The organism is Siphonobacter sp. (assembly GCF_048595215.1).
Taxonomy (GTDB): Bacteria; Bacteroidota; Bacteroidia; order Cytophagales; family Spirosomataceae; genus Siphonobacter.
The window spans coordinates 1-45051 of sequence record NZ_JBMDWJ010000121.1 but is presented as its reverse complement, the minus strand read 5'-3'; the positions used below and the strand labels follow the sequence as shown (position 1 = coordinate 45051).

33 protein-coding genes are annotated in these 45051 nt (G+C 50.5%); 19 read left to right on the top strand and 14 right to left on the bottom strand.

Annotated features, from left to right (window positions below):
- The 4 genes from ACOJTG_RS07240 to ACOJTG_RS07225 form a co-directional block, all read left to right on the top strand.
- The coding region (locus ACOJTG_RS07240; RefSeq protein WP_420153190.1) for a sensor histidine kinase at window positions 1-2661 on the top strand (2661 nt) is incomplete at its 5' end.
- 6 nt (window positions 2662-2667) lie between these two features.
- A complete protein-coding gene (locus ACOJTG_RS07235; protein WP_420153189.1) occupies window positions 2668-3306 on the top strand; it encodes a response regulator in 639 nt (212 codons plus the stop codon).
- 193 nt (window positions 3307-3499) lie between these two features.
- Window positions 3500-3739, top strand: coding sequence for a hypothetical protein (locus ACOJTG_RS07230; RefSeq protein ID WP_094812595.1), 240 nt, complete (start codon window positions 3500-3502; stop codon window positions 3737-3739).
- A 154-nt stretch (window positions 3740-3893) separates the two neighbouring features.
- The gene (locus ACOJTG_RS07225; protein ID WP_420153188.1) at window positions 3894-5024 is read left to right on the top strand and encodes an NAD(P)H-dependent flavin oxidoreductase; all 1131 of its coding nucleotides are present in this window, start codon (window positions 3894-3896) and stop codon (window positions 5022-5024) included.
- Here the strand turns inward: ACOJTG_RS07225 and ACOJTG_RS07220 are convergent.
- The 4 genes from ACOJTG_RS07220 to eat all read right to left on the bottom strand — a co-directional run bounded on the left by ACOJTG_RS07220 (window position 5021) and on the right by eat (window position 9470).
- Complete coding sequence (locus tag ACOJTG_RS07220) at window positions 5021-5299, bottom strand: hypothetical protein (RefSeq protein ID WP_104715678.1); 279 nt, start codon at window positions 5297-5299, stop codon at window positions 5021-5023. The genes ACOJTG_RS07225 and ACOJTG_RS07220 overlap by 4 nt on opposite strands.
- A 56-nt stretch (window positions 5300-5355) precedes the next feature.
- Complete coding sequence (gene eutC / locus ACOJTG_RS07215) at window positions 5356-6120, bottom strand: ethanolamine ammonia-lyase subunit EutC (RefSeq protein WP_420153187.1); 765 nt, start codon at window positions 6118-6120, stop codon at window positions 5356-5358.
- Between the two features lie 642 nt (window positions 6121-6762).
- Window positions 6763-8151, bottom strand: coding sequence for an ethanolamine ammonia-lyase subunit EutB (locus tag ACOJTG_RS07210; protein WP_420153186.1), 1389 nt, complete (start codon window positions 8149-8151; stop codon window positions 6763-6765).
- Between the two features lie 23 nt (window positions 8152-8174).
- Complete coding sequence (eat, locus tag ACOJTG_RS07205) at window positions 8175-9470, bottom strand: ethanolamine permease (RefSeq protein WP_420153185.1); 1296 nt, start codon at window positions 9468-9470, stop codon at window positions 8175-8177.
- A gap of 269 nt (window positions 9471-9739) precedes the next feature.
- Here eat and ACOJTG_RS07200 point away from each other — a divergent pair, with 269 nt between their 5' ends.
- The 3 genes from ACOJTG_RS07200 to ACOJTG_RS07190 are packed head-to-tail and all read left to right on the top strand — an operon-like array spanning window position 9740 to window position 12850.
- Window positions 9740-10414: an HAD-IA family hydrolase gene (locus tag ACOJTG_RS07200; RefSeq protein ID WP_420153184.1), complete on the top strand. Its 675-nt coding sequence runs from the start codon at window positions 9740-9742 to the stop codon at window positions 10412-10414.
- Between the two features lie 5 nt (window positions 10415-10419).
- Window positions 10420-11715, top strand: coding sequence for a DUF5690 family protein (locus ACOJTG_RS07195; protein WP_420153183.1), 1296 nt, complete (start codon window positions 10420-10422; stop codon window positions 11713-11715).
- Entirely contained in the window at window positions 11708-12850 is a 1143-nt protein-coding gene (locus ACOJTG_RS07190) for a TIGR03364 family FAD-dependent oxidoreductase (RefSeq protein ID WP_420153182.1), read from the top strand. The genes ACOJTG_RS07195 and ACOJTG_RS07190 overlap by 8 nt, the downstream gene beginning before the upstream one ends.
- A gap of 128 nt (window positions 12851-12978) precedes the next feature.
- Here ACOJTG_RS07190 and ACOJTG_RS07185 read toward each other — a convergent pair whose 3' ends face one another.
- The 4 genes from ACOJTG_RS07185 to ACOJTG_RS07170 form a co-directional block, all read right to left on the bottom strand.
- Entirely contained in the window at window positions 12979-13554 is a 576-nt protein-coding gene (locus tag ACOJTG_RS07185; protein ID WP_420153181.1) for a helix-turn-helix domain-containing protein, read from the bottom strand.
- Between the two features lie 152 nt (window positions 13555-13706).
- Window positions 13707-15269 (bottom strand): SusD/RagB family nutrient-binding outer membrane lipoprotein, encoded by a 1563-nt coding sequence (locus tag ACOJTG_RS07180; RefSeq protein ID WP_420153180.1) that lies wholly within the window; start codon window positions 15267-15269, stop codon window positions 13707-13709.
- A gap of 22 nt (window positions 15270-15291) precedes the next feature.
- Window positions 15292-18540 carry a SusC/RagA family TonB-linked outer membrane protein gene (locus ACOJTG_RS07175; RefSeq protein ID WP_420153179.1) on the bottom strand — a complete coding sequence of 1083 codons (3249 nt, stop codon included), beginning with the start codon at window positions 18538-18540 and terminating at the stop codon, window positions 15292-15294.
- A gap of 167 nt (window positions 18541-18707) precedes the next feature.
- Entirely contained in the window at window positions 18708-19802 is a 1095-nt protein-coding gene (locus ACOJTG_RS07170; RefSeq protein WP_420153178.1) for a serine hydrolase domain-containing protein, read from the bottom strand.
- A gap of 270 nt (window positions 19803-20072) precedes the next feature.
- On the opposite strand from ACOJTG_RS07170, the gene ACOJTG_RS07165 reads away from it, so the two are divergent.
- From ACOJTG_RS07165 to ACOJTG_RS07130, 8 genes are all read left to right on the top strand, one after another.
- Window positions 20073-20963 (top strand): helix-turn-helix domain-containing protein, encoded by an 891-nt coding sequence (locus ACOJTG_RS07165; RefSeq protein WP_420153177.1) that lies wholly within the window; start codon window positions 20073-20075, stop codon window positions 20961-20963.
- 99 nt (window positions 20964-21062) lie between these two features.
- On the top strand, window positions 21063-21281 hold the full coding sequence (locus tag ACOJTG_RS07160) for a DUF4287 domain-containing protein (protein ID WP_420153176.1): 219 nt from the start codon (window positions 21063-21065) through the stop codon (window positions 21279-21281).
- Between the two features lie 283 nt (window positions 21282-21564).
- Entirely contained in the window at window positions 21565-23880 is a 2316-nt protein-coding gene (locus tag ACOJTG_RS07155; RefSeq protein ID WP_420153175.1) for a DPP IV N-terminal domain-containing protein, read from the top strand.
- Window positions 23881-24123: 243 nt separating this feature from the next.
- Window positions 24124-24711, top strand: coding sequence for an RNA polymerase sigma factor (locus tag ACOJTG_RS07150; protein ID WP_420153174.1), 588 nt, complete (start codon window positions 24124-24126; stop codon window positions 24709-24711).
- A gap of 93 nt (window positions 24712-24804) precedes the next feature.
- Window positions 24805-25866, top strand: a complete 1062-nt coding sequence (locus tag ACOJTG_RS07145; protein ID WP_420153173.1) for a FecR family protein — start codon at window positions 24805-24807, stop codon at window positions 25864-25866.
- A 208-nt stretch (window positions 25867-26074) separates the two neighbouring features.
- The gene (locus tag ACOJTG_RS07140; RefSeq protein ID WP_420153172.1) at window positions 26075-29554 is read left to right on the top strand and encodes a SusC/RagA family TonB-linked outer membrane protein; all 3480 of its coding nucleotides are present in this window, start codon (window positions 26075-26077) and stop codon (window positions 29552-29554) included.
- 21 nt (window positions 29555-29575) lie between these two features.
- Window positions 29576-31021, top strand: coding sequence for a RagB/SusD family nutrient uptake outer membrane protein (locus ACOJTG_RS07135; RefSeq protein ID WP_420153171.1), 1446 nt, complete (start codon window positions 29576-29578; stop codon window positions 31019-31021).
- A gap of 4 nt (window positions 31022-31025) precedes the next feature.
- Window positions 31026-33146: an alpha-galactosidase gene (locus tag ACOJTG_RS07130; RefSeq protein ID WP_420153170.1), complete on the top strand. Its 2121-nt coding sequence runs from the start codon at window positions 31026-31028 to the stop codon at window positions 33144-33146.
- Between the two features lie 5 nt (window positions 33147-33151).
- Here ACOJTG_RS07130 and ACOJTG_RS07125 read toward each other — a convergent pair whose 3' ends face one another.
- Window positions 33152-34333 (bottom strand): sensor histidine kinase, encoded by a 1182-nt coding sequence (locus ACOJTG_RS07125; protein WP_420153169.1) that lies wholly within the window; start codon window positions 34331-34333, stop codon window positions 33152-33154.
- 294 nt (window positions 34334-34627) lie between these two features.
- Here ACOJTG_RS07125 and ACOJTG_RS07120 point away from each other — a divergent pair, with 294 nt between their 5' ends.
- On the top strand, window positions 34628-35047 hold the full coding sequence (locus ACOJTG_RS07120; RefSeq protein WP_420153168.1) for a response regulator: 420 nt from the start codon (window positions 34628-34630) through the stop codon (window positions 35045-35047).
- A 51-nt stretch (window positions 35048-35098) separates the two neighbouring features.
- Here ACOJTG_RS07120 and ACOJTG_RS07115 read toward each other — a convergent pair whose 3' ends face one another.
- The 3 genes from ACOJTG_RS07115 to ACOJTG_RS07105 form a co-directional block, all read right to left on the bottom strand.
- On the bottom strand, window positions 35099-35413 hold the full coding sequence (locus ACOJTG_RS07115; protein ID WP_420153167.1) for a DUF3817 domain-containing protein: 315 nt from the start codon (window positions 35411-35413) through the stop codon (window positions 35099-35101).
- Window positions 35414-35415: 2 nt separating this feature from the next.
- Entirely contained in the window at window positions 35416-35856 is a 441-nt protein-coding gene (locus ACOJTG_RS07110) for a hypothetical protein (RefSeq protein WP_420153166.1), read from the bottom strand.
- Window positions 35857-35921: 65 nt separating this feature from the next.
- Window positions 35922-36539, bottom strand: coding sequence for a TetR family transcriptional regulator (locus ACOJTG_RS07105; RefSeq protein ID WP_420153165.1), 618 nt, complete (start codon window positions 36537-36539; stop codon window positions 35922-35924).
- Between the two features lie 475 nt (window positions 36540-37014).
- On the opposite strand from ACOJTG_RS07105, the gene ACOJTG_RS07100 reads away from it, so the two are divergent.
- On the top strand, window positions 37015-38067 hold the full coding sequence (locus tag ACOJTG_RS07100) for a zinc-dependent alcohol dehydrogenase (protein ID WP_420153164.1): 1053 nt from the start codon (window positions 37015-37017) through the stop codon (window positions 38065-38067).
- A gap of 105 nt (window positions 38068-38172) precedes the next feature.
- Here the strand turns inward: ACOJTG_RS07100 and ACOJTG_RS07095 are convergent, their stop codons facing one another.
- Window positions 38173-41889, bottom strand: a complete 3717-nt coding sequence (locus tag ACOJTG_RS07095; protein WP_420153163.1) for a PAS domain S-box protein — start codon at window positions 41887-41889, stop codon at window positions 38173-38175.
- 180 nt (window positions 41890-42069) lie between these two features.
- Window positions 42070-42636: a hypothetical protein gene (locus ACOJTG_RS07090; protein WP_420153162.1), complete on the bottom strand. Its 567-nt coding sequence runs from the start codon at window positions 42634-42636 to the stop codon at window positions 42070-42072.
- A gap of 171 nt (window positions 42637-42807) precedes the next feature.
- On the opposite strand from ACOJTG_RS07090, the gene ACOJTG_RS07085 reads away from it, so the two are divergent.
- Window positions 42808-44265: a peroxiredoxin family protein gene (locus tag ACOJTG_RS07085; protein ID WP_420153161.1), complete on the top strand. Its 1458-nt coding sequence runs from the start codon at window positions 42808-42810 to the stop codon at window positions 44263-44265.
- A 288-nt stretch (window positions 44266-44553) separates the two neighbouring features.
- Window positions 44554-45051 (top strand): GAF domain-containing protein (locus ACOJTG_RS07080; RefSeq protein WP_420153160.1); only part of this gene is annotated, 498 nt, incomplete at its 3' end.

The following is a 45051-nucleotide window of genomic DNA, read 5'->3' as shown; positions in this document are numbered from 1 at the left end:
CCCGTTTTTTTCGACCGGGAAGGCTGGGGCTGGTTCACGACCTACGATAAACTGTACCGCATTCATCCGCGTACACTGGAGAAGCAAGCGTTTGACTTACCCTTCTCCATTCCAAGTTACTATCCCGAACCTTTTCTGGATTCGAAGGGCCGCCTGTGGTTAAGCCTGTTTCGGGTACTGTACCGGTTTGATCGGGAAAAGAGTCAGTTTCAGTACGTGCAGGGCCACGACCCGTTTCATCCGAATGAAGTCCCGTTCCATTCCCAGCGAATGCTGGAAACACAATCGGGAGACCTGTACACGTTTTCGCACCCACTGTCCTTCCGACTGGGCCTTTGTCGCTATGATGCAGTCCAACAACGATTCATTCTGTATCCTACACCGGCCGTGAACGTATCGACCATGACCGAGGAGTTCGAAAAAAACGGCTCCTCTATCCTTTGGCTGGGAAGTTTCGACCGGATTTTCAGCTATCAGCCCAAGACGCAAGAGCTAACCCCTTTCAAGAACGTTCCCGAAGACCCGGCCAGTTATCCCGGCGGTCGAACCAATATTTTCCTTAAAGATACTACTACCCATATTATCTGGCTGGGAACAACCCAGGGCCTGGCGGCAAAAGACCCCCACGCCCAGAAATTATACCGACGGATTATTGAAAATCGGGAGGATAGCCGCCTGCCCATGATCCAGACCGTCCGGCAGGATGTTGCTCATGATGAGGTCTACTGGGCTCTGACGCAGCAATCCGGACTGATTCGCTGGGATCGTCGGCAGAATACGCTGGAAAGGCTCACCGCCCCTCAGCCTACGGTTGGAGCGTATGGCTTCATTCAGGACCGTTCGGGTAAGCTTTGGGTGGGTTCAAAGGATGGAGTGAGCACCTACGAGCCCCGTAGCCGACAGTGGGAAACGATTAAAATAACCCCGTTTCAGGGTTCTAATTATCCCAAGGTCAACGTTCACATGCCCGTATTGTGTCAGGACGCCAGCGGAAAAATCTGGATTGGCTCGCTGATTAACGGCTTATTCTGGTACGATCCTGCTACCCATCAACTAAAACGTTGGCCGCATCCCATGAACGATCAGCCTAATTTTACGATCAACCGTATTCAGGAAGATGCTCAACGACGGCTCTGGCTACTGACGAATCGGGGAATTGTCCGGCTGGATGCGGAACGGAAAAATTTTGAATGGCTTACGTTTCGGGGACTGCCGCCGGGTATCTCACCCACGGACGAATTACACAGTACCTTTTATCTGGATCGAAATAGAAACTGGTGGCATTCGGGCATTGGCTTCCTAATTAAGGCCGATTACGATGGAAAAGTACTGCAAACGTATACACTGAAAAACGGACTTACGTCTGATCACATTTTTGGCATTTGTGAAGACCAGCGGGGCCATCTGTGGCTGCATACGGACGAACGCCTGCACGAACTTGACCCGACCAAGAAGCCCGGACAGGCGGGCTTGTTTCAGTACTACAGCCAGTCCAGCGACGGCCTTATGGGCAGTGATGGCATTCTGTCCGGCAATTTGTTTGATCCCATTACCCGCAATCGCTCGGGTGAACTATTCATCAGTGCCTCAGAAGGATTCAATTATTTCAAACCCGGTGATCTGCGAAAGAATACCCTGATTCCACCCGTCTGGCTTACGGAAATTCGAATTAACAATCAGGTTCAGCCGCTGGATACCACCCAGCAGATTACGCTCCATCCCGGTGACAATACGCTGACGGTTTCCTTTACCGCTTTGAATTTTAGCCAGTCGCTGAAAAATCAGTATGCATATCGGTTAGTGGGCTTTGATAAGGAATGGGTAGTTACGTCGGCTCGTACCGCTACCTATACCAACCTAGCTCCCGGCGATTACCAACTCTGGGTACGAGCAGCCAATAACGATGGCGTCTGGAACAAGCGGGGCACCCGCCTACAAATTCACGTCGTTCCGGCCTATTACCAGACCTTTTGGTTCAAAGCCCTGCTTGGCTTGCTCATTCTCGGGATTCTGTACGGCATTTATCGCTACCGAATGGCCCAGCAACAGCATCTCGCTCTCATTCGCGACCGCATTGCTACGGATTTACACGATGATATTGGTTCAACGCTGAGTAGCATTCGCATTTTCAGTGAAGTGGTACAGGGGCAAATCGCCGACGTTCGGCCCGAATCCGTTCCCCTGCTCAAACGCATCAGCGACAATGCCAGTACGCTAGCCGAATCCATGCAGGACATTATCTGGACTATCAAATCCAATCAGGACGGCCTCGACGACCTGGTGAGCCGGATGCGGGAGTTTGCCCTTCGCCTGACCGAAGCCCGGGGGATTGTTCTGAACATGACCGTTGGCGAACCCTTTCCCATCCTTCGGCTCAGCGTCGAACAACGTCGTAATCTGTATTTGATTTTCAAGGAAAGTATTAATAATGCCGTCAAGTACTCCGCCTGTAGCCGCATCGACGTGCGACTGAGCGTAGAGGGCCGCGTATTACACCTTCAGATTCAGGACAATGGGGTCGGGTTTGATCGGGACCGTACCCGCTCGGGGAATGGGCTGCCCAACCTGCACGCCCGGGCCCGCGACATTCGGGGTACGATTGTGCTACGTACCGCACCGGGTCAGGGTACTTCGATTACGTTAACCGCAACGATACGTTGAGATCATATGAGCGAAATTGGAATTGTTTATTACGAAGATAACCGCGAACTCCGCGAAGGTTTGTCCTTTCTGATTCAGGCTACGCCGGGCTTACAACTGCTGGGGGCTTTCGCCAACTGCCAGAGCCTTACCCCGGAAATTCAAAGCCTGCAACCACAAGTGGTACTGATGGACATTGACCTGCCGGGTCTGAGCGGCATCGATGCCGTACCACTGGTGAAAGCTGTTTCCCCGAAAAGTCAGGTACTCATGCTAACCGTTTTTGATGATGAGGACAAAATTTTCCGGGCGATCCGTAATGGAGCCAGCGGCTACCTGCTCAAACATACCTCCCCTTCGGGGCTGATCGCGGCCATTTTTGATTTGCACCGGGGCGGATCACCCATGACGGCCAGCGTGGCCCGCAAAGTGCTGGTCCACTTCCAGCAACCGCAGAGTGCTCCTTCGGAAGGAACGCTGCTATCGCCCCGCGAACTCGACATCATCAAAGGCTTAGTCGCCGGATACAGCTACAAACTGCTCGCCGATCACCTGCACATCAGCATTGATACCGTTCGCTCGCACATTCGTAGTATTTACGATAAACTTCAGGTGAATTCCAAGACCGAAGCCGTACTCAAAGCCATGCGGGAAGGTCTCGTATAGGGGCTGTACCAGCTTGTAGATGGGCACGGGCTACCTCAAAAAGAGGCACATACGGAACGCAACAAGGCGTATCTGTCAATCACTGAACACTATATATTGAATGCATAGTACTACGTATACTGGGTGGAACGGTTGTTTTTATAAGCTTTGACGTATAACCAATTTCACGTTAAACTTTTAACTTTCTACCAGTATGGCAAATGAATTCAATCCCGAACACAAAGAAGGGAAAGTAGCTACCGCTATCGAAGAACAAACGGCAAAATTGCCCTCTGACGTATTTTTGTGGGCTGCCCTGGCCTCAATGGGCGTTTCAGCAACGCTTAAAATCCTGGGTGAGCGTAACACAGCATTATTCGTAGGCCAGTGGGCCGCACCCTTCCTACTTTTGGGAATTTACAATAAACTGGTGAAACTGGAAGGTCACGATTAATTCCTTCCTTGTAAACCACAAAAGTCGTTTTTAGCCACGCTAAGAACGACTTTTCTTTTTTTAGCTGCATACTTACTTGGATAAATACCGAGCCTTGTACCATCGCACCAGATAGATCGTAGCCAGCGAATAGGCTTGAAGCATTTGCTGGCCCGTGCTTAAAAAATTAGTTCTCATTGCCGATCTACGATTCTTTTGCGTAGTTGCCGCCATGCAATGGACGAATCAGATTACTCGACTCTATGGTATCGCTTACCCCATTATTCAGGCTCCCATGCTGGGCGTAACAACGCCAACGATGGTGGCAGGCGTTTCGAATGCGGGCGGATTGGGTTCACTCCCGGTAGGAGGCTTATCGGCTGAACTAACGCAAACCCTGATTCGGCAGACGAAGGCTTTGACCAATCTGCCCTTTGCCGTCAACTTGTTTACCCACGCGATTCCGGAGCCGGAACCCTCACAGATAGAGGCGATGCAAGCTTACCTTAGTCGCCTCGCTCAACGCCACGCACTTCCCTACGACTCTCCGGATTTTTCGAAATTAAAAGGCCATTCGTATACGGAGCAGTTGGACGTTTTAGTCCAGGAAAAAACACCTATCGTTAGTTTCACCTTTGGCCGACTCAATCTGGAAGCAATCCGGCTGCTGAAAGATGGCGGTTGCCTGCTCAATGGTACGGCCACTTCCGTTGCTGAAGCCCAAGTACTAGCCGAAGATGGGATGGATGTTATTACCGTACAGGGCATTGAAGCAGGCGGACACCGGGGGACGTTTCTAACCGAAGAACCGCTGCCGCAGGTAGGGCTTATGGCTCTGCTCCCACAAGTAGCTGAGCGGGTTTCCGTACCGCTACTGGCCGCCGGAGGAATTTATAACGGTCGGGGTATTCGGGCCGCTTTTACGCTGGGAGCCTCGGGCGTTCAGATCGGTACGGCCTTCATCGCGAGTGCAGAAAGTGCGGCTATTCCGGCATATAAGGAGAAATTACTCGATTCTTCCGAAACGGATACGGCTCTTACCCGGTCTTTTTCGGGTCGTTGGGCTCGGGGGATTCGGAATGCGTTTCTGCAGGAAGTGGAACAGTCGGGGCTTGTCATTCCGGCGTACCCCATTCAAAACAGCCTGACGACGCCCCTCCGAAAAGCCGCTCAGCAACAAAACAATGCTGCCTGTACTACCCTCTGGGCCGGGCAGGCGGCTTCCAAAGCCGAAACAAAACCCGCTGCGGATATTGTCAAACGATTGGTGGCCGAAACAGAGGCCGTACCAGCTTTACCCCTTTAATGAGCCTTGGTTCGCAGTAAGAATAGCACAGCCAGTAAGATTAGCTGTACACCATTGACTAGCAAGAGAATACGAATGAAAGGGATGTGTTCGGTATTGGTATAATAGTACAAACCAATCGTTACCAGAAAGCAGGCAAAGACGGTTACCAGGGCCATGGTACTGGGTTTATCTCGGGAAGTAAAGGCATTAATCGACCGTACAAACAGCAATGATTGGACGAGAATAAAGGTAAACAGACTGATGACCGAACCTAACTGATGTAAGAAATTCATACTGACTTACGAGCTACTTAAAACGAAGCGTACTGGTTTATAAGTCCCAAAGTACCTCAATTGATTCCCTTTGGCTCGTTTTCTTTTAAAAGAACGCCGGTCAGTTGCAGCCGAAACGCCTCCTGCAACAGGTATAGTAGCTTATCTACGGCCAGTTCGATGGATAGGCCCTGCGGGCGAATGTTGGAAATACAATTTCTTCGTTCATCGGTTAGTCCGGGCTCAGGGTCGAAGGTCAGATAGAGTCCCATGCTATTGAAGGAACTTAAGCCGGGTCGTTCGCCAATGAGTACGACCACCAGCCGGGCTCGTAGCAACTTTCCAATTTCATCCCCAATCGCTACCCGCCCCTGTTCCACCAGACAGAGCGGGGCTAGTGAATAACCCCGTTCCCCCGCTTTCGTCCAGAAACGATCCAGAAAAGGCTCCGCATTTTCCGTAAGGGCCGTTGCGGAAAGACCATCCGCTATGACTACAGCAACATCGACCGGATTCGCCTGCAGGCCTTCCAGCAACTGTACCGAATCTTCGTGCAGCTTACGGCCTAAATCGGGCCGTTGCAGGTACTGGTCCCGGTGGAGTGCCTGCGTTTTCAGGGTGTATACGGGCATTCCGTACTTCTGCCAGCGAGTCGCCAAAGCCTGCGTATCGAGACTGGAGTATACGGCATCTTTGGCGTGAGCGTGAGCCAGTTTAAACGCCAGCGACTCCCGCAGAGGAATGGAAACGCCCGTTTTTCCGAGAGCAATGCGAGCATCCGTAAACGTTTTCAGCGACGCCCATTCGTCGGGAGGTACAGGGTATTTTTGAATTTCATTCATTGGATAAAAGGTTTAGTGTATATCGTAACAGTTCTGTTCTATTCTCGTCGACACGGCTGGTCTTTTAGGTCGTATGTATTCCAAGCGGGGCATTCCATACTGAAATCTGTTAATAATCAACCAGTAGTATAAGATCAGTATACCCTCCTGCTAAGACAGCTGATCATTTAGTCCATATGCATTCCATGCCGGGCATCGCATGCGGGGCATCCCATGCCGGCACGCCCACCACTGACTTCCTCTTGCTCAAAACCACCGCATTGCCGAGGCAGCCCCCATGGGATGGCCCCCATGGAATGGTAGGCGGCTTGAGCCCCAGAATGGAATTCCGGCATGGAATGCGATAGGACGGGGGCTGGTTTTATGCTGTCCACTATACTAACTCGCCAATAACTCACAACCATCAACTATTGCTGGAAGATGAAAACCTCTCCCGCCCCTGAGCAACGGAACGACCTACGACAGCCGCAATACGGTGGCCTAAAGCAGGCGATCGCCGCCATAGGATGGCCCCCATGGAATGGTCAGGCGTGGAGAGGTCCAGCCTGGAAGGCTCAGGGGCTACCGAACAGCCGTGCTTAAAGGACCAAACGCAGTTTAGGTGAATAACGAGGTCTCTATACTCTGAAACCTAAATCACACTCACTCTCTTTTAGAAGACTTCATCAAAAGCTCATACATCCGTTCAGAAATTCCTTTTTTCAGCTGTCCTGTATCCAGAATTCCCTGCCGTAGCAGCCACGCTTCGAATTCGGGAGCGGGCCGGAGTCCCAGCGTCCGGCGGAGGTACAGGGCATCGTGAAAGGAGGTAGACTGGTAATTCAGCATAATATCGTCAGCACCCGGCACCCCCATAATGAAATTCACCCCCGCCACGCCAAGTAGCGTCAGCAACGTATCCATATCGTCCTGATCCGCCTGAGCGTGATTGGTATAGCAGATGTCCATGCCCATGGGTAAACCTAACAGTTTCCCGCAAAAATGGTCTTCGAGTCCGGCTCGTATAATCTGTTTGCCGTCGAAGAGGTACTCCGGACCGATGAATCCGACCACTGAGTTCACCATAAAAGGTTTGAAATGACGGGCCACTGCATAGGCACGGGCTTCGCAGGTTTGCTGATCCACGCCGTGGTGACTTTGGGAAGACAATGCACTGCCCTGACCCGTTTCGAAATACATAACATTCGTACCGACCGTACCCCGATTCAGCGACAGTCCCGCCTCGTAAGCTTCCTGCAAAAGACCCAGCGAAATCCCAAAACTGGCATTCGCCTGCTCGGTACCAGCAATGGATTGAAAGATCAGATCCACCGGAACGCCCTGCTGGATGAGTTCCAGCGTCGTTGTCACGTGACTCAGTACGCAGCTTTGGGCGGGCATTTCGAACCGCTCGCGTAGGCCATCGAGCATGTACAGCAAGCGGGAAACTGTAGCCGGACTATCCGTAACCGGATTAATGCCGATGACCGCATCGCCACTGCCGTAGAGTAATCCATCAATGATGCTGGCAGCAATGCCCTTGGCGTCGTCGGTGGGATGATTGGGCTGTAAGCGTACGGATAAATGGCCTTTTAAACCTAGCGTATTCCGAAATCGCGTAATGACTTCACACTTCTGAGCCACCAGAATCAAATCCTGGTTTCGCATGAGTTTGGATACTGCCGCCACCATCTCAGGCGTCAGGGCCGGGGCAATCTCTTGGAGTTGTAGCGTGTCAGCGTCGTCGCTTAGTAGCCAGTCGCGTAAATCACCCACGGTAAAATGATGAATACGAGCAAAAACCTCCGCCGGATGCGTATCCATTATCAGCCGCGTCACTTCATCCCGTTCATACGGAACTACCGCTTCGTTCAGAAAAGTCGGTAAAGGTACCTCGGCCAGGGCCATCTGAGCGGCAATGCGTTCTTCGTAGCTTTCTGCCGCCAGTCCCGCCAGCTGGTCGCCCGACCGGAGCGGACTTGCCTTGGCCAGCAGTTCCCGCAGGGAAGGGAACCGGTACGTAAATCCCCGGATGGTACAATGGTAGCTCATAGGAAAATCGTGGTTTCGTTCGATTAAAGGGCTTTAGCCCGGTTTTGACGCAGACGGAAGCCGTAGCCCAGTAATAAAACCAGCAGTCCGCCAAAAAAGAGTAGAGCCAGTGGCCAGTAAAAATACGCCATCGCAATCAAAGCCAGGGTAGCCAGTCCCAGAGCAATCGCCGGGAAATAGGGGTACAAGGGAGCCCGAAACGGACGGTTCAGTCCGGGTTCGGCACGGCGAAGCTGAAACAGAGCCAGCATACTGATGATGTACACCACCACGGCTCCAATGGTTGAAAGAATGACAAGCTTACTGGTATCCAGCACCAGTAGAGCACTCATCCCCAACGCAGCCCCCACGAGCAACGCGATGTACGGTACCCGACGCCGAGAACTGACCAAGGCCAGAGAAGCGGGCAGGTATTCCTGACGGGCCAGGGCGAAGAGTTGCCGCGAATAACTAATGATGATGCCGTGAAAGGAAGCAATCAACCCAAACAGGCCGACGCTGGCGAAGAGTTTGGTCAGGGGATTTTCCCGTCCCAGAATTAAGGCAATGGACTCGGGTAGCGGATAATCGATGCTGCTTAGGTTTTCCCAATGCGTTACGCCGCCAATACTGATCATGACACCCAAGGCCAGCAACGCTAGTGTCAGCAAGGCTGAAATGTATCCTCGGGCTAAGGCCCGATTAGTATCTTTCACTTCTTCGGCTACCATGGCAATACCTTCCAGACAAACAAACAGCCAGATCGCGAAGGGTAAAGCCGCAAATACGCCCGCCCAGCCATACGGAAAGGGACGATGCAGGAACGTTTGCAGGTCGAAATGCGGCAGTACGACTCCCAGAAACACGAGCAGTTCGGCAATGGCGAGGAGCGTCATAATCAGCGAAAACCAGGCCGCCTCCTCAACCCCCAGCAAATTGATCCCCGTGAACAAAGCGTACGAAACCAGCGAGGCCGGAATAACGGCAATACCAGGGTACAGAAAATGGACGTAACTACCTAAAGCCAGAGCAATGGCGGGCGTCGCAAATAGAAACTCGATCAGGGTAGCGTATCCGGCAATGATGGCTCCCCAGGGTCCAAAGGCTTTGAGAGCGTACGCAAAAGGTCCACCGGCCTGCGGAATGGCCGTCGTGAGTTCGGTGAAGCTAAAAATGAAAGTGACGTACAGCAACGTGATGAGTAGCGTAGCCAGGAGTGGGCCCAGCGTTCCGGCCACGCCCCAGCCGTAATTCCAGCCAAAGTATTCGCCCGAGATGACCAGTCCCACGCCAATGGCCCAGACGTGTACAGCCGTCAGAGCTTTCTTTAATTCTGCCATGTTCAATAGGATTAAGGGAAGAAAAGGGAAGATAGGTTTTTCTGGACAAAAGCGGAAGGGATTTGGCAAGGAATCCCTGAGTCTTTGCTCGATACATAACCATTCAAAGGATTGTCGGCACGTACGCAGGGCATCAGAGGCGGAAGTACAAAGCTGAATCTGTAATCAGACGGGTACGAAAACCAATCTTAATGATTCGGTAACAATTCCTTTGTTTACAAATAATAAACACTGTTTACTATTGTATTCGTAACCGAATCACTCTAAACATGGCAATCAAGTTAGTAGTATTTGATATGGCGGGAACGACCGTCTACGATGAAAACCACGTAAGTCAGGCCTTGCAACAGGCTTTGCAGAAACACGGCTTTTCGTTTTCGCTGGAAACCATTAATCCCCTGATGGGCTATAAAAAGCCCCTGGCGATCCGGATGTTATTGAACGAAGCCGGAGCCGAGATTACGGATACGCTGATTGATCAGATTCACGAAGATTTTGTGCGGGATATGCTAACCTTCTACCAGACGTCGACCGACCTGCGAGCCCTGCCTGACGTCGAAGAAACCTTCGTCCGACTTCGGCAGGCCGGGATCAAAGTGGGTTTAGATACGGGTTTTTCGCGGGATATTGCCGAAGTGATTGTGCAGCGTCTCGACTGGCAGGATGCCATTGATCACCTCGTAGCCAGCGACGAAGTTGCCAACGGCCGTCCGTACCCAGACATGATCTACCAGACTATGCAAACCTTGGGCATCACGCAAACCGAAGAAGTAGCCAAAGTTGGCGACACAGAAGTCGACATGAACGAGGGCCGAAATGCGGGTTGCCGGTACGTCATTGGCGTGACGACGGGGACGTTTACGCGGGAGGAACTTCTTCAGTACGAGCCCACCCATACGGTCGATTCGGTGGCTGAAGTGGTAGCCATTGTTCTGGCCAGATAGCCTCTATGACTGCCCTATCGCGTAAGCTGGCAACCGCTCCCTGGCTGGTTTCACTGGTGGCCGGACTGGCCGCTTTTGGAACGTACAGCTGCATGTACGCCTTCCGGAAAGCCTTCACGGCGGGTACTTACAGCACGTTACAGCTGGGTCCGCTGGATTATAAAGTCTGGTTGATTCTGGCTCAGATGCTGGGGTACACGTTGAGTAAATTTTACGGAATCCGGTTTCTGGCCCAGCGTCGGCCGCAGCAACGTATCCCTACTCTGATTGCGTTGCTGAGTATGGCCGGACTGGCGTTGCTGGGTTTTGCCCTGTGTCCCGTGCCGTACAACATCGTATTTCTGTTTTTGAACGGACTGCCCCTGGGCATGATCTGGGGTCTGGTTTTTTCATTTCTGGAAGGCCGACGGCACACGGAACTGATGGGGGCTGTTATGGCAATCAGTTTGATTTTTGCTTCGGGACTGATGAAAACGGTGGGCCTTCTACTCATTCGCTGGGGAGGCGTATCCGAATTCTGGATGCCCTTTCTGACCGGACTGGTCTTTAGTGTACCGCTGGCGGGGTGTCTTTACGTATTGTCGCAGATTCCGGCCCCGACTGCCGAAGACAAGCGTCTGCGGACCGAGCGGCGACCCATGAACCGGGCTCAACGCCGATTATTTATCCGGCAATTTCTACCCGGTATTGTGCTGACGGTTCTGGTCTACACGCTGCTTACGGTGGCACGGGACATCCGCGACAATTTTGAAGTAGAAATCTGGCAACGATTAGGTTACGGCAATCAGCCCGGCATTTATACCCAGGTAGACGGCCCCGTGGCGTTGAGCGTACTGCTGCTGCTGAGCTTACTGATTCTGGTTCGGAATAACCTGAAAGCCTTTTCCCTGATCCATCTGCTGATCATCGGGGCTTGCCTCTTGATGGGTTTTGCTACCCTGGCTTACAACGCCGGACAGCTCAGCGGACTCCACTGGATGGCCCTGAGCGGATTGGGTCTGTACCTAGCGTATGTACCCTACAACGCTATTTTCTTCGAACGCATGCTGGCCACGTTTCGGGAAAAGGGCAATGTCGCCTTCGTGATGTCCCTGGCCGATTCGTTTGGGTATCTGGGCAGCGTGGGCGTGCTTTGCCTGAAAGAATTCAGTCAGGAGGGCCTTTCCTGGGGCCAGTTTTACAACCAGATTCTACTTTTCGTAGCCTTAAGCGGAGCCGTATTGGCTCTGGCTTCGCTCTACTATTTCCGTAAAAAACATTCGATACCTTCCGTTTCTTATCCAGCACTGATTCATGACTAAATCCGCACTTGTAATTGGAGCCGGCATCGTTGGTCTGGCGACCGCCCGGGCTCTGGCTCTTCGGGGTTATCAGGTAAGCGTTTTCGATCGCAGCGAACGGGCCGTTGGGGCTTCCATCCGCAATTTTGGTATGATCTGGCCCATCGGCCAACCCGAAGGAGTCTTGTACGAACGGGCACTCCGTTCACGAAGCATCTGGACGGACGTACTCCAGCGATCCGGTTGCTGGTACAGTCAGCAGGGAAGCCTGCACATGGCCTATCACGCGGACGAATGGACGGTATTGCAGGAATTCAAAGAAGCCAGTCAGCCGACCCGCCCCCTAGCCTTACTATCCCCCGAACAAACCCGCGAACGTTCGTCCGTCGTACAGCCTACGGGACTATTAGGTTCCTTGTATTCCGCCGATGAGATGATTGTCGATCCCCGGCAGGCCATCGGTAGCATTCCTTCCTATCTGGCCGAGCAATATGGCGTAACCTTTCACTGGAATACGGCGATCAGTCGGATTAATTACCCCAAGGTCTGGTCCGGCAAACGGCAATGGTCCGCCGACGAAATTTACGTGTGCAGTGGCGTTGATTTCGAAACCCTGTACCCGGAAGCCTTTGCCGAAGCCCCCATTACCAAGTGTAAGGTACAAATGCTGCGGCTCGAAGCTCAAAACGGGAACATCGGTCCTTCCCTTTGCGGGGGTTTATCCCTGATTCACTACAAGGGATTTCTCAGTGCTCCTTCGCTGCCGCAGCTACTGGAACGTTACCAGCAGGAAAAAAGCGAGTACATGGAATGGGGCATTCACGTGATGGCTTCACAAAATGGTTTAGGCGAAATTACGGTAGGCGATTCGCACGAATACGGCCTGACGTTTGATCCTTTCGATCGGACGGCGGTCAATGCCCTGGTGCTCGACTATCTGCGTACCTTCACTACCTTTCCCTCCTATCAGATTCAGCAAACCTGGCACGGCATCTATCCTAAACATACGCAGGGTAAAACCGAGTGGGTCATCTCGCCCGAATCCGGGGTTACAGTAATCAACGGTCTGGGTGGAGCGGGCATGACGCTTTCGTTTGGCTTGTGCGAAGCAGTAGTGGCCGGAACCTATCAACCCCTCGCAGGACTACACGCTTAGTAGATCAACCATAAAAAGACTCCCAGGCCAATAGCCTGGGAGTCTTTTTCATACAGTACTGATCCCTGGAAAAGCTACAAGGGCTCGGCTAATGGGTACTGACCAGCTAATCTCTTTTCGTACCTGAGTTACCGCTGATCAAAGAAGTATACAATCAGCATCTGGCAGGATTGCCGGCCAGTATTACGGGGCAGATGGGGCAGGCGGCCATCAAAAAACAGAGCATCCCCCGCTTCCAGGGAATACGACTGCCCGTTGATGAGATAATCTACCTGGCCTTTCAAAATGTATTTCAGCTCAAAAGCTTCGGTTCTGACTTCTTCGCGTTGCGAATGCGGAGCCAGTTCCAGCAACACGACATCGACGGTCGAGGCGGCCATACTCCGGGTTAAAATGCGTTGGTACTGAAAGCCTTGGGCATCTTCCTTTTCGAAGGCCTCGAAGGAGTCTTTCTTCTGAACCAGCACGACCGGTTCGCTAATTTTTAAATCTTCAAAAAAGTCTCCTACTTCACTATTCAGGGATTGAATGATCTGAAATAATACCGGCAGTGAAGGAATGCTACGGCCATTTTCGATCTGTGAAATCAGTCCTTTGCTAACGCCCGCCCGATCGGCAAGCTCCTGTACCGTAAGGCGTTGATTGGTTCTTCGTTCTTTAATACGGCGGCTTACTTCTACTAAAAACGCTCCTTCCATAATCATCGTACAACTGGTAGACAGGTTCGAAGATAGGACTCATTTGTTAAGCTCTACTTCATTTTCTGGCTTTTCTGGAAAACCCCGGTCAGGCATTCTGTACTAACGTTTAAAAATAAACGGGGCCTGCCCCGTGTGAAGCAGGCCCCGAAATGGGCTTATTTCAACACCCAGAGTTCATCTTTTACATTATCCTGCGTGGCTGAACCAAACTGTCGTTGCAGAGCTTCGCGGTAATTGGTTTCGTTGTACAAACGATCCGAAACCGGATACTGCCAGCGACGGGGAATACCCCGTAAACCAATGCCAGCTCCCTGAATAGCGAAGTTATCGGGATAACCCGTCCGCCGCCAGTTGAAGAAGGGCTCGATACCCGAAGTCATGAACATGGCCAGGTATTTCTGATTCAGAATCTGCTTACGGCCTTCGGTACTGTTACCGGCATACTTCACCAGCGACTGGCCCAAGTACGCCGTCGGGTCGAAGCTGATGGTAAAAGACTGCGACGTGGCTACACCCGCATTCCGAATTTCAAAAACCACCGTGTTCGTTCCATTCTTGATACCGAAGAAATCCATATTGGCCAGGATGCCTTTCTGGTAGTAATCCGCCGCATCACCCGTTGCCCAACCCAGGTTAATGGCTTCGGCAATGTTGAACGATTGCTCGGAATAGCCCAGAATAACCGTTGGTTCGGGCGTGTAACCCTTGTAATAGCGATTCCGGTTGATGAAGGAGTACTCGCCATTGTTGGCTCCCGTCGACATCACATCCAGACTCAACGCCGGACTCGGAGCTATGAACGCCGCAAAATCCGTTGCCTTCATGCCTTTTTTGAGTTGAGCTTCGGCGGGTTCGGCCGTTACGAACAGACGCGGATCCTGGTAGCGTTTTAGTAGTTCCACGTGCGTCGCCGACATTTCCTGACGAGTCGCGTCGTTCCCAAAGTTATCCGGGTTGATGGGGTATTTGTTGTAAACAGCGTTGTACACAAACTGTAGATTGTCCGCATTTCCCGTGAACAAGGGAAATTTCGTAGGATTAGCTACTACTTCAGCAAAGCGGGTTTTTACCTTCAGATCGGCATCGTCGGTACGCTTGCTCAGGTTGATCAGCACGCGAAGTTTAAACGCATTGGCCACTTTCTGCCACGAATTCAGGCTGTTGTTGAGGTAAATATCACCTTTCAGGGGCAGCGTAGCCTGACCAGCGGCCTGCAAACTCGCCAGATCCGTGTTGGCTTCGTCCAGCCAGGTCAGCACCTGCAGGTAAATGTCCTTCTGCGTATCGTAGCGGGGCGTAATGTTAGCTTCTCCTTGCAGAGCATCTTTTAGAGGTACATCGCCTACCCGTTGGGTCATCCAGAACCAGAAGTACGCCCGGAAAAATTTACCCAGAGCGGCGTACGCATTTTTATCGGTCGAGAGGTTTTTCTTGGCCTCTTCTTCCATTTTCAGGACATTTTTCAGCGTCGTGTACCGCAGATCCGACGTCGTCCAGTCGTACTCGTTGTTGCCGTAATAGTTGTAATTGACGGTATAATATTGATTGTACCGGGCATCCTTGTTCCAGGTCCCTTCATACATATCCATCAGGATGTCCTTCAGTACCAGATCAGCCGGTACCTGAATGGGCAGGTTGGGATTTTTTTCGAGTTCTTCGAATTTCTGGCAGCTTCCCAGGCTCAGCAGCAGTACCAGACTATAGAGTATCTTTTTCATTGCGTGATTGCTAGGAAATCCGTTAAAAAATCAGGTTGATGTTTACCCCGTACCGACGCGTAGTGGGCGTTTGCAGGCTCGATCCCCGATCTGAGTAGCTAACAAACTGCTCGACATCAAGGTCCTTTTTCTCAGCCCAGTACAGCAGGTTACGACCCACGAACGAGATGCTGGCCGATTTCACAAAACCTAAACGGCCCTGTAGTACCTGACTCGGGATCTGATAGCCGAACGTCACTTCGCGAAGCTTCACAAAGCTCCGGCTGATCATGTTGGCTTCGTTGGTATTGTAGTAGCGGCTGATCCAGTCCTGGAGATAGGTTTTGTTGGCATCCGACATCGGTGAGAAGCTCAGCGATTCGAAGTTGGTGATGTTTCCATCTACGTCGTACTGAATGTTTCCGTTGGTCAGTACCACGCCGGGGCCTACCCAGGAAGCTACCCCTTTGTAATCCTGGTAACGGGCTTCACCCATTTTTCCCTGTACCGTTTCGATATGACGACCGCCCCGGAAGGTTTGTTTCTGGATGTAATCTTCGATTACGCCCCCTACGCGACCATCGACCTGTACGTTCAGGAAGAAATTGCGGTAGTTGAATTTGTTGATGAACCCGAAAGCAAAATCGGCATTAGTATAACCGAGGAACTGATTGACGGGATTGACTACGGGCCGTCCGTTCGCGTCATTGATGATTTGTCCTTCGCGGGTACGGGCAAAGGCCGATCCGTAGTAGGCATCCAGACGATCGCCCACTTTGTAGAACTGGTTGAGTCGCGTTTGCGAACCGTAAATCTCTTTCAGGTACTCCTGAAACGTACTCCAGTTCAGCGTTACGTCCCAGTTCAGACCACGGGCACTTTTAAGGGCCGTACCCGTCAAGGCGATTTCCAGACCGCGTTTCTGCGATTTAATTCCGTTGGTGGTCAGGGAAGAATAGCCCGTAGCTTCGGGCAGGGTCAGGCCAAAAATACGCGGACCGTCGAGGTAGCTGAAGTACGCAACGTCCAGACCAATTCGGTTTTTGAGGAATCGTACATCCAGACCCGCTTCAAAACTCGTCCGTGAAGAAGGTTTCAGGTTAGGATCCACCAGAGCGTTGGCATAACTGGCTGCGGCTTCGTTGTTGTATGGACGACTGATCGTATAAGCAACTGTCGTTCCGTACGAAGGCCCCTCGTAGGGTGAAGCAAAGGTCTGGCCGTAACCCAGGGGGTTGCTACCATCCAGGGGAGAAAACGCCGTGTACACGTTCTGCTGCGTAAAGGCCTCTTTTACGTTGGCGTACGAAGCCCGCAATTTCACGAAAGAAATGGCCGCGGGAGTCCGAACATAATCCGATACTACCGTACTCACCCCGGCTGACGGATAGAAATATACGTTTTTGTCCGAGGGCAAGGTAGAGTTTTTATCCCATCGACCCGTCGTCGAAAGCGTCGCGTAACGACCCAGGTTCACGTCGACGCTGTACAGGGCACTCAATACCTGCATGCGGGAGTTGAAGCTGTTCGCCCGCGTGGGGTTCAGGGAGTTGTCGAAGGTATAAACGCCCGGCACGCTCAGGTAATCCGTTGAAGCGTAGTTGCTGTTATACCGGAAAAAACGACCCGAGAAACCACCCACGGCCCGCAGGCTGATGTCATGGGCAAAGGTTTTGTTGTAGTTCAGCAATACGTCGGTATTGTTTTCCAATAAAGAACGGCGGTCTTCGCGGTAATCTCCCTTCGCCTGCTCCCGTCCGTACGTGGTGGCCGAATACGGCATTTTTTCATTCCGGAACAATTCGTAACCCGTCACCTGCGTACGAGCCTGTAGTTCCAGGTTTTTCAGCAGATCGAATTTCATCAGGGCGTAGCCATTGTACGTATTGTTGTAGTGACCCCGCAACCATTCTTTTGCCACAAACCAGGGGTTGTTGTAGCGTTGGTATTCGGCGTAAATTTGCTGGATGCCTTCCTTACCGGGCTGCCAGAGTTGCTTCATGTCATCCACGTTCCAGTCGGCTCCCGCCCAAATCACCGTATTATAAATCAAGGAGTTCGGACCGTAATTTACGTCCGGGTAATTGGCCGAAGCCTGACGACTGAAGTTGAAGTTCGACTCAAAACGAACGCGGTCGGAGATATTCTGACCCAGCGTTGCACTGAAGGTAGTACTGTTCAGATCGGTATTCGGAACCATACCTTTCTGGTACTGATTGGTGATGCCGAAACGTAAATCCGTTTTGCCGGAAGTGGCCGAAATGGCTACGCTATTGGTAGACAGGACGCCCGGACGCAGAAAACGCTTCAGGTTGTCTTTACCGCGAGCCACCCAGGGCGTAGGAATTCGCTTGCCCGTTTGCGGATCGATGGGACTGTCGTACTGAGCAATCAGCTGACCTTCGAATTTAGGCCCCCAGACGTCGTAATCGCCGTCGTTGAGTCCACCGCCCCGACCATCGACGAAGGAATAGGTTCCTTTGTTTCCCGGACCGTACTCATCCTGTACTTTGGGAATGGCCAGAAAACCGTTTTCTGTCATCGTACTCGAATTGACTTCGACGGAAAAACCGCGTTTGTCTTTCGAGCCTTTTTTGGTAGTAATGATGATAACGCCGTTCGTCGCCCGTGATCCGTACAGGGCTGAACCCGAGGGGCCTTTAATCACGTCATAGGACTCAATATCATCGGGATTGATGTTGTAGGTGTCCGATACAATGGGTACACCGTCCACCACGAATAAGGGGCGGCCACCCCGCAGCAGTACCTGCGGAGCCCGCAGTAATTCCGCACTGGCACCGATGTTCAGACCGGCCACTTTCCCCACCAGAGCGTTTACGGGGTTTGGTTCGCGAGCCTTCACTAAATCCTGGGCCTTAATTGTTTGCGTAGCGTAGGAAAGATCCCGCTTGGCCTTAGTAATCCCCAGCGAGGTAACCACTACTTCTTCCAGTAATCGCTGATCAGCAGCCAGTAATACGTCGATTTGGGTCCGATTGCCGATGGCTTCCTCCTGCGTCGTATAACCGACAAAGGTAAAAATCAAGGTTTCGCTGCTCGCTGGGACTGCTAGACGATAGGTACCGTCGGCGTTGGTGGTTGTCCCCTGATTTGAATTTTTAACCCGCACGGCCACACCAGCCAAAGGCTGCTGGTCATCCTGGCCGCGTACGGTTCCGGTAAGCGTTCGGTCCTGAGCCTGGGAAGTCAGGGAAAAAAGTACCATCCATAAAGCGGTCAGCAAGGAAAGATAACCCAGTGATCGCTGCGGCTTCGGTAAAAGCTGTTTCATGAGGAGTTTGTTTGGAACGAATGTTCGGTAATCTCCCCACAAAGGTCAGTGGCAGCTTTTAGCTAATGTTGAAGGCAGTATGAACGAATCATTACTATAAGTATTCAATTGTTAAGAATATGTAAACAAAGGCTTTAAGCCAATAAATCTGATGATCTTTACGACTCCTAACGTCCCAATTCTTCCTCAATAAGTTGTAATAACTGCGGCAGCTTTGCGTGGTCATTGTTGCAGAGTACAATCACGGTCTTGTCGGCTTCGATGTACCGAATGATTTCATTCTTGTACCCGGGATTGTCTCCGCTGTGGCGAACCACTTTACCCAGCCGTGGATGCTGTTGAATCTTCCAGCCAAATCCATAATTAGAGAGTGAATCGTTGCTTAGGCGAGCGGGCGTAAATGCCTCCTGCAAGGTGGCGGGACTGACCAGTTGTGTGGTATACAAAGCCCGATCCCAGCGGAGCAAGTCGCTAGTCGTTGCACTCATTCGGCCCGGCCCTTTGCGATTGCCCAGCCAGATGGCGTAGTTGAACTGAGGAAACGAATCCGCCCGAACGTATTGCTTCTTTTCCGGGACGTACAAATGACCCCAGGCCATCCGTTCCATAGCCTTTTTTTCGGACAATGATCGGATATCGGTATCCTTCATGCCCAGCGGTCGGTAGATACGGGAGCGGGAAAACGCAATGAAATCCTCTCCGGAAACCTTCTCCACAATACTCGCCAGGAGCATGTAGCCAGTGTTGCTGTATTCGTAGCGGCTACCGGGCTCAAACTGGCGTTCGGGATGGTATTGAATCAAATACGCGATATTATCCGCATTGCCTGCTACCTTACTCTTGTCCCAGTGCTGGTCCATCACTTCCTGGTAATCGGGCAATCCCGAAGTATGATTCAGCAAATGCCGGATGGTTACGCCGGGGTACGGAAAACCCGGCAAATAGTTTTCGATGGGGTCGTCATACTGAAGTTTGCCTTCTTCCTTGAGTAAAAGAATCGTCATGGCGGTGAATTGCTTGGAAAGAGAGGCGAGTTCAAAGACCGACGCCGTCGTCATGGGTTGACGCGTATCAAAGTTCTGGTACCCGAAAGCTCGGTGATATACGGGTTTTCCTTTTTCGGCGATCAGTACTACACCACTAAAATCCGGAGCCGTTTGGAAAAAGGCGTCCAGCGGTTGAGCGACGCCAGCGGGGTACATTCGTTTCTGACAGGAAATAAACAGGATACTCAGTAATACAAAGGTTAGCAGCTTTTTCATAGGCAAGAACGGATTCAGTTTTCCAAAGTACGCATTTTATGGATTCCTTCCGCTAGCGTGGATACACACGACTGTATGTATTGTACCCGTAACCTTGCCAATGAGTCTTTTTGCCCGTACGTAATTCTGTGCTAATTCTTCCGGGAAATGGGTTAGTCCTACTAGACGGCGGGCCGATACCTTTGTCAAAAAATGGTTGTTTGTCTGGGATATAGGGCTTCCCTGAAACTCACACTACCTAAATAAACTTTAAACGCGTATCTTGAAGCGATGAAACATTTTAAAACCCTGAGTGACCTGCACCGGGCGAATGGCTGGCCTCCGCCGGAACATCCGCTACTGAGTCTGGCGAATTGCAACGGGGACTGCCTGCTGGGCGACCGGGAGTTTACCAGCGACGCGTACCTGATTGGCTTTAAAAAGTTAAAAGCGGGAGTGATTCGGTACGGACGCACGCAGTACGATCACAGCAATGGGTCGATGATGTTCGTCAAGCCCCGGCAGATTATTGAGATGCGGGATCTGGAGCTTGAAGAAAAGGGCTTTATGATCTTTATTCACGAAGATTTTCTGAATGGACATGACTTGCACCATACCATCCAGAAATACGGTTTCTTTGATTACGAGGTCAACGAAGCCCTGCACCTGTCGCCGAAAGAAGAAGAACTCATCTGGAGTCTGCACGAGAAAATTAGTACCGAATACACAAATAATCCGGACGAGTACAGCCGGGAAATCATGCTGAGCCACCTGGCTTCCATTCTGATGTACGCTCAGCGGTTTTATAAACGGCAGTTCATCAACCGGACGGAGCTTTCGGGAAAAATGATTTCTAAATTCAACCGGGTTTTGACTCAGTACCTGGAAGCGGGGGCTTTGCAGGAAAAGGGGCTGCCCTCGGTCAACGCCCTGGCGGATACCCTGAACGTTTCTCCGCGTTACCTGAGTGACCTACTCAAGCAGGAAACGGGCAAAACTGCCATGGACTTGATTCATCTCTTTCTGATTTCCGAAGCGAAAAACCGCTTGCTGGCCGAGGATCAGAACATTGCTTCCGTGGCCTATCAGTTAGGTTTCGAAAACGTCTCGTACTTTACCCGGCTTTTCAAAAAGCAGGTGGGTTTAAAGCCTTTTGAGTTTAAGAAAATGAACTTGAATTAAGGACAGTGGGCGGCGGTAAGGAATGTTCCCCTGAGCGTACGGTCACTGTCTTAGTTGACCAATTACTTTTCTACGTGACCTTTAACAAACACAGATCCTATGTCTTTCCAAGCCTACCTTGACAATATCAAAGCCAAAACCGGCAAGTCCCCGGAAGACTTTAAGAAGCTCGCCGAAGCGAAAAACTTTATCCTAGACGGTGTTCTTAATCCCGCCGTCAAAGCCACCGCTATCACGAATTGGCTGAAGGAAGAATTTGAGCTGGGGCACGGCCACGCCATGGCGATTTATGCGACGTTTAAGGGGAAGACCGAGTGATCACTTCGAAGATTTTAGCCGGGCAATCGTACGGATCAGAGGCCTGATTCTGTACCTGCGATGCCCGTATAAAAGCGGGTTCGCAAAGGGTTTCGTTCATAAGGCAATACGGATTTCAGAGGCTAGTAGCATTTTATCGGGTGGTCAACACATCTAAGCGTCCGTTGAAAGGGTCGACTTTAATTCACACCCAGTCTATTAATCAGGCCTGGATGTGCTGAAAATACCGTATTTTACACGATCATTTTCCCCTATAAAGCATCCTTAACCAGACCCCTTTCCCATGAACGCCTGGAGTACATTTGTGCTTTCAACTTTACTGACGGGTACGGTGTGGGCTCAGCAAACCCCTTCCCTATCGGCTCAGGATTACGCCCGGGCTGAGCGTATGCTGGCCTCCACCACACAGCAGTACATTGATCATACCGCCAGTCGACCCGTATGGTTGGCGAAAGACCGCTTCGTTTACCGCACGCTTACACCCCAGGGCAGTGAATTCATTCTGGTCGATCCAGCCAAGGCGACGCGTTTACCAGCGTTCAATCATCAGAAAGTCGCAGAGGCGTTGTCTTCCGCCACGGGCAAAACGTATACGGCTCAACGACTGCCGTTTCAGGAAGTAACGTTCACGCCCGACGAAAAAGCGATTCTGTTTGCGTCCGGTGGTAAATCCTGGCAATACGACTTGCCCAGCGGTCAGCTAGTTGCGGCCAAAGAAACGGCGAAAGCCCGCCGTAATGAGTCCCTTTCTCCCGATGGCAAAAAAGCGGCTTTCATTAAGGATTACAACCTTTGGGTACGGGATCTGGCGACGAATCAGCTTACCCAACTCACCACCGACGGGGTCAAAGATTTTGGCTACGCCACCGATAACGCGGGTTGGAAACACAGCGACCGGGCCATCCTACTCTGGTCCCCCGATTCCAAAAAAATCGCCACCTTTCAGCAGGACGAACGCAAGGTGGGTGAAATGTATCTGGCAACCACCAACGTAGGGCACCCCACGCTCGAACGCTGGAAATACCCACTCCCCGGTGACAGTGCCGTAGCCATGCTACACCGCGTTGTTATTGAGGTCGAAAACCCGAAAGTCATTCGCTTACAGGTAGCTCCGGATCCGCACCGCTCTACCCTGGGCGACGACATTTCATCCATGGGTAAACTCAGTGATGTCGCCTGGAATGACGATGCGACGCAACTGCTTTTCGTGTCCACCTCCCGCGATCACAAGCAGGAAAAAATTCGCATGGCCAATGCGGCAACGGGGCAGGTTCGGGAAATTTTCCAGGAAACGTCTCCAACGCAGTTTGAGTCCGGCCACGAAGGCATCAGCTGGCGGTACCTACCCAAAACCAACGAAATCATCTGGTACTCCGAGCGGGACGACTGGGGCCATCTATACCTGTATGATGCCACCAGCGGACAGCTCAAACAGCAGATTACCAAAGGCGAATGGCTGGTGACCGACGTACTGAGTGTTGACGAAAAAAACCGAGTCATCTACTTCATGGCCAATGGCAAAGAACCCGGCAATCCGTACTACTCGCACCTGTATAAAATCGGTCTGGATGGCAAGAAGCTGACGTTGCTCACGCCCGAACGGGGAAAACACTCGGCGACTCTCTCGCCTTCGGGAGCGTATTTCGTCGATACGTATTCCGAACCAGACGTACCTCCAGTGATGGTACTCCGTTCGAATATAGGTAAACTCGTAGCTACACTGGAAAAAATGGACCTGAGCCGCCTGCAAGCAACGGGCTGGAAACCGCCCATTCCTTTCTCAGTCAAAGCACACGATGGCCAAACGGATGTGTACGGACTTCTGTACACCCCAACCCAGCTCGATTCCACGAAAAAATACCCCGTTATCGATTACATCTATCCCGGCCCTCAGGGCGGTAGTGTACGAAACTTCTCGTTTACGGCTTCGCGACGGGATAATCAGGCTCTGGCCGAGTTAGGTTTTATTGTGGTAGAACTCGAAGGTACCAGCAACCCGCTGCGGTCAAAGCGTTTCCACGATATGAGCTACGGCAACATGGCCGACAATACCCTGCCTGATCAAATTACGGCCATCAAACAGCTTGCGGCGGTGCGTACCTACATGGATACTAGCCGCGTAGGCATTTGGGGGCATTCGGGGGGCGGCTTTGCTACGGCTTGTGCAATGTTTGTATACCCCGACTTCTTTAAAGTGGGTATTTCCGAATCGGGGAATCATGAGAACCGTAACTACGAAGATGACTGGGGCGAGCGATACATTGGCTTGGAGACCAAGAATGCCAAAGGCGTTTCGAATTACGAAGCTCAGGCGAATCAGGTTCACGCCAAAAACCTCAAAGGTAAACTGATGCTGGCCCACGGCATGATGGACGACAACGTTCCACCCTACAATACTCTGCTGGTGGTGGAAGCCCTGGAAAAAGCCAACAAAGATTACGATCTGGTGATTTTTCCCAACAGCCGTCACGGCTTTGGGGCCTATACGAACTACATGATGCGGCGGCGTTGGGACTATTTCGTACAGCATTTGCTGGGCCTCACCCCTCCCAAAGAGTACCTCATAAAGAACGGTACGGACCCTAGAAACGTAGAGTAACCGTCCGAAATTAAACAAAATACCCGCCGGATAATCTGGCGGGTATTTTGTTTATACGTACTCCAAAGTCAGGTTAGCTTTTTGTCTAATTTATTATTTTTCAGAAGAATACCAGGGTAAACTTCTTCCTTAAGCCTCTTCTCTTTATTCAAATTCAAAAATATCTAACGAAAGAAAAATATAATTATACAGACAAGCGATAGGATAATTTAGCGTACTTTATAGCTTCAATCAACCGCACCTATGGAACCTATCACCGACGATACACTCTGGCATTTGCTCCGGCAGGGCGATCGTTCGGCCTTTGCTCAACTTTACGAGCGATACTATTCCATCTTGTACAGCTACGGTTATAAACTCTTTCCCCAGGCAACCCTGGTGGAAGATGCCGTTCAGGATTTGTTCATTGATCTCTGGCGAATGCGGGAAAACCTTTCAGCGGCCAATTCGGTGAAATTCTATTTGTTCAGATCGCTTCGCCGCAGTATTCATTGTTTGTCCGAAAAGGAAAAGAATCAGGTGCCTTTTGCTTTTGATGCGGTAGAACCACCAATGGAGGCCTCTTGGATCGATCACGAACAGGAAGCCCTACTGATCCAGCGACTGACGGCTTTACTTCAAAATTTGCCCACCCGGCAGCGGGAAGTTATTACGCTTCGGTACTACGAAAACTTCAAAACCGAAGAAATTGCTCTCATCATGGGTATTACGGAAAAAGCAGTCCGCAATACGCTATACAAAGCCCTTACCCAACTCCGGGGCCACCTGCCCATGATGACGGCACTGATGAGCCTAATGGCTGGTTTGTTACTAGTTTTCTGGGCTTACTAAAAAAATTTCTGTTTTCGAGGGGACATTTGGCTAAAAGGCTGCTCTTGGTTATTGAACGAAGGAAAATCGATCCTGCGTTGTTCGATCCGGCCTATGCCTAGCTACGCTACTTTTACTGCTGAAGCATTTATTGAAGACGATTTTTTTCGCCGAAGTATTCAGTCGCCCACGGCTGAAACGGATGCTTACTGGCAGGAATTTCTCCGGAATCATCCCGAACAAACGCAGGCCATTCATTCGGCCCGTGCTTTTTTGACAGCACTCGACCAAACGCAGACGCGACCTAGTACCGAACAGGGTGAGCGGATGTGGCAGGTCATCCACCAGCAAACGCAACCAGAAGCGTATCCGGTGCAAATTTCTGTATCGAACCGCCGTAATTACGTGTGGTGGGCCGCTGCCGTAATTTTAGTATGTGTAAGCTTGGGCGGTCTTTGGTACAGTCAGGTACCCACTTCGGAACAACTCAGCAGCAGTAGGAGTACCGAACGTTCTGCCTGGATTCATCGAATCAATACGACTCAACAGTTGATGACAGTACAACTCGACGATGGCAGTACGGTCATGCTTTCGCCACAAAGCCAGATTCGGTATCCGCGTCGCTTTGCTTCGGAGAAGCGGGAAGTGTATCTGACCGGCGAAGGCTTTTTTAAAGTCGCTAAAAATCCGAATCAGCCGTTTTATGTATTTGCTAAAAATTTGATTACCAAAGTCGTCGGCACCAGTTTTCGGATTACAGCCCCGCCGCAAAATCAGAACGTGCAGGTAACGGTTCGTAGTGGGAAAGTAGCCGTGTACGCACTTCACAGTTCAGACCATCCGCTTTTCTTAACGGCCAATCAGCAGGTGTACTTTGATACGAGTAGTCAGCAACTGACCAAGAGCGTCGTTCGGGCACCGATGTTACTCAAATCGCCGGAGGGTTCGCAATCCTTCGTGTTTGAAGAAACGCCCATCGCTCAGGTCTTTCATACACTGGAGACCTCTTACGGAGTAACCATTACCTATAATACCGATCTGTTGAACCATTGCAAACTGACGGCTCCGCTGGGTAACGAACCCTTTTTCAAAAAGCTGGATCTAATCTGTCAGACGCTCGGGGCTACCTACGAAGTCTGGGGGAATCAGATCATTATTACGGCCAAAGGCTGTTAAGTACCTTCTTTTAGTACTCCTTGTTGAACGCTCTAAACAAAACCTAATGATGCTATTTCACTCCTGGCTTACAATCCCTTAATCGGAATCCGTTCGCCTAAATCTCCGATTCGCCCACGTTCTCATTCATTCGATTCCTGGTCCTTCCTTCCGGCAGGTGCCTGTGATCGGTATGCCTTTCTCGCTAACCATTAAACCTCTATTCCGCATGAATAATCGTTGGACTCTCTTTTTGTATCATTGCCTCAAGCGTACCGGGCTGCCCTTGCTACTGCTGGTGACTTTCGCCGGTATTTCGCTGGCTCGCAGCGGTCTGGCTCAGGAAGTACTGCATCAGCCCGTATCCTTAAATGTCGAAAACCAGGACCTGAAAGCGGTTTTGAATGAAATATCCCGGGCGGCTCGAATCAAGTTTACCTACGTACCCCAGGTGATTGCGGTTGAAAACAAAGTAACGCTGAAGGCCCAGCACGAACGCCTCGACGTAGTACTCGATCGCCTGCTTACGCCGCTGCACATTAGCTACCAGGTTTCCGGTCAGTATATTGTGCTACGGAAGCAGACGTCCCAGCCCTCTACATCCAATCCCAACCAGCCTTTTGAAGCTCCGGCCGACCGGACGATCACGGGAACCGTAACCGATGAAAAAGGGGAAGCCATTCCGGGCGTGAGTGTACTGCTGAAAGGTACCCAGCGGGGAACTGTAACCGATCCGCAGGGCACCTTCCGACTGGCCGTACCGGATGAATCGGCGGTACTGCTGTTTAGCTTCGTGGGTTACAAATCGCAGGAAATTCCCGTGGGGTCTCAAACCCAGTTGAGCGTACAGTTGCTCAACGACGAAACGTCTCTTTCGGAGGTGGTCGTGGTTGGGTACGGAACCGTTCGGCGGGCGGATGTGACGGCGGCGATTGCCTCAGTACCCATGAACGAGCTGAAAGACATGCCCGTTTCCAACGCAGCGACGGCCTTACAGGGCAAAATTGCGGGGGTGATCGTCCAGCAGAACAATGGAACCCCCGGCAGTACGCCCGCCATCAAAGTTCGCGGCTTCGGCTCCATTTCGGCGGGGAATACGCCCCTGATCGTAGTCGATGGAAACATCGTAGACCCCAACGTGTTTAGTTTGCTCAACAGCAATGACATTGAAAGCATTGACGTACTGAAAGATGCATCCTCGGCCGCTATTTACGGTTCAAAAGGATCCAACGGCGTCATTCTGGTGACCACCAAAGGGGGAAAAATTGGTAAAACCCGTTTGAATCTGGACGTATTCACGGGGATTCAGGAAGTAACCAAAAAGCTGGACGTGTTAACCTCCCAGCAATTTGCCGAGTTTGGCAAGGAAGCCTCCAACAATGCCTACCTCGACAATGTGCCCGGAGCCTCAATCAATGATCCCAATCCAGCCCGACCTTCTTCGTACTTACGCTACCGTTATCCCCGCGGTGAAATATTCCCCTGGCTCAATTTCGATGACCCGGCTGCCGTGGCGGCCCTACCGGACTACCGCTACCAGGATTTAGTGTTTCGGAAAGCCCGCATTAGCAACTACCAGCTCAGTGTTTCGGGTGGTACGGACAAAGTGCGGTATCTGGTGAGTGGCGGGTACTTGAGTCAGGACGGTATCATCAAGAAATCAAGCCTGGATCGCTACACCATTCGGGCGAATGTGGACGTCAGCGTAACGCCCAAACTAAAGGTAGGCTTAACCCTTAACCCTTCGTACAAGAGCCAGCAGGAAGTACAGTCCAATGGTCACTGGGCTGATAACGGGATCATTAACTCGGCTTTGTCGGCCATGCCTTTTGCACCCATTTACGCGGCGGATGGCATCACCTACTCTTCGCAAACGGCCCTGGCCGCTCCGTACAACTATCCCGGCATTACCAATCCGGTGGCCAATATTACCGAGTACAATAGTCGCTATACTCAAACCAATCTGCTGGGCAATTCCTACCTGGAATACGCCTTTTTGAAGGACCTGAAGTACCGGGCCTCGGCAAACCTTACGTATTCAGGATACCGTCGCAACGCGTATCGTACCTCGCGTATCCCCCTGAATCAGCTGCTGCCGCCCAATCTGGCCGTGGGTACCATTGCTTCGGATCAGAGCATGAGCTGGCTGTTCAACCAGATTGTCAACTACAATAAAACGTTCCGGGAAGTACATAGCCTGGACCTACTGGTGGGGATGGAGTCGACGCGGCTGAACTACGAAAACAGCGACGGTTCAGCGAGTGCCTACGCGAATGATTTGGTTGAAACGCTGAACGCCAGTGCGGGCGGAGCCACCTCCCGGGTGAGTTCCAGTGCCCGGCAGAACGCTTCGATTTCCTACTTCGCCCGCGTCAATTACAGCTATATGGGCAAGTACCTGGCTAACGTGTCGGTGCGTCGCGATGGTTCTTCCATTTTTGGTTCGCAAAATCGCTGGGGAACGTTTCCGGCAGCTTCGCTGGCCTGGCGAATCAACCAGGAAAATTTCCTCAAGAACGTCTCGCAACTTTCGGAGGCCAAGCTTCGCCTGAGTTACGGTCTGTCCGGAAACAATGCCTTCAACAATTTCTATCCGTACGTGGCTACGCTGAACTCGGACAATTATTCCTTCAACAATAATCTGGTGAATGGGCTGGTTCCGGCTTCGCTGGCCAATACGCAGCTGGGCTGGGAGAAAAACCAGCAGTTGGACGCCGGACTGGATCTGGGTATCTTCTCGAACCGGATTTATCTGGTGGTGGATTACTACCAGCGTATCACCCGCGATCTGCTGCTTTCCGTAAACGTACCCTCCGTATCCGGTTTTACGACGGCTACCAAGAACATCGGCAAGATGGAAAACAAAGGCTGGGAATTTGGGCTGAATACCCGGAATTTAACGGGAAGCCTGACCTGGAATACCAGTGCCAACGTTTCCTTTAACCGGAATAAAGTACTGGCTCTCGGGCCTACGGGTGACCCCATTAAAAGCTCCAGCGGCATCGGCGAAACCAACATTACGCAGATCGGGTCTCCCATTGGCAGCTTCTATGGCTACCGACAAATCGGCATTTTCAACAATCAGGCCGATCTGGACGCCTATCCCCATGATGCAACGTCCCGCCCCGGCGATGTGAAGTACGAAGACGTTAACAAGGACGGAAAAATCACGGCGGATGACCGTACCCTAATCGGTAACAATCAGCCCGATTTCATCTATAGTCTTACCAACACCTTTAGTTACAAAGGCTTTGACCTGAGTATTGCCTTACAGGGAACGCAGGGCGGTCAGGTACTGAATTTGAGTCGGCGGTTTTTTGAAAACCTGGAAGGCAATGCCAATCAGATTACGACGGTACTCTCCCGCTGGCGTTCGCCGAATGATCCCGGTAATGGCGTGACGCCCCGAGCCAACGCCCGTACCACGGGGAATAACAACGCCGTGTCTTCCCGCTGGGTGGAGGATGGTTCGTACCTCCGCATCCAAAACGTGAGTATCGGCTATCAGTTACCCAAACCCTGGCTCGACCGGGTTGGGCTGGAACAGGCTCGTCTGTACGTTTCGGGTCAGAACCTGCATACCTGGACCAAGTACCTCAACTACAATCCGGAAGTCAGTAATTACGAAGGGCCGCTCACGGGTGGGGTCGATTATGGCTACTATCCGCTGGCTCGTACGGTTACGATCGGCCTTAACCTTGGTTTTTAACGAACCTCTCAAACCGACCTTATGAAAGCATCGCTTGTTTATACTACCCTGGCTCTTGGTTTATTAGCTACTTCCTGCCAGAATTCTTTTATCGATTTACAACCCATTTCCTCGGCTAGCACCGATAATTTTTACCGGACCGCCGAAGATTTTCGCATCGCGGTTAACGGTGCGTATGCTTCCCTGCAAATGGGTGGCATTACGGGTAACAGTTACGTGTTCGGGGAAGTGGCTTCGGACAATACGGTACCGCCCGCTTCGGGTTCCGTCACGGATCAGGATGAGTTCGATCGGTTTTACATCCGTACGACCAATCCTTTCATTAATGGTCGCTGGAATGACAGTTACAACGCCATTGCCCGGTACAATACCATTCTCGACCGCATTAACGCCGTCAGTATGGACGAGACGCTGAAGGGCCGCTACATCGCCGAAGTAAAAGCCTTACGGGCTCACGTGTACTTCAATCTGGTTCGGACGTTCGGCGATGTACCGCTGGTACTCAAATCGATGACTACGCCGGATGAGGGCTATGCTTACGGTCGTTCGCCCCGAACCGAAGTCTACGCCCAGATTGAAAAAGACCTGAGCGAAGCCGAAGGCGTATTACCCGTTTCGTACGCGGCTGCCGACCTGGGTCGGGTTACCCGCGGAGCTGCCAAAGCACTTCTGGGAAAGGTCTATCTGACGCAGCGGAAGTACGCACCCGCCGTGGCTAAACTGAAAGAAGTGATTGATTTGAATGTCTATGACCTCCTGCCTTCGTATGCCGATGTGTTTAAGGTGAGTAATAAGAACAACAAAGAGTCCGTCTTCGATGTGCAGTATAAATCGGGCGGAGCCGGGGAAGGTAATCCCTGGCCCAATGACTTCGCCCCGGAGAACTCCGGTAATGCGGTCATTGCCTTCGGTGGTTCGGGAAATAATCAGCCCTCAGCCGATCTGATTGCCGCTTACGAAGCGGGTGATGTACGGAAAGACGTATCGCTGGCCACTTCTTACGTGAACGCCAGCGGTCAGACTATTCCGACAAATTATGTGAAGAAGTATTACGATGTACCCGTTACCCGCGGTGATAATGGCAACAACATTCCCCTGATTCGGTACGCCGATGTTTTGCTGATGTACGCGGAGGCTCTGAACGAGGTTTCCTACCAGCCCGAAGCCCTCACGTATCTTAACCGCATTCGTACGCGGGCCGGATTAAAAGCCAAAACTACCGCTGATGTTCCCGATCAGGCGGCATTCCGGCTGGCCATTGAACAGGAGCGACGCGTCGAGCTGGCTTTTGAAGGACACCGCTGGTTTGATCTGGTACGGACGGGACGGGCCATTTCGGTCATCAACAGTAAGAAAGATCAGATTCGACTGGTGAATACCTTAACGGAAAACAATCTCGTTTTCCCCGTTCCGCAGGCTCAGATTGACATCAATCGGGACAAAATCAAGCAAAATCCGGGGTATTAATTAAATGGGCCGGGCAGTGAACCTGCCCGGCCTTCGTATTTTTATGAGCTTACGCATTGGACTTAGTTTAGGTTTAGTACTGGTTTCCTTAGTAACCTCCGCTCAATCGTCGCTGACTTCCTGCCGGGCCGAGTTGGTAGACGATACGTTGCGGTTGGGAAATGCCTTCATCGAACGGCTGTATCTGTTCAATCAGGGGCAGTTGCGTACGGTGGCCGTTATCGACAAAGCCCGGAACAAACGCTGGAATCTGAACAGTCAGCAACCGGATTTTTCTTTCCCGAATACTACAGTTTCTTCTTCGGGTCAGGGAAGTTTCAGCCGTAAAACCATCGCGGCTACGGCTACTACTCCAGCGTACGTACAGGCGGAGGTACTGACATCCCTGGGTGATTTGTGGCTGAAACGCGTCTTCCGGATTTATCCGGATTGCCCAGCCATTGCCTGCGACTATTACCTGAAGGGTCATCTACCAGTCACTGAACAACGAGGCGAAGCAAATGCCTATGACTTGAGAAACATCGAATCGCAGGCGGCCCAACAAGCCGGACAGGCCCAGGCTGCTTTCATGGATCGATTGACGCTCCCGAGTTTGCACGTACAGGCTAAGGCGGTCGAGTTCTTCGATGCTACGGATCAGAATAATACCCTCGTGCAGGAGTATCCTCGCCTGGCCTATCGACAGGAGGTACGGCTACGGGGCAATCTGCTGTTTTTCCACGAAGTTGGCCAACCGGCGGGCTGGTTTTTTCTGAAAGAAGCTCCCGTATCAGGCGTACAGTTGGCATATCCGGGTTTTGATTTTACGCTGAAAACCAACGAAGTGAAGGTGGCCGGACTGGGTATTGCACCGCAGGATCTACGTCCCGATACCTGGGTACGCGGTTACAGCGTAGTACTCGGCATCAGTGATGGCACGGAAACCGGAGCCCTGTTGGCTCTTCGCTCGTATCAGCGTCAGCTTCGGCAGTCGCCCGCGGATGAAATGATTCTGCTCAATACCTGGGGCGACCGCGGACAGGACAAAAACATCAACGAATCCTTTGTACGGCAGGAATTGAAACGAGCCGCCCGGCTGGGCATTACGCATTTTCAGTTAGATGATGGCTGGCAGCAGGGAAAGAGTGCCAACTCGGCCTTCCAAGGGGGCAGTTTTACGAACATCTGGCAAAAGCCGGATTACTGGCGACCCGACCCCGCCAAATTTCCCAACGGTTTTACGTCTTTACGACAGGACGCTGAGAAAGCCGGGATTTCCCTTTCGACCTGGTTTAATCCGAGTATAGACAGCAGCTTTAAGTACTGGGATAAGGATGCGTCGGTACTCATCGATCAATACCGCACTTACAGCATTCACATGTGGAAGATTGATGGCGTCCGGATTGCCGACAAGCAGGCGGAACTTAACTTTCGAAAAATGCTCGATACCGTCATGCAGGTTACGCAGGGAAAGGCCTTGTTTAATCTAGACGTTACCGCAGGACGGCGGTTTGGCTATCACTATTTTTACGAATACGGAAATCTGTTTCTGGAAAATCGATACACCGACTGGGCTAATTACTATCCTCACTATACGCTGCGAAATTTATGGATGCTTTCGCGGTATGTACCCCCGCAACGTCTGCAAATTGAATTTCTGAACAAGTGGCGAAACCCGGATAAATATCCCAAAGACGATCCGTATAGTCCGAGTCGATATTCCTTCGACTATCTCTTTGCACTAACCATGCCCGGCCAGCCGCTGGCCTGGATGGAAGCCCGCAATTTACCCGAGGAAGCTTTTAAACTGTCAGAATTGATCGGTATTTACCGAAAACACAGTCGTGACTGGCACCGGGGGGCCATCTTGCCCGTGGGCGATACCCCGACGGGTACGAGCTGGACGGGTTTTCAATCCCTGCTCGATTCGCCAAATGTGGGCTACGTGCTGGTTTTCCGGGAAAATCATCCGCAAAGCCAAGGTGTTTTTTCACTGATGAAGCTCCGTCCGGGGCGTTACTCGTTCACCCTACTGGCTGGCGAAGGCAAGAGTTTTCGTACGCAAGTGGGTACAGAGGCTAAAGTCGCCTTTCAGTTACCTACACCCCGTAGTTTTGGCTGGTACCGCTACGAAAAAATTCCTTAACCGTTTCAGACAGTCATCTCGGCTATACTCGAAATGATTCCCGTAAAATGGATTTCGTACCGAATGCTACCGTCAGTAACCGGCTCTACGTATAGGCTGGCTCCAATAGATTGGCTGAGGTGTTTGATTAAAAATAAAGACAGGTTTTCACTAAGGTTCTCTTCAGTACAGTTGCTTTCTTTCTCCGTTAATTCCTGGGAAAGTCGCTGTAATTGAGCAACTTTCAGGGGTTGACCTGGGTTCGTATCCTGAATCGTAACCACCCAAACCGAGTCATCGCGGGTGTCCCAGGATAAAATAATCTTGCCCGCTCGCTGCGATCCTTCCGGGGTTTGACGAATCAGGTATACCAATAGCGTCTGAATCAATCGCTCCGTTTGATGGGCGTCATTCATTACCGACAAATACTCCGCTCCCTTAGCCTGGAGCGTCAAACCCCGGGCCAGAGCCTGGGGTTTGGCTTTTTCGATAATGTGTTGAAGAAGGGAAGCTACATCAAAGGTTTCCGGTACTTCTTTCAGCGTTTTAAGGCGGGCCAAGGCCGTAATATCCTCGACCAACGCGTGTACGTTTTCTAAATTCCGGTTCAGGATTTGTAAAATTTGCTGCCTTTGTTCAGGAGTACGGTCCGACTGGCTGATCAGTGAAGCCGCTCCTTCTACCATGCCTAAGCTACCGCGTAAGTCATGAGTGGTTATCCGCATCAGTTCCTGACGTTCCTGTTCTAGTTGGTGCAGGCGGTTGAGCGTTTGCTGGACTGCTTGCGTCTGTTGCTGTTGTGTTTCGGTCTGTTCTGCCGTAAATTGCTCAATTCCCGCTCCGGTTACTTCCTCCCAAAACGTACTCGTTTGTTCGTATACCTCGTCTACGGGTATTGCATAACACTGCCCATACGCCCGGATGGTACACCAAGTAGCTTTTCGTACGTACGCCAGTTCCCGGAGTAAGTCTCCCAGGGAATATCCCTGCTGGTAGCGTTGCGAACCGTGCTGAGCCGCTATCCTGTAAGTATCTTGGGATACAGGTTGTTCAAGTAGCCGGTCTAGTAGTTCGGGAATTCGATCTTGAAATACGGCGTGGGAAACGTTCCGGGAACACAATAAATTCGCATCGCACCAGGCATGCCACTGCTCAAGTAAAATCTTTCGTTGAGCCATCAGATAAGCCCCCAGAGATTCCATAGTCATACCGGTTCAAAGATCATTGAATCACTGCAATATACCGGGTAATGAATGGCCGACACTACTTCGAATGCGTACCTGTGCATTTCTTACCGTAAGTCAAATCACTCGGCTGAGCTGGTGAAGCACTTTTATTACAATCTTAAAAATAAAGATACGCATTAGTATTCTAATCCTCAGGAGGTTGTTCAGAAAGATTACAGTAATACCCCGTTTCCGGAGCAGAATCGAAAACATTTCCAGCCTTTGGGGGTTCAAACAGCATGTTTGAAATACTATACGCCGACGAAAAGCCCTGAGATGAAACGGAAGGACAAACAAGTAGTATTGATTGTGGAAGACAATAAAGAGTATCAGTCCTTATTAGCGTTGGGCCACGAAAAAAGTCGCATCTCCTGCGATTGTATCTTTGCAGATTCAGCGGAAAACGCTCTCTTGTACCTACATGATGAATCGCCCAATCTGATTCTGTTGGATTACGAGCTTCCCGGTATCAATGGTTTACAATTGCTGGATCAGCTCAAAAAGAGTGAATCCTGGAAGGGAATTCCCGTACTCATGTTTTCGATGCATGGTACGGACAAACTCGTGGATCGGGCCTACGCTCGCGGAGCCCAGGGTTTTATGGATAAACCCGACGATTATGCGAGTGCCATCGAACTCTGGCAGGATCTGCGTACGTTCTGGCGGTCGGGTGACGTGGTCAGTGAATGGGACTAATTTAACCCCGTTCGTCAGAGCGAATACTCCGCCGAACGGGATACGACATTATTAGGATTTCATGGGTATCCGACTCAGGATGTACCGATCAATATAAAAGGTTCCAAAAGGCACGACGCAGGCTAAGAGTACTTTCCAGGTAGTGGTTTTAAATCGCCAATTCTGCTCTACGCCCACACTGAGGGTATTGATCACAAAGAGTAAAAACAAGCCACCGTGAATAGGCCCGATGAGTTTAGACAAGGCCGGGTTTTGTCCGTAATACTTGAGAGGTACGGCGACAAACACCAAGACTAAAAGAGATACACCTTCCAGAAAGCCTAGAATGCGAAGGCGGCCAACGCTGGTACTGAGCAGATTTTGCATGATTAATAGGGTCTAAAGTAAGGACGAGTAGCCAGGGGAGAAAAGGGCCAGGGGATGGCTACGAAAATCAGTAGTAAGGCCAGCGAGAACCACACGATCTGAGTAAGGAACTTACCGTTAGCGGTCGGCTTACGTTTAGCCATGGAAGACCCCAGCGTAATACCCACAACCGCCAACAACATCAGAGCGATGTGAATAATGCTGAAAAAGAAAGGCTCGGCTAGTGCTTCCTTGCGGGAAGTACCAAAGTAATAAGACACCAAAGGGCTTTGCGTATACAGGATGATTCCGATCAGAAGTTGTACGTGGGCGATGGTCGCCGTCCAGTGGCGTACGGAATCATCGGTTTTCGTAAAAACGCGTTCGGAACGATACCCTTGAATAGCTCGAGCCAACGCGTAAATCAGACTTAGCAGAACCAGCCATCGAAAAATGGAATGCAAAAAAAGTAAGGTAGGATACATAAGGGAGAGAATAAATACTAATTGGTATGTTTTTAACGAAAAAATTAGCGTAACGTCTGTAAGTAATTTTTCAATTCTTTCAGATACACCAGATAGGATGATCTTCCCAGAATTTTACCCAAGTTCCGTACGCCATTATAACCGGTAATGATAAAGGAGGCTACCTGAGCGGGGTTGACTTCATCGCGAATGATCTGTCGGTTTTGGCCCTGTCGCAGGGCTTCCTGAATCGCCTGATCCCACTGCTGAACGAGTCCTGCCAGTGCCTTTTGGAAAGCCGGGTTTAGTACGGCCATTTCATCAATAAAGTTTACTGCTGGACAACCGTACTGCACTTCGAAGAAAGGATCCTGTAACAGCAGACGATGCACGACCGCATACAAATCCTCCACTGGATCCGTCGAATTTCGTAAGGCTTCAACCATAGCCTGCTGCATGGCCGGTACCATTACTTCCGCAATGACGGCTAGTCCCATTTCATCTTTATTCTTGAAATGGTAGTAAAAAGCCCCCTTCGTTACTTGGGTAGTAGCAATGATATCATCGATACTAGTAGCCTGGTATCCCCTTCGATACATCAGTTCAAAAGCTTTCTGCAAGATCATCAAACGAGTAGTAGCCGCTTTTGACATAAAATACCAGTTAGTATGTTTTACAAACATACAGGTCGGTTTGCATTCTACCAAACGCTTGAGGAAAAATGGTTCAGCCTAACTTTTTCTAACCGTGAAAATGGCCCGGCCTTATCGCTGACTTTTAAAACGTATAGACTGGCACGTGTATTTTCTGTTTTTACGGACGAATTCCCTGGAGTATGTAGAGGTATTCATTCCACCAAAACCGATCTTATGTATGGCTACCAACCATTTTCCTATACGCTTTCAATTCTTAGGCCATTTGTTCATCCGTTGTGGCTGGAAGCCTAATTGTTAATGACTTAAACAGCATTTAAAAGCTCTGGATAGCTCGTGTCAACGTCTGGTTGAGATTCCATCAATCGTTTACACTGACCAACGTGACTGCAGAGCAACTAGAAAATGACCATTCACAAAATACGAGAAGCCTTACCGTTTCATTGTTAATCTTTTCTCCGATCCACCTATTCATTCTTATTACGAAACTCCTATGGATGCTACGATGAAAGCAGCCCTGAAAACGGCTCAGGGCGAATTTGAAGTAACGGAAGTTGACACGCCTCAGCTACCCAAAACGGATTGGGTACGGGTCCGGATTCGGGTAGCGGGCATTTGCGGTACGGATCTTCGACATTGGAAAAAAGAAGAACCGCACCTGGAATGTAGAATTATGGGTCACGAAATGGCGGGCGAAGTCGTGGAGGTTGGGCCGGAAGTGACGCACGTAAAACCGGGAGACCGGGTGGTGATTGAGACCGTACTCGGCGACGATACTTGTGAATGGTGCCGGGTGCAACAGTATAATTTATGTCCGCACCTCTATGAAGTTCGCATGGATACGGTTTCACAGGCTTTTGCTACGTACGTAGTTGGACCGGCTAAAAAATTCTATCCGCTGCCCGATCACGTCAGTTTTGAGGAAGCTACGTTACTGGATACCTTTTCCGTTTGTATGCACGCCATTCAGCTGAGTGGAATCAAAATCAACAATAAAGTTGCCATCATTGGAGCGGGTCCCATCGGCCTTGGTCAGTTACAGCTGGCTAAAGCCTGCGGAGCGGATGTGCTGGTACTGGATATTGTCGACTCATCGCTGGAGCTGGCTTTGGAACTGGGTGCGGATCTGGTCGTAAATACGAAAAAAGAGGATGGATACGCCAAAGTGATGGAATTTACGAAAAACCGGGGGGTGGATATTGCCTTCGAATGTGCCGGTGGCCCTTCGATGCCCGAAACGCTACCGCAGGCCGTATCCTTTGCCCGAATCGGGGGTAAAGTAGTCATTGTGGGGGGATTCGATGCCGGGAAAACGTCTATTCCGCTGGAATGGCAACGTATTCAGATGTCGGAAATTAAGCTGATTTGCAGTGCCAGTTACGCGTTTTGGGACATTTACTCGGAAATGCAGATGTGTCTGGATTTACTGGCCAAGGGGAAGCTCAATGCCCAGAAACTCATCACCCACCGTTTCTCCCTGGACGAGATCAATGAGGCCTTTGAAACGGCTCAGCATAAGGAAAAAACCGGAGCCGTATTCGTTGCTCTACAAATTTAAAGTCATTCCCCTGGCTGTTGTTTTAGGGACAGCAGCCAGGGTTTTACCGATGTAGGTTTCCTATCGAACGAAATCGCTCGGTTGCCTTCCTAACTCCGTAGGAATTCAGTACCCTTTCAATCGATCAGTAATGATTTGCGTCAGCAGATCCAGATTAACGGGTTTCACCAGATGTTCGTCAAAACCGGCTTCCTGCGTACGGCGTTTGTCTTTCCATTGACCGTAGCCAGTGAGGGCAATGAGTAAGATGTCCTGCCCCCAGGCTTCTTTTCTGAGTAATCGGCAGGTTTCGTACCCGTCTAATTCCGGCATACCGATGTCGAGTAAAATGACATCCGGGCGTAGCTGTTCTGCCGCCCGAATTCCTTCCATACCACTATTTTGCGTAAACACTTCGTAGCCCTTCAGTTCCAGTAACATGCCTAGCGTTAAGGTCGCATCGGGGTTGTCGTCGACTACCAGAATCCGGTGACGAACGCTGGATTGAGGCTGCGGAGCCGCTACGGGCTGTGGCAAAGGAACGGGCAGATTGGGTAGATAAATAGTGAAGGTACTACCCAGACCCAAACCCGCACTATACGCTTCGACGCGTCCTCCGTGCAGCTCGACTAACCGCCGGACCAGCGTAAGCCCAAGGCCCAAGCCACCCTCAGAACGGGCTACTGAATTGTCGACCTGTACAAATAACTCGAAGATGGATACCAGCTGATCCGCCGCTAAACCGATTCCATCGTCTCGTACCTGTAGTAACACGGCCTGCCCATACTGCTCATCTTCCTGAACGTTCAGTACTAACTCAATTTGCCCTCCGGTTTTGGTATACCGGACGCCGTTGGTTAACAAGTTGGTGAGTACCTGACTCAATCGCAGGGCATCAGCCTCCATCCGAATCGGACGGTCGGGCAGGTTCAGGTTCAACTGGCGACGACCTTCCTCGAATTGAGGTCGGACGACTTGAGCGACTTCCGTAACCAGTTCAACTAAATCCAGCGATTCTTTCTTTAATTCAATTTTCCCCTGACTAATCCGACTTACATCCAGCAAATCATCGACCAGCCGTACCAGATGCTCCGATTGCCGATTCATCATGGTCAGCGTATGTTCGCGTTGCCGCTCATCGGTAGTAGGCAACGATAGAATTTGCAGACCATTGCGAATCGTGGCCATTGGATTACGAAGTTCGTGGGCCAACATGGCCAAAAACTCATCCTTGCGTCGATCCGCTTGCTGGAGGGCTTCTTCGGCTTCTTTACGCTGGGTAATGTTTAAAGCGGCTCCGGTTACAAATTGGGCACGACCGTTTTCGTCCCTCATTACTTTCCCCTTGTCCTTCAGCCAGATCACGGTAGTATCGGGACGTTGTACCCGGAAATCCAGGTTAAACTCCCGCCCCTCCGAGAGGCACAACCGTACCTCTTCCTGTACCAGAGCCCGATCCTCGGGATGAATCGCGTCGATAAATGCCTGTTGCGGAATAATCTGCGTCTCGGGGGATAAGCCTAGTAAGTGACTCATACTGGAATCAAGAATGTTGTCATTGGTCTCCAGCCGATATTGCCAGGTGCCAATCTCTCCCGCGGATAAGGCTAATTGCAAACGTTCCTCACTATCCCGCAGTGCCTTTTCGACCCGTACCCGTTCGACGACCTCACAGGTACGCTCGCCTACTTCCCGAATCAACTCCAGTTCTTCGCTGGTCCAGATGCGAGGTTTGATACTGCCTACCGAAAGGCCCGCAATCAGTTGTCCCCCCTTGATCAGCGGTACGCAGAGGAAAGATTGAACCGCAAGGGCCGCGTATGACAAATGAGCATCCGGTAATTGATCGTACGAGCAGAACGCATGGCCCTCTTGTAATACTTCGATCAGGGGCTGTACCAGGCTAAAGGTATACGTTCCAACCAGACTAGTACCATTTCCGCGAGTGTAATCTCGTTCGACTACTAGCTGATTCTGAGGTACATCAATTCGGGCGTAGCAGGCCCGATCAATTTGTAATTGTTCTCCCAGTAAGCGACAAGCCTCTCCTTGGATTTGAACAGGATCGATCAGCGGACGCAGCGTATCATTGAGTTTTAACAAAAAGCTTTGTCGTTCTTCACTTTTACGTAAGGTCTCTTCCGCTTTTTTACGCGGTGTAATGTCAGAGAAAAAAATCGCGAAACGTTCCGCTTCGTACCCTACGGCCCGCAACTCAAACCAGCGGCCTACGGAGGAAGCAAACTGTTCGATGTGCAGGGGCTCCTGCGTCCGTACCACCCGATCGTATAGAGGTATTGTAGAATCCATGACGGGTAACACTTCACTTCGCAAACGACCGATTACCTTTTCATTGGCGATGCCCGAGTGCCGTTCATAAGCCGGATTTACTTCCAGAAAACGAAAGTCAACGGCTTCGCCCTTGGCCGTACGTACCAGCTCACACAGGGCAAGCCCTTCTTCCATAGAGTCAAACAGCGTCCGTAATTTCTTTTCTGACTGCCGGGAAACGACTTCGGCCTTGGCTCGTTCGGTAGCCGCCCAAATCCGCTCGGCGGTTACTTCGAGCAAGGATAACTCGGGCAGGGTCCAGAGGTGCGGATCCGGAAAGTGAATAGTAATCATGGCTACTAGTTCACCCTTTTTTACCAGTGGAATATTAGCCCAGGATTTAAGATTAAAGCGTTCATAGATCGCCTTTTGCTCGTCGGAAACATGTTCTTGCTGCGTCACATCATTTCGAAAGCTCATTTGACCCGCACACCATTCTTCAATTACTTCCGGTGCAAAATCAGTAAGGGGGAAGCACTGGCCCTGCAGGTCTATTTCGCCCGGAGCCGAGTCGACCGCAATGACTTCCAGAACTTTATTAGGTAGAGCTTCCGTATACGAAACCCGGCTAGCCTGCAGGTGCTGTCTAAGTACGCGTATGGCTTCCTGCTGAATCGTTAGGGGTTCGGTCAGATCCCGAATGGCATCGCTTAATTCTAGTAAAAAGGCCTTTCGAATTTCACTGTCTCGCAGCGTTTCTTCGGCTTTTTTTTGCTCGGTAATATCCGTATAGACCAAAGCGAACTGTTCACCATCCGTGGCGTAGACGGAAACTTTGTACCAGGAGTTGGTTTCTTTAAAATAGTGTTCAAATTGGGCGGCCTGACCCGTATCTACCACCCGACTATACGCTTCGATCCACCAATCATCGACGGTGGGGAACAGCTCGCGACAGGTACGGCCCAAGGCGTGTTCCGTGGGTAGTCCAACCAGTCGCTCAAAAGAAGGATTGATTTCTAAAAATCGAAAATCAATACCTTTGCCCGTATCGTCTCGGATAAGTTCCAGAATCTCAAACCCCTCATCCATCGAATTAAAAAGCTTCTGGTACTTATTTGTAGCCTGCTGGGCAGTCGCTTCCATCAATCGGAGATGATTCAGTTCTATCTCTTTTTTATCACTGATGTCAATATTAATCCCCAGCCACTTTTTTATGGTCCCGTCAGCGTTATAAATCCGGGTGGCCCGTACGTTGGTCCAACGCCAGCCGCCATCGGGGCGTTTTAGTCGAAACTCGGCATTAACGGGTCTATTTTCAGTAAGGGCCTCTTTCCATTGTTGAAGAGCGTAGATCTGGTCATTCGGATGAACTGCGGTAATCCAGCCCTCGCCCAGCCAATCTTCCAGACTTTGGCCCGTATAGGTTCGCCAACTTGGGGAATCACTCACGATTCGTCCCCGAGCATCGGTCTCCCAGAAAGCCTGGGCGAAGGATTCAATCAGGGTCTGATAATCTTCCGCTGTGGTGGGATGTAACGAATCGGCAAAGTCAGACAGATAGGCGGTAGTCATACGCTTGGGGGATTGATGGGTAAGCGGCTCGTTCGAATGAGTAGGTATCTGCTCTCTCTACCCTACTAGTTAGCGAAGATTTTCGAGTAGACCCGTTACTGGTACTAACATCATTAGCGGCAGGGTGTTTCTACAACGGCCCTTTCTGTAGCTTTCACAAAATAATCGATTGATCCAGCATCACGGCGTATAGTGATCAATTTCAAAGGCTTGTATCCATAACGCTGCAAAAGGATCGGACTGAGCATTGGCTAGTAATGCAAAATTAAACTTAGCAACGTTGGAAAGATCGAGTGGCGTCTTTCCACCCGTAAATGCTGAAAAGTAAAGGGTACACGTTCGGAATCGCGAAGTTGCCGGAAGTGTAATGTGAGGATGCACGCCCCCATGAACGCCCGTCTGACGCAATTGCAGTACGACCGGTACATTCGCTTTGTACCGCAGTCGCAGCCAGCGACTCTGGCTTAAATCGACTCGCCGGGCCTCTTCGCCCCAGGCCGTACGCGGGTCAATGGGAAACGAAAGTTCACCGTAACCTTTCACATTAAACTTGACGTAAGCACGTACTCGGCCTCGTTTCTCAATCAACGCCTGCCGCCCTCGCACAGGCTGTAACTGTTGGGTTTGCTCGTCGTGTCCGGTTAGCCACTGCGAAAAACCGTCGAGCGTTAAAGGAGAGACCGGCTGAGCCTGTAGCGGACCCGTCTTTATCATCAAAGCCAGTAAAGCAAGCAGGAAAAATCGCATGGATCGTTTCAACTAGGAAAAAGTAAAAACAAGTGTTTGACTTCTAAAAGCCAATCTTCTAACAAATTTGTCAAAAATAAATTAGCGTGTATACCCTTCCGTTCGTAGTTTACCGCCAGTCCTGTTGCTTACCACAGGCGTATCATTTTTTCTACTCTAAACCTTGATCGTATGCGTTTACATGCTGGGCTGTTTATTCTACTTTCCTGGCTTTGTTTCGGCTGTCATTCACCAGAAAAAACCAATGAATCTGAAACAAAAAAAGGACGGGTTACCCTCCGGGGTAAAATCGTAGCGACCAAAAGTCCCCTTTTATATTTCCCCATTGCAGAACACTTATACGATATTAAAGAGGATCGTTTACTAACCGAAGGGCGAGTTGATCAGGGAGGTAATTTCCAGATTCAATTTGATTTGGATGCACCAAAAGTTTTAAAAATTTTAGGTCGAACTGCGTACGTAACGCCGGGTGAAACCGTGGAATTAGCGATTACCATTCAAAAACCTTACGAGGGACTCGAACGGGTACAATGGCAAGTAAAAGCTGACTATCCCGGCAATTACCTGTATTTTACGGATACAACCCTTGCTCCCCTACTTCCGCCATCTAGTCTTTCTGAGATGGCGGAGACCCCTACGGCTAATGACCTCAAAGCTCAAAAACAATCGCTGATTAATCAGCGAGCTAGGGCCGATTCTACCGTGGATCACTACGCGGGACAAGCTTTATCGGTCGGTTTTCAGCAATGGTTAAAAATGAAAAATAAATACGCTTATCTCAGTGCTTTACTGGATAATTTGCCGTTTACGGACGAAGGTACGTTTAAACCTTATCCAGCTGAGTACTTAGAAGAGTTAAAAGATTTTCCCTGGAATGCAGATACCTCATACGCCAGTTTGCCTGATTACTATTACAGTTTACATACGTATACGTTTCAAGCACTTGCTCCCAAAAATCTGGATGACGCCATTGAGCTGATTGATCGAACGTATACGGGGCGTAACCGTGAGTATTTGTATTATAAGGTTATTCTTCAGCACCGTCGTACCCTTTGGGGAATTGCGGATCCTGAAGAGTTTAAACGGACGCGTAAAAACCTTTCTTACCTCTACAATCAAATCCACGACGAACGATTTATTTCTTTGTTGCACCAAATCGATAATGGAATACCCGCCGAAGTTCCTTTTACTGATTCAGTAAAAAATCTGCTCGTAACGGATGTTAATGGCAAGGAATTTCGTTTGGAGGAAATCTTAAAACAGGTAAAAACGCCTTACATCTACGTAAATTTTTGGGAATCCGAGTGTAAGCCCTGTCTGGATGATTTGAAATTTTATGAGGATTTTGCTAATTCTGAACTGACCTCCAAAATTACGTACCTGATGTTATCATCCGATCGGGATGACAAACATCATAAATGGGTGAATACCCATTATCGTTCAAACCTTCCCAAACAGTCTAGTTACCGATTTAAAGGCGACGGGTATCAAGTCACTAAGCGAGCCTTTAATATTCGAATGCAACCTCGCTATACCATCGTTAGTGAACATAACGTACTTTTCCTAAATGTGCCTGCTTTAAATCGTTATCAACGGCTAAGTACTTATCTCAAACTAGCTAGTATTTGAGGAAATAAATCTAAATATAGATGGTCTTTCCATCGCGTATGTAGATTTAGGTTTTCTAAGCCTATTACTCAGAATGAAGGAATTGATTGGAAGATATAGCATTAGTCTTGCTGCTACCGACTCAACATTTTATTTTTGCTATTAACCTTTAGTACCTCGTTCATTTTAATGAACGAGGTACTATTTGTCCCACACCACGATACGCTATACGATGTATGTATGTTTGTCCGCATCAGTCGACTAACCTGCCAGTTAGCCTGATTGATTGCTATTACCTAACTATCCGCCATGATCGAACCAGCCATTCCTACTAATGAATCCGAACGCTTAGCGGCTTTGGAAGAGTACAAAGTTATGGATTCTCTGCCCGAAATGGCCTACGATGCCATTACGCGGCTGGCTTCCGAAATTTGTGGTACGCCCATTAGTCTCATTACGTTACTCGACCAGAACCGCCAATGGTTTAAATCCAAGCAGGGGATTCAGAACACCGAAACACCACGTGAACTGGCTTTCTGTTCTCATGCCATTTTAACGCCAGATGTTCCGTTTATTATCGCCGACGCCCGGGAGGATGAACGCTTTCATGACAATCCCTATACCACTGGTGACCCGCATGTTATTTTTTACGCGGGGATTCCGCTCGTTACTCCCGAAGGCTACCCCATAGGTTCCTTGTGCGTCATTGACGAAAAGCCCAAGCAGCTCAGCGAAGATCAGTTGCAGGCCCTCAAAGACCTGTCCTATCAGGTGGTCATGCTGCTCGAACTCCGCCGCAAGCACTTT

Excerpts from the sequence above, each read along its gene's own strand:
- ACOJTG_RS07130 (WP_420153170.1), top strand. The coding sequence starts at position 31,026 with ATGGGCCGGGCAGTGAACCTGCCCGGCCTTCGTATTTTTATGAGCTTA.
- ACOJTG_RS07210 (WP_420153186.1), bottom strand. The coding sequence starts at position 8,151 with ATGAGCTACCATTGTACCATCCGGGGATTTACGTACCGGTTCCCTTCC.
- eat (WP_420153185.1), bottom strand. The coding sequence starts at position 9,470 with ATGGCAGAATTAAAGAAAGCTCTGACGGCTGTACACGTCTGGGCCATT.
- ACOJTG_RS07145 (WP_420153173.1), top strand. The coding sequence starts at position 24,805 with ATGCCTAGCTACGCTACTTTTACTGCTGAAGCATTTATTGAAGACGAT.
- ACOJTG_RS07230 (WP_094812595.1), top strand. The coding sequence starts at position 3,500 with ATGGCAAATGAATTCAATCCCGAACACAAAGAAGGGAAAGTAGCTACC.
- ACOJTG_RS07195 (WP_420153183.1), top strand. The coding sequence starts at position 10,420 with ATGACTGCCCTATCGCGTAAGCTGGCAACCGCTCCCTGGCTGGTTTCA.
- ACOJTG_RS07175 (WP_420153179.1), bottom strand. The coding sequence starts at position 18,540 with ATGAAACAGCTTTTACCGAAGCCGCAGCGATCACTGGGTTATCTTTCC.
- ACOJTG_RS07200 (WP_420153184.1), top strand. The coding sequence starts at position 9,740 with ATGGCAATCAAGTTAGTAGTATTTGATATGGCGGGAACGACCGTCTAC.
- ACOJTG_RS07220 (WP_104715678.1), bottom strand. The coding sequence starts at position 5,299 with ATGAATTTCTTACATCAGTTAGGTTCGGTCATCAGTCTGTTTACCTTT.
- ACOJTG_RS07100 (WP_420153164.1), top strand. The coding sequence starts at position 37,015 with ATGAAAGCAGCCCTGAAAACGGCTCAGGGCGAATTTGAAGTAACGGAA.
- ACOJTG_RS07105 (WP_420153165.1), bottom strand. The coding sequence starts at position 36,539 with ATGTTTGTAAAACATACTAACTGGTATTTTATGTCAAAAGCGGCTACT.
- ACOJTG_RS07090 (WP_420153162.1), bottom strand. The coding sequence starts at position 42,636 with ATGCGATTTTTCCTGCTTGCTTTACTGGCTTTGATGATAAAGACGGGT.
- ACOJTG_RS07135 (WP_420153171.1), top strand. The coding sequence starts at position 29,576 with ATGAAAGCATCGCTTGTTTATACTACCCTGGCTCTTGGTTTATTAGCT.
- eutC (WP_420153187.1), bottom strand. The coding sequence starts at position 6,120 with ATGAATGAAATTCAAAAATACCCTGTACCTCCCGACGAATGGGCGTCG.
- ACOJTG_RS07160 (WP_420153176.1), top strand. The coding sequence starts at position 21,063 with ATGTCTTTCCAAGCCTACCTTGACAATATCAAAGCCAAAACCGGCAAG.
- ACOJTG_RS07190 (WP_420153182.1), top strand. The coding sequence starts at position 11,708 with ATGACTAAATCCGCACTTGTAATTGGAGCCGGCATCGTTGGTCTGGCG.
- ACOJTG_RS07120 (WP_420153168.1), top strand. The coding sequence starts at position 34,628 with ATGAAACGGAAGGACAAACAAGTAGTATTGATTGTGGAAGACAATAAA.
- ACOJTG_RS07180 (WP_420153180.1), bottom strand. The coding sequence starts at position 15,269 with ATGAAAAAGATACTCTATAGTCTGGTACTGCTGCTGAGCCTGGGAAGC.
- ACOJTG_RS07095 (WP_420153163.1), bottom strand. The coding sequence starts at position 41,889 with ATGACTACCGCCTATCTGTCTGACTTTGCCGATTCGTTACATCCCACC.
- ACOJTG_RS07085 (WP_420153161.1), top strand. The coding sequence starts at position 42,808 with ATGCGTTTACATGCTGGGCTGTTTATTCTACTTTCCTGGCTTTGTTTC.
- ACOJTG_RS07165 (WP_420153177.1), top strand. The coding sequence starts at position 20,073 with ATGAAACATTTTAAAACCCTGAGTGACCTGCACCGGGCGAATGGCTGG.
- ACOJTG_RS07155 (WP_420153175.1), top strand. The coding sequence starts at position 21,565 with ATGAACGCCTGGAGTACATTTGTGCTTTCAACTTTACTGACGGGTACG.
- ACOJTG_RS07150 (WP_420153174.1), top strand. The coding sequence starts at position 24,124 with ATGGAACCTATCACCGACGATACACTCTGGCATTTGCTCCGGCAGGGC.
- ACOJTG_RS07235 (WP_420153189.1), top strand. The coding sequence starts at position 2,668 with ATGAGCGAAATTGGAATTGTTTATTACGAAGATAACCGCGAACTCCGC.
- ACOJTG_RS07140 (WP_420153172.1), top strand. The coding sequence starts at position 26,075 with ATGAATAATCGTTGGACTCTCTTTTTGTATCATTGCCTCAAGCGTACC.
- ACOJTG_RS07125 (WP_420153169.1), bottom strand. The coding sequence starts at position 34,333 with ATGACTATGGAATCTCTGGGGGCTTATCTGATGGCTCAACGAAAGATT.
- ACOJTG_RS07185 (WP_420153181.1), bottom strand. The coding sequence starts at position 13,554 with ATGATTATGGAAGGAGCGTTTTTAGTAGAAGTAAGCCGCCGTATTAAA.
- ACOJTG_RS07170 (WP_420153178.1), bottom strand. The coding sequence starts at position 19,802 with ATGAAAAAGCTGCTAACCTTTGTATTACTGAGTATCCTGTTTATTTCC.
- ACOJTG_RS07115 (WP_420153167.1), bottom strand. The coding sequence starts at position 35,413 with ATGCAAAATCTGCTCAGTACCAGCGTTGGCCGCCTTCGCATTCTAGGC.